Here is a 57,188-nt window from a genome sequence, read left to right as displayed (position 1 = left end):
CAGCAGGCGCGCGGTCTCGGCCCGCCGGGACCCGGTCGGCCGCCGCAGCAGCGCGTCGGTGAAATGACCGCTCCAGATCAGGATCGCGTTGCTCACCGCACCGAGCGCGAGCACGTGCACGAGCAGCCAGCCGGACTGCGGAATCCAGCGGTGCCCGACAGACACGACGACCAGCGCCGCGAGCCACGCGACGACGACCGATCCGGCACGTAGGTGCCAGCTCCCGCGCTCGTTCATGCCGGAACCTCCTGACGTGCGGGCCGCAGCGCGGAGCCGGCGGCGACCACGACGAACGCGAGGATCGCGACGATGCCGAGCGCACCGCCGACCGTGACCGCCCACTCGACGCCGCGCACGTCACCGACCGCGACGCGCAGCAGCAACGACAGGTGCAGCAGCGCCTCCGGTCCGTACATGAGCGGGGTGTACGGCAGCGGGCGCCGCACCACCGCCGGAAGGATCGCCGGGGCGTGCGCCATGATCATCGAGATCACGAACCCGAGCATCACCGAGTGGACGACGGCGTCGTAGCCGGGACCGGAGGGGACGGCGCCGACGAGAAGCCAGGTCAGCGCCGGGACCGCCAGCCAGGCGTATCCGGCGAGCAGGCACACGGCCATGTACCGGGCCAGGCCGGTGGCGCGGACGGTGCGGCGCGCGACGTCGAAGCGCACCAGCCAGGCGACGAGAGCGAGCAGCGAGGCGCCGAGCAGCGGATACCCGGCCGACGGCCACAGCAGTGTGCCGACGGTGCCCGCCACGATCGAGCCCGCGATCACGACCAGCAGGGGTTCGGCGGGGGTTCCCAGTGTCGCGACCCGGGCGAGTTCCAGGCGCTCTCCGGCGATGGTGAGGATCAGGAACGTGCACAGCCACGGGAGCAGTTCGGGGACCGGGACGTGCGCGAGCCACAGCAGTGCGGCTCCGGCCGCGAGGACGGCGCCCCCGGCCTGGACGAGGACCGCGGGGTCCGCGGCTCGCCGCCACAGCGGCACGTAGATCGCGACGAGCGCTACGGTGCCCGCGAGCAGTAGCAATCCCGAAATTGTCTGGGGTGCAGGGGACGCCATCACGATTCCGCCGGCACCGAGCAGAAGTGGAGCGAGATATCCGGCGCGGCGGCCCAGCGCGACCGCGCGTTCGAGCGCGACGACCGTCCCGACGAACCCCAGCACCAGCAGAATTCCGTGGATCTCGGGCAGGCGTGCGGTGTCGACCGGGGCGGGAAGGCCGAGCAGCAACAGTGCGGCGTCGAGGCCGACGAGCAGTGCCAGCCCGCCCGGAACCAGCAGCAGCGCGCGGCGCGGAACGGGATTCATCGCGACGTCCCTTCGTCGGCCGCCCGCTCGTCGGCCGCCCGCTCGTCGAACAGAGTGGGACCAGGGAACGCCGGATCGGGTAGGAACAGCCGGCATGCCCCGGGCTCGGCGAACGGGAGCAGGTCCAATCCCGGTCCGGTCGCGGCACCCAGCTCCTCGAGCACGCCTTCGACGATGCCCAGGTGGACCTGGCACACCACGCTGGGGTAGCGGCGCGCGGCGTCGAGCAGGGGACACTGCCGCAGTGCGATGCCGCCCGCGTGGCCTCCGTCGTGCGGATCGAACCCGAGCCGGGCGAGCAGATCGAGCACCGCTCGGTGCGGATCGGCCGCGTCGCAACCGGATTCGCGCGCGAGCTCGTGACCCCAGTCGCGTCCGGCGGCGCGGGCGTCGGCTTCCGGATCGAGGCTGGTGCGCGCGATGTGTCCGGCGAGGGCGGTGGCGAGTCCCGCGTACTCGCGGCTCGCACTCGTCGGGTCGGCGGCCGGGGTCGGCCGGTACAGCTTGGCGGGCCGGCCGCGTCCGCGGGCGGGTTCGGTGGTGGTTTCCACGAGAGCGTCCGCGACGAGCGCGTCGAGGTGTTCGCGCACCGTGTTGGGGTGCAGACCGAGGCGTTCGGCGATGTCGTTGATCCGGGTGGGGTCGTGGGCGCGGACGTCGTCGAGGACGGTGATCCGCTGCGGCGACAGCGCCGGGAGCGACGCCGTCGCGGGCGTCGGTCGGGGGCCGAGAAGGAGATCACTATTTTCCACGGAAATAACTGTAGTAAATTGACGGGTGATCGGCCACCTGCACAAGGAGAGTGGAAATGACCACCGACAACGTCGTCGTCGCGGCCACTGCGGAGGATGCGCACGCCGTCGACGCCATCAGGAACCATCACGCCGAGATCGCCGGGAGAATCGCGTATCTGACCGATGCGCTGCTCGACGCGGCCGAAAAGAACACAGGCTTCGAGGTCGCGCGGCGCGCCGTCGTCGACTACCTCACCGGCACCCTGTTGCCGCACGCGATCGCCGAGGAGCGGGCTCTCTACCCGGCCGCGGCCCGCCGCGTCGACGCGAAGCTGCTCGTCGAGTCCATGATCGCCGTGCACCGGCGTATCGCGGCGCTCGTCGACAGCATCGAACGCGAGGCGTCCCCGACACGCGCCGCGGCCGCCGCGTATGCGCTGCGCACCATGTTCGATGCGCACCTCGTCGACGAGAACGATCGGATCCTGCCGGTGGTCGCCGCGGACCCGGACGTCTCGCTCGCCGGTGCCGTCGAGGGCATGCACGACCTGCTCGGCGCCCACGACGACCAGGCGTCCGAACAGGGGTGCGGGGGTCACACCTGCACGTGCGGGGAGAAGGACGAACCCGATCCGGTGCTCGACGTGCGCGAGATTCCGCACGCGATCCGGCACGCGACGGTGTTCGGTGCGTTCGACGCGGTCCCCGCCGGCGGCGCACTCGTCCTGGTCGCCCCGCACGACCCGCTTCCGCTGCTGCATCAGCTCGCCGAGCGAACCGGCGGCCGATTGGCTGTCGACTACGAGGAACGCGGACCCGAGGCGTGGCGGTTGCGGCTCACCCGCGCGTGACCGTCACCGGGCGGTGAGGACGGCGAGCAGTTCCTGGATCTCGTCGATGGTCGGGGTGGCGAGGCTGTCCCGGCCGTAGACGAATCCGATGCCCGCGTACACGAGTGTTCCGGCGCGCACGCGGGCGGCGCGCTCGTCGAAACCGAGTTCACGGAAGGCATTTTCGACCACGGCCATGATCCGCTGATCGAGTGCGCGCACGGACTCGGCGACCTTCGGGTCGGTGCGGGCCCACTCCCGCACCGCCACCTCCGCCGCCCAGGCCCGATCGTCGACGAGCATCGTGCCCATCCGCGCCAATCGCTCACGGACGGGCAGCTCTTCGAGGCTGGTCAGCCCTCGGGCGGCGTCGTTCTCCTGCGAGGCGTAGCGGGTGGCGATCGCCTTCATCAGTTGATCGATGTCGTCGAAGTGCCAGTAGAAGCTGCCCTTGGTGACGCCGAGTTCCTTGCAGAGCCGGGAGATCTTCACCGCCGCACGGCCTTCGGTGACGAGAAGCCGCAGTCCGGCCTCGGTCCAATCCTCGAGCGAGAGCCGTTTCCGTCGCTCTGCCGGACGTCCGGTCTCCGACGGCTGGCGCATCACGTCAACCACTCCTTCGTCTGTCTTCGACCGCGTCGAGCCTACACGCCGCCGTGCTCGACCGCGTCGAGGGCGAGAGCGCGTGCGAGAGGATCGCGCGGCAACGCGAAGTGTCCGGCGCAGTTGCCGGGGTCGCGTTCCTGCAGCGTGACGACGGTCGTGCCCGGCATCGACGCACCGGTGGCGGGGACGACGAACCCGTCGCACGTCGAGACGATGTCCGTGTACCGGACACCGTCGGTGACCGGCCCGCGAGCGTAAAGGTCGCGCAACAGGTCGGATCCGTGAATCACCTCGCGGCAGCCCGCACAGACCGGATCGATCACCGGCTTCTCGAGGCTCAGCACCAGGTCGTATGTCCCGATTCGGCGGCTGACTTCCTCTGCGGCGGCGAGTCCACCGATCTCGGTGCCGTCCCAGATCGGGCCGAGCGTCGTCAGCGACCGTACCGACCGCGATCCGTGATCCTGCAGATAACGCTGGACGACGAGACCGCCGACGCCGTGGGCGACGACGTCCACGGTGCCGGCGCCTGCGAGGGCGGCGGCGAGGTCGCGCGCACCGGCATCCACTCCGCGCAGTCCCGCGAACGGCACGGGAACGTCGGCGGGTTCGGGTGCGCCCCAGGTGATCGCCAGGATGCACCGGCCGGCGGTCCCGAGATCGGCGGCCAGTTCGTCCCAGGCACCGGCATCGGATGCGATGTCGTGGACCAGTACGACCGGCGGCGTTGTCGGCTCGGCACACGGGTCTGCTGCCGGGGTCGCGGTGGCCGCGGCGGGGGCGCACAGGCCGGCCGCCGCGGCCAGGATCCATGCCCGGGCGAAAAGTCGTCGCACAGTTCTCCTTCGAGCGTCACCGGGGGAGCGGCGCGACCTCATCGTGCCTGGTCGCAGCGATCTTGACTGAACCATACCCTATGGTACTGTGTGGCTCGGATCACGACCGGCCGCCTTTCCCATTCGTCCGCGCAGGGCTCGTCATGGAAGCTTCTCGATGCGAAAACTCAGTCGCAGAACACTTCTCACGGGAATCACCGTGGGGGCAGGAGTCGGCGCGACCGGACTTCTCACCGGTCGTGCGACCGCCGACGGCCCCGACATCGGCCGGCCCCTGCTGTTCCGTTCCCCGACCCTCGCACCGTTCGTCGACGAACTGCCGGTGCTCGAGCAGGTCGGTGGATCGACGATCGAGATCGACGCCGTCAGCTCCACCCACAGCTTCCACCGCGACCTCCCGCCCGGCGCGACCCTCGCCTACGGCGACGGCTATCTCGGTCCGGTCATCACCGCGCACCGCGGCCAGCCCACCGAGGTCCTGTACCGAAACCGGTTGAGTGTCCATCCTTTCGCTCCCGACTTCGACACCACGCTGCACGGGCTGAGCGAACGCGACCGCGTCGAGATCCCGACCTCGCTGCACCTGCACGGCGGGGTCACCCCGCCCGCGTCCGACGGTCACCCGGAGCTGGTCTCGAGACCCGGTCAGGGCATGACCTACCGCTACCCGAACCGGCAGGAAGCCGGGATGCTGTGGTACCACGACCACGCGATGGCGGTCACCCGGCTCAACGTCTACGCCGGGCTCGCCGGCATCTACCAGCTGCGCGACGAGTTCGACACGGGCGAGGCCGGAAACCCGCTCGGCCTGCCCTCCGGCGAGTTCGACCTGCCGCTGGTGCTGCAGGAGAAGATCGTCAACAGCGACGGTTCGCAGTCCATCCGTTCCACCCCGATCGTGCCGCAGGGTCGTTGGGAGGGCGGCGCCGTCGGAGACGTCGGCGTCGTCAACGGCAAGATCTGGCCCGAGGCTCGCGTCGCGCGGGGTCTCTACCGGCTGCGCCTGCTCAACGCCGCCTCGTTCAGTGTGTGGGACCTGAGTTTCTCCAACGGCATGGTGTTCTGGGTCATCGGCATGGAAGGCGGACTGCTCGACGCACCCGCCGCGACCACCCGGATCCGGCTCTCGCCGGGCGAACGTGCCGACCTGCTCGTCGATTTCGGGTTGCTCGAAGCCGGTTCCACCGTCGAACTCCGCAACACCGAGGACGCCGCCCCCCAGGCCGCGCAGATCGGCGCGGTGCGGATGCCGGTGTTCATGCGCTTCCGGGCGGAGGCGGTGCGCGGATTCGCCGGTCCGGTTCCCGCGACCCTCCGTGGGGGAGCGGGGCAGCCCCACCCCGTGGGTCCGATCCCGCAACCGCAGGTCGTGCGGAACGTGTCGTTGAGCCAGCCGTCGGACGTGCGCCTGCCGCCGTCGATCATGTCGCTCAACAACCTTCGCTTCCACAGCGACGACATCGAGATGCCGCGGCAGGGCACCGTCGAGCAGTGGAACATCGTCAACGCCACCCCGGACCCGCACCCGGTGCACCTGCACCTGGTGACCTTCCGCGTCCTGGGGCGGCAGGCGATCAACACCCTCGCGATGTGCGCGCGCCAGCCGCAGCCGCCGCTCGGGATCAAGTGGACCCCGGACCCGGATCCGTTCGTCGTCGAGCCGCTGCGCGGACCGCAACCGTGGGAGACCGGATTCAAGGACACGGTCATCTGCGACCCGAACTCGGTGACGCGGATCGTGGTTCGATTCCCGACCGCCGAGGAACTCGGCTTCGACCCGGACGCCACCTTCGCCACGGACCTGGTCCAGACCATCGGCGACGTCGATCACGGCCACACCGAGCAGGCAGCCCACCGGGAGCACTCCGACATGCACACGCTGCAGGGCTACGTGTGGCACTGCCACATCCTCGACCACGAAGACCACGACATGATGCTGAAATACCGGACGGTGACATGACTTCCACGACCGAGATCCGCGACCACTTCCAGCGCATCCCGTACGAACCCGCGAACGACGGCCGCGTCGAGATGCATTCCGGACTGAGCCGCCACTACCCGACTCTGCACGCCAATCTGGTGGCGGAAGAAGGATATTCGACCGAAGTAGGGGTGATCATGTGTCATCCCGCATCGAACTTCCTCAGCCATTTCCTGCTGAAGGCGATCGCCGAGCAGGGCATCCCCGCGATGGGGCTCAACACCCGCTACGCGTCGAACGAACCGGCGCTCATCATGGAGCGCGCCGCCTTCGACCTCGGCACCGGGGTGCGCTGGATGGCCGACGAACTCGGCTTCGAGAAGGTCGTGCTGCTCGGGTTCAGCGGCGGCGGCTCGCTCGCCTCCTTCTACCAGTCGCAGGCCGAGAACCCGACCGTCACCGAGACTCCCGCGGGGGATCCGGCGCCCTTCGCGTCGGCCGGGTTGCGGCCCGCCGACGCGCTGATGCTGGTCGGGGCCCACCCCGGCCGGGCGCGGGTGCTGCGGCACTGGATCGACGGTGCCGTCGTCGACGAGGCCGATCCGTACCTCACCGACCCCGACCTCGACCTGTACGCGCGGACCGCGCCGCTCGACCCCGAGTGGGTGCAGCAGTACCGCGACGCGCAGCTGGCCCGCATGCGCCGCATCGACGCCTGGGCGCTCGACCAGCTCGACGACCTGAACCGCACCGGCGCCTCCGACCGCGGCTTCGTGGTGCACCGCACCGTCGCCGACCCGCGCTTCGTCGACCTGACGATCGACCCCAGCGACCGCGAGCTCGGCAGCATGTACGGCGATCCGAAGGCCGCGAACACCGCCGCCGGCGGGCTCGCCCGGTTCGTGACCGTCCGCAGCTGGCTGAGCACGTGGAGTCCCGACCGCACCAACGCCGACGCGCTCACCGACCTGCGGTCGGTGCACGCCCCGACGATGGTCATGAGCCTGCTCGGCGACCAGGCCGCGTTCGCCGAGGACTCGCGGCTCATGCACGCCGCGCTGCCCCGCGACGCCGAACTGATCGAGATGCGCGGCCTCAACCACTATCTGGTGGACCAGCCCGGCGGGCTGAACGACGTCGTCACCCGCCTCGCCGCCTGGATCCGCCGCACCGTCCTCGACGATCGGAACTAGGAGGTCCCGGCATGACCGGCACCATCGCGCGTGAGACACCCGACGAGATCGACCGCTGCCCGTCCGCGTTCCCGTACTGGGAATCCGTTGCGACCGAACGTGTCCAGCGGATGCGGCGACTCGTGTTGAAACTCACCGGTTTCGACATCCTGCCGACCGACGAACAGGCCCGCGCCCTGTGCAACGACCTCTACAGCGGTGACCCCACCGCGGAACGATTCGTCGAGGAGGTCTACCACGGGGAGACCGGGCCGAAGCGGACGCGCGAAATGCTCGAGATCGCCCTCGCCGACGGCATCGACGCGGTGCCCGACGCACCCGAGTCGATGCGCGCGCTGTTCGAGGAGTTCGAAACCGTGCCCGACTGGGTGCAACCGGAACTCGTCGAGCAGGGCGCGGCGATCTGGCGACGCTGGGGCACCATGCTGTTCAGCTTCGCCGGCGCCGAAACCCTCGAGATCTACACCGAGGCCGCGGTCGCGACACCGCTGTCGCTGGCCGGTGGCTACGCCGGGGACAACGCGCTGCGCCGATTCCTCGAAACCTGCCGCTTCTGGATGGACGTGTCCGAACCCGGCGCGCTGCTGACCCCCGGATCGAAGGGCCGCGCCACCGCACTGAAGGTGCGCGTGATGCACGTGTCCGTCCGCTCCCGGGTGGCGAACCATCCCGAGTGGGACCAGTCCAAGTGGGGTCTGCCCATCAGCCAGACCTACATGATGCTCACCCTCATCGCCGGCAGCGTCACCCCCGGCCTGGCGCTGTGGGTGCTCGGGTACCAGACCACCCCGCGGGAGATCCGCGCACTCATCCACTTCCAGAAGTACATGGGCTACCTGCTCGGGGTGCGACTGCGCTGGTACCCGGAAACCATCGGCGACAGCCTGCGGGCACTCGCGACCACCGTGGTGTCCCGCTCGCACGACTCGGGAAAACACGGCAAGGAACTGATCGAGTCGTACCCGCAGGCGTTCGCGCCGCGCGACGGACACCGCGGCCTGACCCGCCTGCGCGAGGCCTACAACTTCCGCATCAACTCCGTGTACTCGGCGATCTACATGGCGCCCGGCACCCGCCGCAAGTACTCGATGCCGAAGGTGCTGCCGTGGTTGATCATTCCGATCGCCCGGTTCCCGCTCATCACCGCGATGGAACTGGCCCGCCGCTTCGTCCCCGGCGTCGCCGAGGTGCACGAGAAGATCATGGTCGCCCACCGCGAGAACTGGTACCGGGCTCAGATGCAGGGACGCGAAGCACAATTCGACGCCAGCGGCGCACTGCGACGCTGACACCGCCCCAGCGGCGCACTGCGACGCTGACACCGCCACTACTGGGGACACCGCCACCACTGGGAAGGGACACTGTGGCTGCACTACAGATCGTCGAGGCCTGGAACGGACCGGGCCGACGCGACGGCGAGATCACGACCGTCGCACCGAGCGACAACGGAGCCCATCCGTCGACCGACAAGCACGCCTTCGAACACTGGTACTTCGACGCACACCTCGACGACGGCCGCATCGTCGTCGCGATGCTGCAGACCCGGGAACTCGTGCACCGCAAGCCCGGTGTGGAGATCCACGTCTACAGCCCGGACGGCAAGCGCCGCGAGGTGGTCCGGCAGTTCACCGACGAGGATCTCGCGGTGTCCACCGAGAAGTGCGACGTGCGGGTCGGAACGAACTTCGCCCGCCTGACCGGCGAGGAGAACGGCCTGCCCGTCTACCGGGTGAAGGTCGCCGAGGGTGATCTCGGGTTCGATCTCACGTTCACCGCCGAGGTACCGCCGTGGATGCCCGGTCGCGGGCAGACCAGCTACAACGACCGCGAGTTCTTCGCCTGGGTCGTCGGCGCGCCCCGCGCGAAGGTCGCCGGCACGGTGACCGTCGACGGCGAGACCACCACCGTCGCCGGCCGCGGCTACCACGACCACAACTGGGGCGTGGGCGACATGAAGCGGATCATCGACAAGTGGTACTGGGGCCGGTTGTACACCGACGACTTCACCCTGGTCTACGCGATGGTGCACACGCAGAAGAAGTACGGCAATCACTGGTCGCAGCCGGTGATGGTCGCGCGCGGTAGCGAGGTGATCGTCAGCAACGGCGAGGTCGAGATGACCGAGGGGCCCACCGTGTTCGACCCCGTCGCCGATCGCACCTACCCGACGTGGCTGCGGATCCGCATCCCGGATGTGCTCGACGTCAGGCTGGACGTCCGCGAGATCGTGCACGCGCACAACCTGCTCGAGGACATTCCACTCGCGGCGAGCCCGCTGATCAAGCCGATCGTCAACCGGCTCATCGGCCGGCCCGGGTACTTCCGGTTCCGTTCCGACTTCTCCCTGTCGGTGTCCGTCGATGGCCTGACCCAGGAGCGGCACGGCTCGACGCTGCACGAGATGGTTGCCCTGACGTGACGGCCGGTTCGGTGGACCTCGACTACCTCCACGGGTTCGGCAACGAACACCACAGCGAGGCGATCGAGGGGGCGCTGCCGTGGGGCCAGAACTCGCCGCAGCGCGCCCCGTACGGGCTCTACGCCGAACAGCATTCCGCGACGGCGTTCACCGAACCACGCGGAATCAACAGGCGCACCTGGACGTACCGGATCATGCCGTCGGCCGCGCACCCCGCGTTCCGGCGCATCGACGACGGGAACTGGGCGTCGGCGCCCCTGACCGGGGGACTGGTGACCCCGAACCGGCTGCGGTGGGATCCGCAGCCGGTCCCCACCGCGGGACGCGACTTCGTCGACGGCGTCACCACCTACGCGGTGAACGGGGACGTCCTCTCCCGCACCGGGATCGCCGTGCACCTGTACGCGATCACCGAGTCGATGACGGACCGGTACTTCGTGAACGCCGACGGCGAGATGCTGTTCGTGCCGCAGGACGGGGAACTGCTGCTGTGCACCGAGTTCGGCCGCCTGGCGGTCGCGCCCGGTGAGATCGCCGTCGTCGGACGTGCCGTGCGGTTCCGGGTCGAGCTGCTCGACGCGGCCGCCACCGGATACGTGTGCGAAAACTACGGTGCCGCATTCGAACTGCCCGAACTCGGACCGATCGGCGCGAACGGCCTCGCGCACGCCCGCGACTTCCTGTACCCGACGGCGTGGTACGAGGACCGTGTCGGCACCTTCGAACTCGTCCAGAAGTTCGGCGGGCACCTGTGGGCCACCGAACTCGGCCACTCGCCGCTCGACGTCGTCGCGTGGCACGGCACGCACGGCGCGTACAAGTACGACATCTCCCGGTTCAACGTCATGACCACCGGCGGCTGGGACCACCCGGACCCGTCGATCTTCACCGTGCTGACCTCGGCCACCCCGATTCCGGGGCAGGCGAACGTGGATTTCGCGGTGTTCCCCGAACGCTGGGTCGTCGGCGAACACACCTTCCGCCCGCCGCACTTCCACCGCAACGTCATGACGGAGTTCATGGGACTCGTTCGTGGCAGGCACGATTCGAAGGCCGAAGGGTTCGTTCCCGGCGGCGCGTCGCTGCACAACCAGTGGGGCGCGCACGGACCGGACCTGGAGACGTTCGAACTCGCGAGTGCCGCGGAACTCGCCCCCGTCAAGCTCGAGAACACCATGTCGTTCATGTTCGAGACCCGGCTGCCGCTGGCCGTCACCGACACCGCCCTCGCGGCGGCCCACCGTCAACCCGACTACGACTCGTCGTGGTCAGGACTCGCTCGTCGTTTCGCTCCGCCCTCACCCTAGGAGTTCAAGATGACCGAAACCACCACTGCCCCCACACCGCATCCCGTCGTGGTGCCGGAACCGTTGCTGCGCATCGGCGGCCGCGCCGTCCCCGCGCGCTCCGGCGCGACCTTCACCTCCGTCAACCCGGCGAACGAGGAACCGGTCGCGCAGATCGCCGCCGGTCGCGCCGAGGACATCGACGCCGCCGTCGACGCCGCCCGGGCCACCTTCGAGGACGGCGCGTGGTCGCAGATGCCCGGCGCCGAACGCGGCCGGATCCTCTCGCGCGCAGCCGATCTCATCGAACAGCACGCACCCGAACTGTCCGCCCTCGAAACCGCCGAGATGGGCAAGCTGTACGCCGACACCGTCGCCGGCGACATCCCCGCCGCGGCGGCCTCGTTCCGGCACTACGCCGGGTGGGCCGACAAGATCGCCGGCGAAGCGATCCTGCTCCCCGACGTGGGACCGCAGCACCGCTTCGGCTACACCCTGCGTCAGCCGCTCGGCGTGGTCGGCGCGATCACCCCGTGGAACAACCCGACGGTCGTCGCCGCGTGGAAGGTCGCCCCCGCGCTGGCCGCCGGGTGCTCGGTCGTCGTCAAGCCCGCCGAGGACGCGTCGCTGTCCACCCTGAAGCTCGCCGACCTGCTCGCCGAGGCGGGCGTGCCGGACGGCGCGTTCAACGTCGTGCCGGGCCTCGGGCCGGAGGCGGGCGCCGCGCTCGCCGCGCACGAGGGCATCGACAAGATCACCTTCACCGGCAGCCCCGCCGTCGGCAAGACCATCACCTCGCTCGCGGGTGAGAAGTTCCGCAAGGTCACCCTCGAGCTCGGCGGCAAGGCGCCCCAGCTGATCTTCCCGGACGCCGACCTCGAGGCGTCGCTGCCGTGGATCGCGATGGGCAACTTCTACCACCAGGGCCAGGTGTGCGCGGCCGGCACCCGCGTCATCGTGCACGAATCGATCGCCGACCAGGTCGTCGAGGGACTCGTCGAGTTCGCCCGCGGAGCCGTCGTCGGTGACCCCTTCGACGCGGCGACGACGCAGGGCACCATCGTCAACCGCAAGCAGCTCGATCGGATCCTCGGCTACATCGAGAAGGGTCGCGCCGAGGGAGCCGAGCTGCTGACCGGCGGCGGGCGGGTCGGCGACCGCGGCTTCTTCGTCGAGCCCACCGTCTTCCGCGGGCACAACGAGCTGACGATCGCCCGCGAGGAGATCTTCGGTCCGGTCGCGACCGTCATCACGTTCAAGACCACCGAGGAGGCCGTGCGGCTGGCGAACACCACCAAGTACGGGCTCAACGCGTTCATCTTCAGCCAGAACCTGTCGACCGTGCACAGCGTGATCCCGCAGCTTCGGGTCGGTACCGTGTGGGTCAACGGCTGGGGTGTTCCCGACCCGAGCCTGCCCTGGGGCGGACGTGAGGCCAGCGGTATCGGGCGTGAACTCGGCCGCAGCGGTCTCGAGGCGTTCACCGAGGAGAAGACGGTACACCTCGGGTACTGACCCGCGAGACGAACGGAATACGGCAGTGACACAGCACGACTCGGCGCAGCAGAACTCGGCGACGCAAGCGGGCGCGCTCGACGGGATCAGGGTGCTCGAACTGGGCACCCTGATCGCCGGGCCGTTCGCCGGGCGGCTGCTCGGCGACATGGGCGCCGACGTCATCAAGATCGAGGACCCGAAGCGTCCCGACCCGCTGCGCACGTGGGGGCAGGGCGAGAAGGACGGGCACCGGTTCTTCTGGACCGTCCACGCCCGCAACAAGCGGTGCGTGACCCTCGATCTGCGGTCGCCCGAGGGACAGGACCTGTTCCGGCGACTGGTCGCCGAGTCGGACGTCATCGTCGAGAACTTCCGTCCCGGCACCCTCGAGAAGTGGGGCCTCGGCTACGACGTGCTGTCCGGGATCAATCCCGGCATCGTGCTGGCCCGCGTCTCCGGTTACGGGCAGACCGGCCCCAAGGCGGGACAGGCGGGATACGCCTCGGTCGCCGAGGCGGAATCCGGGCTGCGGCACCTCAACGGCTACCCGGGCCAGGCCCCGCCGCGGCTGGCGCTGTCCCTCGGGGATTCCCTGGCCGGCATGTTCGCCGTCCAGGGCATCCTCGCGGCGCTCGTCTCCCGCGCACGCACCGGCCGCGGGCAGGTCGTCGACGTCGCGCTCACCGAATCCTGCCTGGCCATCCAGGAATCGGTAATTCCCGACTACGACACCGCCGGTGTGGTGCGTGGACCGTCGGGAACCCGCCTCGAGGGCATCGCCCCGTCCAACCTGTACCGCACCGGCGACGACATGTGGATCGTCATCGCCGCCAACCAGGACACCGTGTTCCGGCGGCTGTGCGCCGCGATGGACCGCCCGGAACTGGCCGACGACGTGCGCTTCGCCGATCACCTCGCGCGCGGCGTGCACCAGGACGAACTCGACGACCTGATCGGCGCGTGGGCGGCGCAGTGGAAGCTCGACGACCTGCTCGAACACCTCGCGGCAAGCGGGGTGGTGGCCGGACCGGTCAACACCGTCGCGGAGGTCGTCGCCGACGAACAGTTCCGCGCGCGCGGCATGCTCGTCGAACACCACGACGAGCGCACCGGCTCCGAGGTTCTCGGTCCCGGCGTCGTCCCGGTGCTCGCCGGAACCCCCGGCGGCGTGCGTCGTGCCGGTGCACCGATCGCCGGCTACGACAACGCCGCGGTGTGGGGCGACCTGCTCGGTCTCACCGAGCAGCAGCAGGCGGAGTTGAAGGCCGCCGGCACCATCTGACCGCCTCGCCTCCCCGGGTGGCAGAAAGCCGTCACCCGGGGAGCGAGTGGACGAAGGGCCTCCCTATTTCGACGCGTCGCAACTAGAGTAGAACACGTTCCAATATGCGACTCGCGTCCTCGAAGGAGTGCCGAATGCACACCCCGCTCTGCGACGAACTCGGAATCGAGTTCCCCATCTTCGCGTTCACCCACTGCCGCGACGTCGTCGTGGCCGTCTCCAAGGCCGGTGGCTTCGGCGTCCTCGGCGCCGTCGGGTTCACGCCCGAGCAGCTCGAAGTGGAGCTGAACTGGATCGACGAGCACATCGGCGACCACCCGTACGGCGTCGACATCGTGATCCCGAACAAGTACGAGGGCATGGACTCGAACCTGTCCGCCGAAGAACTCACGAAGATGCTGCAGTCGATGGTGCCGCAGGAGACTCTCGATTTCGGACGCAAGATCCTCCTGGACCACGGCGTGCCGCTGTCCGAGGACGGTGACGATAACGCGTTGCAGCTCCTCGGCTGGACCGAGGCCACCGCGACCCCTCAGGTCGAGGTCGCGCTGCAGCATCCGAAGGTCACTCTCATCGCCAACGCGCTGGGCACCCCGCCGGCGGACATGATCGCCCACATCCACGACTCCGGCCGCAAGGTCGCCGCGCTGTGCGGCTCGCCGGCGCAGGCCCGCAAGCACGCCGACGCCGGCGTGGACATCATCATCGCGCAGGGCGGCGAGGGTGGCGGCCACTGCGGTGAGGTCGGGTCGATCGTGCTGTGGCCGCAGGTCGTCAAGGAGGTCGCGCCGATCCCGGTGCTGGCCGCCGGCGGCATCGGCAGCGGCCAGCAGATCGCCGCCGCGCTCGCGCTGGGCGCGCAGGGCGCGTGGTCCGGTTCGCAGTGGCTGATGGTCGAGGAAGCGGAGAACACCCCCGTCCAGCAGGCCGCCTACGCGAAGGCCACCAGCCGCGACACCGTGCGCAGCCGCTCGTTCACCGGCAAACCGTGCCGCATGCTGCGGAACGACTGGACCGAGGCATGGGAGAAGGAAGGCAACCCGAAGCCGCTCGGAATGCCGTTGCAGTACATGGTGTCCGGTATGGCGGTGGCCGCCACCCACAAGTACCCGGACGAGACCGTCGACGTCGCGTTCAACCCCGTCGGCCAGGTCGTCGGCCAGCTCACCAAGGTCGAGAAGTCCTCCGCGGTCATCGAACGCTGGGTGCAGGAGTACCTCGAGGCGACCGGCACGCTCGAAAAGTTCAACGAGGCCGCGACCGCCTGATCTCCGCCCGGTGCGGCGCTTTCCGCGCCGCACCGGCGGCTACCCGGTCGGCAGCAGCAGATCCTCCAGCGTCCGCGGCGCGCCGCCCGCGAGATCTCCCTGCACGTACCGTTTTCCGTCCGAGCCCGTGTACACCCCGGTGATCGGATCGTAGGTTCCCGCGACCGCCCCGGCGACACCCTGCTCCGCGGCCTGCTCCCGGCAGGTCTGCACCGTCGCGCCGCGCAGGCCCGGGAATTCGAGGCACGGCAGGTTCCGGGCGCCGCGCACCGCGACCGGATCGTCCGACGGCAGCTTGCAATACAGGTCGGGCGGCGTCTGCGGCACATCGAGTTCGGTGGGGGAGCGGCGCTGTTCGGGCGGCAGGAACCCCTCGATGCACGGCGGCGGGTCGTTGTACGAGTTGACGAAGAACGTGTTCTGCGACGGATTGTCGACGTTCGGCAGGGCCGCGGACTGGGTGGACGCCATGATGGACGGGAACAGCACAAGGATCTGTTCGACGCCCGGGTTGTAGACGGCGGCAACCTGTTCCACCGACACGAGGTTGGCGAGCAGCAGCGGCAGCGTCGGTTCGATGCGCTGGAACCCCGCGCTGACCTCGTCGGCGGCGGGAGCGGCCCGGTCGACGAGCGCCCGCATGTCCGGATCCGCATCGCGCAACGTGCCGGTGGTGCCGGCCAATGCCGACGCCCACTGCCCGATCGCGGACGACGAGTCGATCTGGGTCTGCAGCAGCGGACCGGCGCCGTCGATGAGCGCGCCGGTCTCGTCGGCGTTGTCGGCGCCCTCCCCGGCGACCGCGGTCGCCGAATCCACCAGTGTCCGCAGGTCGTCGCCGGACGCGCCGATCGCGGTGTGCGCCTCGTCGAGCAGGACGGCCAACCGGTCCGCCCCGACCGCCTGCAGGGTGTCGTCGAGCCGATCGATGGCCCGGTCGACCGGTTCGGGCAGGGCCACGCGGTCGCGGGGCAGGACGTCGCCGTCCGCCAGATACGGAGTGTTCGCGTCGTCCGGTACGAGATCGACATAGCGCTCACCGATCGCCGACATGCTGCGGATCTCGGCGGCGGTCGACGCCGGGACGGGCACCGACGAGTCGAGCGACAGGGTGGCTTCGGCGCCGTCATCGGTCATCCGGACCTCGGTGACCCGGCCGATCGTCACGCCCCGATAGGTGACGTTCGCGGTCGGATACAGACCGCCCGCGTCGGCGAGGTCCAGGCGCACCACGTAGCGGCCGATCCCGAGCTGCGCGGGCACCTGCACGAACCACACGCCGACGGCGACGATCGCGGCGATACCGACCGTGAGGAACACGATCAGCCGGTTGCGGACGGACGGCATCATCGGGGAACCCCCAGAAGTTGGGCGAGCAGGCCCATCGGGTCCGGGGCGGACACATCGGTCGGGACGGGCGGGATCGCGGCGGGCGGACCGGTGAGCGCGTTCTCGAACGGGGTGCCGAGCAACAGCGCATTCTCGAGCGTCGGCAACGTCAGGTCCAGGATCACCGTGCCGTTCGCGTAGTCGCCGCGCACGGCATTGCGGTAGGTGTCGATCGGGAACGGGAAGGTGAGCAGGTAGCGGAGCGATTCGGTGAGCGAATCCCCGGCCGCGGTGAGCGAGGCCATCACCGGCTCGAGATCACGCAGATTCGCCACGACATCGTCCCCGGACGCGTCGACGAGGTCGCCGGCGATCCGCCCCAGATCGCCGAGCGACGTCAAGGCCCGCGTCAGATCGTCGCGGCGAGAAGACAATTCGTCCAGTGCCGGGGCGAGCGCATCGGTGGCGTCGGCGAGCGCCTGGTTCTGCGCGGACACCTCGACCGCGAGCGCGTCGAGGGATTCCATCGCCCCCACGATCTGCGCCTTCTGATCGTCGAGACCGGTGAGCGCGACGTCGAGCTGCCCGAGCAGGGCGCGCACCGACTCCTCGCGCCCGGTCAGGGCGAGATTCAGCTCGCGGGAGATCTCCTGGGCCTGGGCCAGGCCACCGCCGCTGAGCACCAGTGACAACGCCGACAGGGTCTGCTCGGTGGTGGGGAACAGCCCGGCGCGCTCGAGGGGGATGACGTCACCGTCCTCCAGTGTGCCGGTGGGCGATTCGGTGAGTGGCGGGGCGAGCTCGAGATGCGCCGACCCGAGCAGGCTCGTCTGCCCGATCTTCGCGGTCGCGTTCGCGGGCAGTGCGGTGCCGCCGTCGAGCACCACCGTCACCACGGCGTGACCGCCGTCGAGCCGGATGTCGTCCACCCGGCCGACCGTGACATCCGCGACCCGGACTCTCGAATTACGTTCGAGGGTAGTGACGTTCGGCATCTCGATATCGACACTGTAGGCGCCGTCGCCGTGGCCGCGGGTACCCGGCAACGTCAGCGAGTTGACCCCGCGCCACTCGCACGCGCTCGTCACCAGGACGAGCGGGACCAGCAGCAGGGCCGCGCGTGCGGTTCTCATCGCCCTCCCGGAAGAAGCAGGTCCTCGAGATCGGAGCCGGAGGACACCGGGACCAGTCCCGGTTCGGTGTACACGAGCTGGTCGGGCAGCGCGCCGACACCCCGGGTCGGATTGATCATGATCGGCGGATAGTCGACGGCGAGCAGGTGCAGGATCGGACCGAGTTGCTGCACACACAGTTCCGACCCGGTGTGCGCGTCGACGTCCTCCGCGGCCGCGAGCGCCGAGCAGATGAACTGCACCGGGTTGGCGAAGTTGGTCAGCGCCAGCGCCGAGACGACCGTGTTGTGGGCGGGCTGGTAGATGCCCTGCAGATTGGACAGCGCGGTCGGAGCGACGTGCAGGACCTGCGCGATTCCGTCCCGCTGGGCCGCGAGCGTCTCGGCGAGTTCGGCGGTCCGGTCGACGGTGCCGCCGATGCGCTCGCGGTTGTCGCGCACGAACCGTTCGACCTCACCGAGAGCGGTGCCGAGCGTGCCCAGCGCGCTGCCCATGTCGTCGCGGTTCGCGTCGAGGATCTGCGTCACCGAGGCCATCCGGTTGTTGAACGCGACGATCTGCCCGCGACTGTCCGACAGTGCGTCGACGAACACCTGCAGGTTGCGGACGACCGCGAACAGGTCGCCGCGACCGTCGGAGACGGTGCGCAACGCCGCCGACAACTCCTCGGCGGTCGCGCGCAGGTCCAGGCCCTGCCCCTCGACGTTGCTCGCGGCGACGTCGAGGACCTCGCCGAGCGGTCCCTGCGGGTCGTCCGGGGCGGGACCGAGTTCGGTGGTCAGTTCGGCGAGCTGCCGGGTCACCTCGTCCCATTCGACGGGCACGGCGGTGCGCTCGATCGGGATGGTCGAACCCGGATCGAGTTGTGGTCCTCCGGTGTAGGCGGGTGCGAGCTGCACGAACCGGGCCGACACGAGGGTGGGCGCGACCACCGCGGCCCTCACGTCGGCGGGCACCGGCCGGTCCGCGTCGATCTCGAACGTGACGCGTACCCGGTCGCCGTCCGGCTCGAGGCGCGTGACGCGGCCGACGTCGACGCCCATCACGCGCACGTCGTCGCCGGGGTACAGGCCACGGGCGGAGGCGAATTCGGCGGTGAACTCGTGCGTGGAGCGCCACGGCACGATCCCGAAGGACACGACGGCGATCACGCCGAGCACCAGGAACGGGATCAGCCAGGGCAGCAGCGGCCGGATGCGGGTCACGGGGTACCTCCGCCGGCGCCGGCGCGTTCGAGCGCGTCGGTCAGGGCCGGTTCGATCAGCTCGGGCGGCAGCAGGTTCTGGATGTAGGAGTTGAAGAACGGGCCCGAGGCGACGGCCTCACCGAGTTCGGTGGCGTACGGGCCGAGCCGCGCGATGGCGAGCGCGATGTTCTCGCGGTTGCGGGTCAGCACGTCGAGCACGGCGTCGACCTGCTCGAGGGTCGGGGCGAGCTGGGTTTCGTTGTCGGCCACGAGGTTCGTCAGCTCGATCGACAGCGCGTTCACGTTGCCGAACAGGGTGTCCAGCGAGCGTTGCCGGGTGTCGAGCTCACGCAGGATCAGCTCGGCGTCGACGATCAGCCCGTCGACCTGCCGGCTGCGTTCGGCCAGCACCGCGGTGATCCGTTCGGCGTTGCCGAGGAGCGCACGCAGCGACTCGTCGCGGGAGGCGACCGTGGTGGACAACCGCTGCACCCCGTCCAGGGCCGCTCCGATGTCGTCCGGGGTCCGGCGCAGCGTGTCCGAGAGCACCCGCATCGATTCGGCGACCTGCTCGGTGTCGATGTCCGCGGCGGTGGTCGCGAGGTCGCCGAGCGCCTCGGTGAGCTCGTAGGGCGCGGTGGTGCGGTCGAGGTCGAAGGTCGTGCCCTCGGCCTCCTCGCCGGGGCCGGCGGGCCGGACCCGTAGCATCCGGGCGCCGAGCGCGGTGGCGGTCGCGATCTCCACGGTGGTGTCGGTGCCCAGCACGACCCGGTCGTCGACGGTGAAGCTCACCCGCACGGCGTCGCCGTCGATCTCGACAGCGGAGACCCGCCCGGCATCCTTTCCCGAAACCTGCACGGCGTCACCGGTGTTCAGCCCGCCTGCGTCGACGAACCGGGCGTGGTAGGTGCGGCCGGTGTCGACGCCCGGCAACGACCCGAAGTTCAGGGCGGCGAGCACGAGCACGACGAGCGCGACCGTTCCGATCACCCCGATGCGGACCTGGTTCATCTCACGGAATCGACGGGTCATGCCGGTGCGCACCTGCCCGTCGTCTGCCCGAACAGCGGTGAGGTGACGGTGTTGCCGCTGGGGTCGCTGAGCTTGATCTGCAGGCCGCACAGGTAGTAGTTGAAGAACCCGCCGTACGCGCCGAGCCGGGTGAGTGCGGCGTAGGCGTCGGGCAGGCGCGTCGCGAGGCTCTCGATGGTGTCGCTGCGCGAGTTGAGCTGCGCGGCAAGATGTCCGGCTTCGACGATGTCGCCGGCCAGGGGGTCGCGCGACACGGTGAGCAGTTGCGCGAGCGAGGAGGCCGACGCGTCGATGTACGCGACGGATTCGGCGACGAGCGCGCCGTCCTGCGCGAGCCGATCCGCGAGTTGCTGTGCGCGGTCGAGGGAGACGTCGAACTCGTCGCGGTGCTCGGCCATGGTCGCGAGTACCGAATTCAGATTCGTGACGACGTCGCCGACGAGACGGTCGCGGTCGGCGATGGTGGAGGTGAGCGACGCGGTGTGCTGCAGGATCGACTCGACCGTGCCGCCCTGACCCTGCAGAACCGAGATGAGATCGGCGGACAGCTGGTTGACCTGTTGCGGATCGAGTGCGCGGAACAGCGGCTTGAAACTGCCGATCAGCACGTCCAGATCGAGGGCTGGGGAGGTGTGGTCGATGTCGATCACGCCACCGGCGCCGAGCGGTGTCGTATCGCCGGGACCGTCGGCCAGTTCCAGGTACCGGTCGCCCACGAGGTTGAGGTACCGGACGGTCGCGCGGGTCGCGCGGGTCGGGGTGTAGACGTCCTCGACGTCCAGTGTCACCGCGATCCGGTTGCCGTCGGTGAACTCGACGGACGTGATGCGGCCGACCTCCACGCCGGCCACGCGCACGAATTGTCCTGTGCGTAGTCCGGATACGTCCTCGAACACCGCGTGGTAGCGCGTGTAGTCCTGGAATCGCATCTGCCCGAACACGACGAACAGCGCGCCGAGGATCGTGAGCATCACCAGCGCGTAGGCCGCCGCGGCGATCGCGGTGCGGGTCACCGGGCGGGCCCCTGCAGGAGTTCGAGGATCGAGCCGGGCACGAACACCGGGCTCGTGTTGCCCGCCTCGAACGGGTTCGCGCCGGTGTTCGCCACCACGTACGGGGCCGGCGACTCGGCGGCGGTGACGACGGGCAGGGCGCCGCACCGCGGTCCGCCGGTCGCCGCGACCACCGGCAGGTTGCGCGGGTACTCGTACGGGTCGGAGCCGAGCAGCAGCGACGAGTTGAGCATCATCGAACTGCCGTTGCCGCCGGAGGCCGGTTCGGCGAGCAACCGGGCCTGGTCGGCGCCTTGGAAGAAGCAGGTCAGCACGGGCGAATACTCCTCGAGCACGGATGCGGTGGGCCGCAGCAGATCGAGCACGCCGACGATCGCCGGTCCGTTCGGTTCGAGCACGCCGACCCCGGTGTCGGTCAGGCCGATCACCGACAGCAGCATCGCGTCGAGATCCTCGGCCCGGTCGACGACGGAGCGGGCGGTGACGGTGAGATTGCCGAGCGAGTCGAGCAGGGCCGGTGCGGCCTCGGTGTAGGTGCCGGCGACGGACCGTGTCGCCGCGAGATCCTCTCCGAGGACATCCGTGCGCGGATTCACCTGGGCGAGAATCGTGCCGGTGTCGTCGAGTGCGGTGCCGAGATCGTCTCCGCGGCCGCGCAGGGCGGTCGCGGCGGCACCGAGCGTCTGGTTCAGTTCGGCCGGGTCGACGGCGTGCAGCACCGACGTCAGGGATTCGAACACCGAGTTCGTCTCGACCGTGACGTTCGCGGCGCGCAGGACCGACCCCTCGCGCAGGTGTTCGCCGGTCGGGTGGACGGGGTCGGTGAGGGAGACGAACTTCGCGCCGAACACGGTGGTCGCGCGTATGTCGGCGCCGACGTCGGCCGGGATACGGGTGGCGTCGCCGGGGAACAGGCTCAGTTCGACGACCGCGCCCGTCGGCGACGGGTGGACCGCGGCCACCGTGCCCACCTGGACGCCGTGCCGCTTGACCAGCGCGCCGGGGTCCAGGACGAGCCCGGCCCGGCCGGTCTCCACGGTCACGGTGACACCGGAAGCGAAGCCGCCCCGGTACGACTGGTGGACGAGCGCGAGGATGCCCACCGCGACCAGGAGGATCGCGGCGACGGCGATGCGGGGCAGGTGGGTGCGCATCGCGCTCACCCCGCCAGATGCAGCTGGCGGCTGCTGCCGTAGAGGGCCAGCGAGATCAACAGGGTCACCGTCACCATCGCGATCAGGGAGAGCCGCACCGCGCGGCCGGTCGCGACGCCGACACCGGACGGACCGCCCTGCGCGGTGTAGCCGTAGTAGCTGTGCACGAGCATGACGATCACCGCCATCACAATCGCCTGACCGAAGGACCACAGCACGTCCGCCGGACGCAGGAACGTCGCGAAATAGTGGTCGTAGACGCCGGGGGACTGGCCGAGAATCGTGACGGTCGCGATGCGGCTGGACAGGAACGCCGCGAGCACCGACAGGGAGTACAGCGGGAGGATGGCGATGAGTCCGGCCAGGATCCGGGTGCCGACGAGATAGGGGACCGACCGGATCGCCATCACCTCGAGCGCGTCGATCTCCTCGCTGATGCGCATGGCGCCGAGCTGGGCGGTGGTGCCGGCGCCGATGGTCGCCGCGAGACCGACACCGGCGACGACGGGCGCGACGACCCGCACGTTGACGTACGCCGACAGGAACCCGGTGAGCGCCTCGACGCCGATGTTCCCGAGCGAGGTGAAGCCCTGCACGGCGACGGTGGCACCGGCGAACAGCGTGAGGAAACCCATGATCGCGACGCTGCCGCCGATCATCGCGAGAAGTCCTGTGCCCAGACCGATCTCGGTGACGACCCGGAACGTCTCGGTGCGGTAGTGGCGGGCGGCCTTCGCCGTGGACAGCAATGCGCCGACGCAGAACACGATCTGCTCGCCGATCGTGTCGATCGCGCGGACGAGACCGCGCCCGGCCCGGCTCGCCGTGTGGGCGGCCCGTCCGTGGCGGAGGCTGATCAGGCTCATCGGTCGGTCACCGCGATTCCGATCGAGGTGAGCAGCATGTTCGCGAGGAACAGGGCGACGAACGCGAACACGACGGTTTCGTTGACGGCCTCGCCGACGCTCTTGGGGCCGCCGGAGACCGACAGGCCCCGGTGGCACGCGATCAACCCGGCGAGCAGGCCGAACACGGCGGCCTTGATCTCGGAGAGCAGCAGCTCGCCGGGGCCGACGAGGAGCGTGACCCCGGCGGCGTACGCACCCGGGTCGACGTTCTGGAGCAGAACCGAGAAGAAGAACCCACCGATCAGGCCGATCGCGCAGACCGCGCCGTTGAGGGTCGCGGCGACCGCGGTCGACGCGAGAGCACGCGGCACGACGAGACGGGACACCGGGTCGATGCCGAGCACTTCGAGTGCGGCGATCTCCTCGCGGATCGTGCGCGAACCGAGGTCGGCGGCGATCGCGGTGGCGCCCGCGCCCGCGACCACCAGCACCGTGACGAGCGGGCCGATCTGGGTGACCGCGCCGAGTCCCGCTCCGGCGCCGGACATGTCGCTCGCGCCGATCTCCACCAGCAGGGAGTTGAGGGTGAAGACCACGAGCACGGTGAACGGGATCGACATGAGGATCGTCGGGACGAGCGAGACGCGCGCGACGAACCAGAACTGGTTCGTGAATTCCCGCCACTGGAACGGGCCCCGGAACACTCCGGTCAGTGCGTCGAGCGACAGCGAGTAGAAGCTACCCAGGGCATGGGCGGCATCGCGCGGTGTCGATCCCATTCGCTCCTCCGCTTCCCCCACGGAACACGCAGCGCGTGCATATCGCCTGAACATACCCGAGGGTATGTAAGGCGGGCAAGGGGTCGCGGAAGTCCGTGTACCTAACCGGTGGTGGCGGTGTCCGATTCGAGTGATTCCGCCAGTTCCTCTGTCAGGAGCCTGAATTCGTTCTCACCGCGCTCGCGTACCCACACCGGATCGGCACAGTGCCAGCGCTCGGCGCTCAGCGATCGGGTGAGCACCTTGAACGTCGCGGTGCGCGGGAAGTCGGTGCAGACGCGGATCAGCGTCGGCACCTGCTTGGGGCCCAGATCGGGCTGGGAATCGAGGAACCGTGCGAACGCGACCGGGTCGAACGCGTTGTCCGCGGACGGGATCACCGCGGTCATCACCCGGTCGCCCACATACCGGTCGGGCACCGCGTAGACGGCGACCTGAGCGAACCCTTTGTAGCGCAGCAACACCCGTTCGATGGGGGCCGCGCCGATGTTCTCGCCGTCCACCCGCAGCCAGCCCGAACTGCGGCCCGCGAAGTACACGAACCCGTCGGCGTCGCGGAACCCGAGGTCGCCGCTGTAGTAGCGACCGTCCCTGACCCGTTCGGCGTCGGCCTCGGGATTCTTGTAGTACCCGGCGAACTGACCGGCACCGCGGACGTTGACCAGTTCGCCGGTGGCCTCGTCGGCGTTGACGATCCGGCCGCGGGAGTCGAACTCGGCCGGAGGGCAAGGCTTCCCGGTCTCCGGATGCAGGATGTGGATGTCCTCGGGCAGTCGGCCGAGCGACCCGGCCGGAGCACCCGGCGTCGCGGGAATCGACACCCCGCCCTCGGTGGAACCGAAGCCGTCGACGACGACCGCGTCGAACCGGCGTCGGAACTCGGCGATCGCGGGCGCGGTGCCCTCGTTGCCGTACATGATGCGCAGTGGGTTGTCGGAATCGTGTGGCGTCTCGGGCGTTGCCACGATGTAGGAGAGCGGCTTGCCCACGTAGTTGGCGTAGGTGACACCGAACTTCCGCAGGTCGGGCAGGAACCCGGACGCGGAGAAACGCCGGCGCAGGGCCACCGCGCACCCGCCGGCCAGCGCGACGGCCCAGCCCGCCATGATGGCGTTCGAGTGGAACAACGGCATCGACAGGTACACCACGTCCTCGGCGCCGAGTCCGAACCGCTGCGCGAGCATCCGGCCCGGTGCCGCGACCTTCGCGTGCGTGCACCGCACGGCCTTCGGGTCGCCGCTCGTGCCGGACGTGAAGATCAGCATGAACAGGTCGTCGGGTGTGACCTCGGCGACCTCGTGGACCCAATCTCGGTGTGGTTCCAGGAGTTCGGCCCAGTCCGGTGAATCGACGTCGATCACCCGGACGTCGCCGAGATCGAGGCCGTCGAGCAGGCCGGCGTGTGCGCGTTCGGTGAACACCACCTGGCAGTCGGCCAGCGCGATGTCGCGGGCGAGGGCATCGCCGCGACGGGTCGTGTTCAGGCCGACCACGACGGACCCGGAGAACGCGGCAGCGCCGAGCAGCAGCGAGAACTCCGGGACGTTGTCCATGAGGATCCCGAAGTGCCGCGGCCGGTCCGGATCGAGCAGGGCGCGCAGCAGCGCGGCCCTGTCGTGGCTGCGCTGCACGTGCTCGCGCCACGACAGGGACGCGTCCTCGAAACGCAGCCCCCGGTCGTCGATCTCGGACATCGCGGTGAGCAGGGCGGTCACCGTGGGTGTTTCCGTCATGGGTGCATCCTCGGGGCAGGCCGGCGCCGGCGTACAGGCGACATCTCGGCGAGCGGGACCGGTCAGGCCGGCGTCGAGGCGAGTTCGGCGCCGAGCGAACGCAGTTGGGTCGTCGCCGAACCGAGCAGGAACTCGTGGTGCTTAGCCGCGAGGAAGTAGCGGTGGACCGGATGATCCTCGTCGAGTCCGACGCCGCCGTGCACGTGCACCGTCGTGTGGGCGACGCGATGCCCGGCGTCGGCGGCCCAGAACGCCGCGGTGCGCAGCTCTCCGGTGTCCGGAAGCCCTGCGGCGATCCGGAATGCGGCCTGCCACAGGGTCAGGCGCACGGCCTTGACGTCGATGTACCCGTCCGCGAGACGCTGGGCGACGGCCTGGAAGCTGCCGATCGGACGGTCGAACTGGATCCGCTCGCGGGCATATTCGGCGGTGAGCTCGAGCGCGCGTTCGAGGACGCCGAACTGGTAGGCGGCGGATCCGAGCAGCGTGCGGTCGCGCAGCCACGCCGCGACCGCGGTGCCGTCCGTGCCGAGCACCCGGTCGGCGCCGACGCGCGTCCCGGCGAACTCGACGATGCCGGCGCTGCCGAAATCGGTGGTGGACTGGCGGGTCACGGTGACCCCGGGCGCGTCGGCGTCGACGAGCAGCACCACGACGCCGGACTCCGAGGCGGCGGGGACCAGGAACAGATCGGCGATCGGCGCCGCATCGACGACGATCTTGGTGCCGTTCAGGATCCAGCCGTCGGCGTCGGCGACGGCCCGGGTGGTGGGCGTGGTCGGATCGTCGTTCAGTTCCTCGGTGAGCGCGGCCGCGAGGACCTTCTCACCGGTCGCCGCCGGTTCACCCCACGCGGCGCGCTGCGCGTCGGTGCCGAATTCGGCGATGGCGGTCGCGGACGCGACGACGGAGGTCGGATACGGCACGGCCGCGACGCCGCGGCCGAGTTCGGCGCAGATGCTGATCTGCTCGAGCGGGCCGAATCCGTCGCCGCCGATCGACTCGGGGACCGCGGCACCGAGAATCCCGGACGACGCGAGCGCGTCCCACAGGGCGTGGTCGATCCGGTCCTCGGCGGCGTCGAGCTCGCGGAGATGCTCGTTGGTGACGACCTCGGTGACGATGTTGCGGGTGAGCCCGGCGAGATCCTGCTGGGCCTCGGTGAGCGTGAAGTCCACTGCGTGGTCCTCTCGTGGTGTGGCGGCTCGGCGGTCAGCGCTTGGCGGGTGGCTGGCCGAGGGCGGTCATGGCGATGATGTCGCGCTGCACCTCGTTGGTGCCGCCGCCGAACGTCAGGATGAGCGAGCTGCGGTGCATGCGTTCGATGCGTCCGCGCAGGAGCACACCGGGGGTGTTCTGCCGCAGGGTCGCCGCGGGACCCAGGATCTCCATGAGCAGCCGGTAGGCCTCGGTCGCGAACTCCGTGCCGAAGACCTTGTTCGCGGATGCGGGTGCCGGACCCAGGGGTGCGGTGCTGGACGCGATCTCCCAGTTCATGAGCTTGAGGTATTCGGCCTTCGCGTGCACCCGGGCGAGGTTGATCTGCACCCATTCCTGGTCGATGACGCGCCGGCCGTCGGGCAGCGTGGTGTTCTGCGCCCACGCCCGGACCTCCTGCAGCGCGGTGAGGATCGGGCCGGCCGAGGTGAGCGCCACGCGTTCGTGGTTGAGCTGGTTGGTGACCAGCGCCCAGCCGCCGTTCTCCTCGCCGACGAGGGCCGACGCCGGGACCCGCACGTCCTGGTAGTAGGTGGCGCTGGTGTCCGGTCCGGCCATGGTGTGCACCGGGGTGTAGGAGAATCCCTCCGCCGTGGTGGGCACGATGAGGACGCTGATGCCCTTGTGCTTCTTGGCATTCGGATCGGTGCGGCACGCGAGCCACACGTAGTCGGCGTAGGCGATGAGGCTGGTCCACATCTTCTGCCCGTTGATGACCCATTCGTCGCCGTCGCGCACGGCGGTGGTGCGCAGCGACGCGAGGTCGGTGCCGGCGCCGGGCTCGGAATAGCCGATGGAGAAGTGCAGTTCACCCGCGGAGATCTTCGGCAGGAAGAACGCCTTCTGCTCGGGGGTGCCGTAGTGCATGATCGTCGGCGCCACCGAGTTTATGGTGAGGAACGGGACCGGAGCACCCGCGACCGCGGCCTCGTCGGTGAAGATCAACTGGTCCATGGCGGAACGGTTCTGGCCGCCGTACTCCTCGGGCCAGCCGAGGGTGAGCCAGCCGTCCTTGCCCATCTGCTGCACCACTTCGCGGTACACGTTTCCGGCGCCGTACTCGCCGGTCGTCGCCGAGAGCGCCTCACGACGCTCCGGCGTCATCAGCTCGGCGAAGTACGCGCGCAACTCCTCGCGCAGCTTCTGCTGCTGCGGGGTATAGGTGATGTCCAACGAACCGCTCCAATCGTCGCCACGGGGACGGGTCCGACAATGTTTCCGAATCATTGCACAGAACTGGAACGCGTTCTAGCCTTACCGGACAGGCTCCGTTCGGGGTGCCGCCGACGGTGTCCGAGAGGCTCGGTGCGAATGGGAAGCGAGGGTTCGGGATGGATATCAAGGTCGACTTCGACCGCTGCGAGGCGAACGGCGTGTGTGTGGGAATCGCGCCGGATCTGTTCGATCTGAACGACGACGACGAACTGACCGTCGTGCACCCGGTGCCGGAGGGTCGCGAGGCGGACGCGCGCGAGGCGATCGCCCAGTGCCCGCGCGCGGCGCTCACGGAGATCTGACGCTCTGCTCTTGCCAGGAATGAGAACGCGTTCTACATTCCGACGGTCCCCGGTTTCATTCGCCGGAGCGTCGGGCCCCGAGTGCGCCTGACATGGCGGCCGGAGGGCCGGTAACGAAGAGGTGGGCCGTCAGGGTCCGCCGCGGTCGCGAGGAGTGCGGTTCATGAGTGTTGACGGCAGCGCCGGTCCCGAGAATGTCACCGACCCCCGTGGGGCAGACCTGACCGGCAAGGTCGCCGTGGTGACCGGCGCCGGTGCGGGACTGGGTCGTGCCGAGGCGGTGGCACTGGCGCAGGCCGGCGCGACGGTGATCGTCAACGACCTCGCCGAGACCGACGAGGTCCAGGACACGCTCGAGCAGATCCGCGCGATCGGCGGCGACGTCGCGTTCGTGCCGGGCAGCGTCGCCGAACGCGCCACCGCCGACGCACTCGTCTCCACCGCGCAGGATCGGTTCGGCAGCCTCGACATCGTCGTCAACAACGCGGGCATCGTGCGGGACCGCATGCTGCCCAACATGTCCGACGAGGAATGGGACGCCGTGATCGCGGTGCACCTGCGCGGACACTTCCTGCTGTGCCGGAACGCGGCCGCCTACTGGCGTGCCAAGTCGAAGGAAGCCGGCGCGCCCGTCTACGCCCGCATCGTCAACACCGCATCCGAGGCGGGCCTGCTCGGTCCCGAGGGGCAGGCCAACTACGGTGCCGCCAAGGCCGGCATCATCTCGCTCACCCTGTCCGCGGCCCGGGGGCTGTCCCGGTACGGCGTGCGTGCCAACGCGATCTGCCCGCGCGGCCGGACCGCCATGACCGAGTCGGTCTTCGGCGCGGCGCCGAACGCCGAGGTCGATCCGCTGTCGCCCGAGCACGTCGGAACGCTCGTGTCTTACCTGGCCTCGCCGGCCGCGGACCGGGTCAACGGCCAGGTCTTCGTCGTCTACGGGCCGATGGTCGCGTTGATGGCGGCCCCCGTCGTCGAGCAGCGTTTCGACGCCGACGTCCGATGGACCCCGGAAGCGCTCGCCCAGGAACTCGGGAGCTACTTCGAGGACCGCGACCCAGCCCGCATGTTCTCGGCTGCCGAACTTCTGAAGCTGTGAGGCTGGTGTGCCTTTTCGGCGCCTGGGGGCGCCGGAAAGGCACACCCGGCCGTTGCTGCTACTCCAGGTGACAGGCACCGTCGTTCTCGGTTAATATTCCGCAGTCCGCCGTCGGCCGGGATAGGGTCGAGATTCGACGTTTTCCGTGCCGTGAACTCGGCTCCAGCACCTCGGTTTTCCTTTGAAACTTGTTCCAGTTTCGGATCCTCCACCGCGGGCGTCCCGGAGTGTGATCGCATCGGTTCCCGGTTCCGCGCCGCTGCCGACCGGAGTTGCGAAGCTCCACGTAAAGCCACTTATCCGACCGGGGTTCCACTCCCGGCTTCCCGAGATTCAGCAACGGTGTACGGCGTCCTCCGGGTCTCCGGTGCGCACCTTTGACAGTGTGAACACGTTCTAGTTAGTATGACGCGGGTCACAGTGCGGCCCGCGTCGGTCCGTGGCCGATCCAACCAACGAACGGAGGGGAGACGTTGGTAGACCTCCTCGAGGTCCCGTTGCGCGCCGTCGGCGGTCTCTTCGCCATGACCGGGGAAACCGCCCGCGCTGCATTCTCCCGGCCGTTCCAACGGCGCGAATTCATCGACCAGGCATGGTTCGTCGCACGGGTGTCGCTTCTGCCGACCGTCCTTGTGGCAGTGCCGTTCACGGTCCTGGTCAGCTTCACCCTCAACATCCTGCTGCGGGAGATCGGTGCCGCCGACCTCAGCGGTGCGGGTGCCGCGCTCGGCGCCGTCACCCAGGTCGGGCCGATGGTCACCGTCCTCATCGTCGCCGGCGCCGGCGCGACCGCGATCTGCGCGGACCTCGCCGCCCGGACGATCCGCGAGGAGATCGACGCGATGCGGGTGCTCGGCATCAATCCGATCCATCGCCTCGTCGTGCCGCGCGTGCTCGCCTCCACCGTGGTCGCGTTGCTGCTCAACGGCCTCGTGTGCTCGATCGGCATCCTCGGCGGTTTCGCGTTCTCGGTGTTCCTGCAGGACGTGAACCCCGGCGCCTTCGTCAACGGCATCACGCTGCTCACCGGCTTCGGCGAGCTGATTATCTCCCAGGTCAAGGCGGGTCTGTTCGGCATGATCGCCGGACTCGTCGCGTCCTATCTCGGACTCAACGTCAAGGGCGGTGCCAAGAGCGTCGGCGACGCCGTCAACCAGACGGTCGTGTTCGCCTTCATGGCACTGTTCGTCGTCAATCTCCTCGTCACGGCCGTCGGCATCAAGCTGACGGCCGGATGAGCGGCTCGGTGGTGGTGTAGATGGCAGTGATTACCGGGCGCTTCCCCCGCGTGCGCCGACGTGTCCGCGCCGCGTCGAACTCGATCGACGGCATCGGCGAACAGGCACTGTTCTTCGGCCGCGCACTCGGCTCCGCGCCGCGCGCGCTGATGCACTATCCGAAGGAGACGGTCCGGCTCGTCGCCGAGATCAGCATGGGCACCGGCGCGCTCGCCGTCATCGGCGGCACGGTCGTGATCGTCGGCTTCCTGACCCTGTTCACCGGCGGCATCATCGCCGTGCAGGGCTTCAGCTCCCTCGGCAACATCGGTGTCGAGGCGCTCACCGGCTTCTTCGCGGCGTTCATCAACGTGCGCATCGCCGCCCCGACCATCGCGGGCATCGGCCTCGCGGCGACCATCGGGGCCGGGTCCACCGCCCAGCTCGGCGCGATGCGGGTTTCCGAGGAGATCGACGCGCTCGAGGTGATGGCGATCCCGTCCGTCCCGTACCTGGTGAGCACGCGGGTGATGGCCGGGATGATCGCGATCGTCCCGCTGTACTCGCTCGCGGTGATCGCCTCGTTCATCGCCAGCCGTTTCGCGACGGTCGTGCTCTACGGCCAGTCCGCCGGCGTGTACGACCACTACTTCCAGACCTTCCTCATCCCCACCGACATCCTGTGGTCGTTCGTGCAAGCCATCGTCATGGCCATCGCGGTGATGCTCATCCACACCTACTACGGCTTCAACGCAAGCGGCGGGCCGGTCGGGGTCGGTGTCGCCGTCGGCAACGCAGTGCGCGCGTCCCTCATCGCCGTCGTCACCGTCACCCTCCTCATCTCGCTCGCGGTCTACGGGATGTCCGGCAACTTCAACCTGTCGGGATAGGCGGCATTCATGGACAGCCCATCGTGGAAGAAGAAACTCGCCGCCCTGGGGATGGTCGGCGGGCTCGCCGTGCTCGTCGTCGCGGCGCTGACGCAGTTCGTCGGCGGCTTCACCGCCACCGTCCCGGTGACCGTGACCTCCGCCCGTTCCGGCCTGGTGATGGAACCCGACGCCAAGGTCAAGTTGCGCGGCGTCGAGGTCGGCCGGGTCTCGTCGATCGAGCACACCCCGGACGGTGCGGTGCTGCAGCTGGCGATGGATCCCGGTCAGTTGCACCTGATTCCGTCGAACGCACAGGTGACCATCGAGTCGACCACCGTGTTCGGCGCGAAGTTCGTCGATCTGGTCGTCCCGGACGATCCGTCGCCGGTGCCGCTGCAGGAAGGCGCGGTCATCGCCGCCGAGAACGTCACCGTCGAGTTCAACACCGTCTTCGAGCACCTCAACGACGTGCTCGCGCAGGTGCAGCCGGAGAAGCTCAACGCCACGCTCGGTGCGATCTCGGAAGGCCTGCGCGGTCGCGGTGACGATCTCGGTGCCGCGCTCGCGGAGGTCGACGACTACCTCGTGACGATGAATCCGTCTCTGCCGCAACTGCAGTACGACCTCCAGGCCGCCGCGGACGTGACCGGTGTCTACGCCGACACCGCACCCGACCTGATGGCCACCGTCGGCAACGCCACCGACGTCGGCAACACCGTCGTCGACGAACAGGACAACCTCGATCTGCTGCTGATGAACGTCATCGGTCTCGCGACCACCGGCCGGGACGTCCTCGGCGAGAACGAGGCCCAGCTGACCACGTCGCTGGACCTCCTGACCCACACGACCACCCTCCTCGGGGAGTACTCGCCCGAGCTGACGTGCTTCATCGTCGGACTCAACGACGGGCGGATCGCGTTCGAGCCGATGGCCGGCACCGGCAAGTACGCGTCGCTGATGCTGAGCACCAGCTTCATGGGCGGCGCCACCATCTACAACCAGGAGCAGGACCTCCCCGTCGTCGGGGCGAGCGGTGGGCCCAACTGCTACGGGCTGCCGAATTTCGACCCCCGTCGCGACGGACACGCACAGTTCGCGGTCGCGAACACCGGTGAAGTGCCCTACAAGCCCTCCACCGAGGCGTGGGTCCGAACCCCGACGATCTTCCGGTACCTGTACGGCGACGACCTTGCGGCAGGGCAGTGACCATGAGACCGACCACCATCAAGTTCACGGCCTTCGCCGTCGCGATGATCCTGATCTTCGCGGGCCTCGCCGTGGTGTTCAGCCAGGCCCGGTTCTCCGGCAGCGAGGGATACCGCGCGACGTTCACCGACGTGTCCGGGCTGAAGCCCGGCGACAAGGTGCGCATCGCGGGTGTTCCCGTGGGATCGGTCGGCAGGGTCGACATCGGTGACGGCAACATCGCCGAGGTCGACTTCGACGTCGACTCGAAATACACGCTGCTGCAGAGCACCCGCGCGACCGTCCGCTACGAGAACCTCGTCGGCGACCGCTACCTCGAGTTGCTGGAAGGTCCCGGCAGCAGCGGCGAGAAGCTGCAGCCGGGCGAGACCATCCCGCTCGACCGGACCGCGCCGGCGCTCGATCTGGATCTGCTGCTCGGCGGATTCAAGCCGTTGCTGAAGGGACTGGATCCGAAGCAGGTCAACGACCTGTCCGGCGCGTTGCTGCAGATCTTCCAGGGACAGGGCGGCACGCTGGTGTCGCTGCTCGGCAACACCAACTCGTTCACCAACTCACTCGCCGACCGGGACCAGCTCATCGGCGACGTCATCGACAACCTCAACACCGTGCTGGGCACGATCGACGAACGCGACGAGCAGTTCGGCGACACCATCGACCGGCTGCACACTCTCGTCGGCGGCCTCGCCGAGGACCGCGACCCCATCGGGGCCGCGCTCCCGCAGTTGTCCGCGGGCACCGCGGATCTCGCGTCGCTGCTGCAGGAAACGCGGCCCGACCTGCAGTCGGTGATCGCCGAGACCAACCGCACGATGACGCAGCTCGAGCTCGGTGAGGACGACATCAATCGCACCCTCGAACGGTTGCCGACGGACTACAAGAAGCTCATCCGTGTCGGTGTGTACGGAAACTTCTTCCAGTTCTTCCTGTGCGCCAACACGTTCAAGTTCTCCGGACCGGACGGGACGACGATCCGTTACACGTCGGCGGAGCAGACGACCGGAAGGTGTGCAAAGGTCGAATGAGCCCTACTCGTGAACGCAATCCAGTCCAGGTCGGTGTCATCGGCCTCGGTGTGTGTGCCGCGATCGTGCTCGCGGGCCTGCAGTACGACCAGCTTCCGTTCATCTCGGGAGGCCTGAACTACTCGGCGCACTTCACCGACGCGGGTGGCCTCGTGCCGGGCGACGACGTCAGCCTCGCCGGTGTCGACGTCGGTACCGTCACCGGCGTCGAGCTCGACGGACAGCAGGTGCTGGTGACCTTCACGGTCCGCGACGGCATCGCCCTCGGCGAGGCGACCGGCGCCGACATCAAGACCAACACGGTCCTCGGCCGCAAGTCCCTGGCGGTGCGGCCGGCCGGTGACGGCGTCCTGCGGCCCGGCACGACGATCCCCGTCGAGCGCACCAACGCGCCGTACTCGCTGCCCGATGCGCTCGGGGACCTCACCACCAGCGTGTCCGAACTCGACACCGACGGCATCAACGAATCGCTCGACGCCCTGTCGCTTGCACTGCAGGACACCCCGCCCGAGATCAGCGGAGCTCTCGAAGGCATGCGGCGGCTTTCCGAATCCATCAACGCGCGCGACGAATCGCTGCAGGAACTTCTCGGCCGCGCCGAGAACGTCACCGGCATCCTCGCCGAACGCAGCGACCGCATCAACGAATTGATCCTCGACGCCAACGATCTGTTCGGTGAACTGAGCCTGCGTCGCGACGCCATCACCGAACTCATCGCGAACGTCTCGGCGGTGTCGCGGCAGCTGACCGGTCTCGTGCAGGACAACCAGGCACAGATGGCGCCGACCCTCGAGACGCTGAACGCGGTCACCGCGAATCTGCAGGCGAACAAGGACAACATCGCCGAAGCACTCGACGGACTCGGCCCCTACATCAGTTCCCTCGGCGAATCCGTCGCCAGCGGACCGTTCTTCAACGCGTACGTCTCGAACATCCTGCCCGCACCGTGGTGGAAGGCGGTCGTCGACGGGTTCGTCGCGCCCGAACTCCTGCAGGAGGACCTGGAGGACGTGATTCCGGACAACCCGCCGTCGATCAAGAAGGATGGCGAATGAGCGACACGACCATCGACAACGGGAAGAAGCCGGGCCGGCCGAAGTGGCTGCTGCCCGCGGTCGCCGCCGCGGTCGCCGCGGCCCTGATCGCCGGCGTCGCCGCGCTCGTGCTGCCGGGCTGGGGCAAGCGCACGATCCACGCCGAATTCGTGTCCACCACAGGACTGTACGAAGGCGACGACGTGCGGGTCCTCGGCGTGCCGGTCGGGAGCATCACCTCCATCGAACCGGGCGTCGACATGTCCCGGGTCACGATGCAGGTCGACGACTCGGTCGACGTCCCCGCCGACGCCCAGGCCGTGATCATCGCGCAGAGCCTCGTCTCGGCACGGTTCATTCAGCTCACCCCCGTGTACTCCGGTGGGGAGACGATCGCCGACGGTGCCACGATTCCGTTGTCGCGCACGGCCTCTCCCGTCGAGTGGGACGAGATCAAGACCGAACTGATGCGGCTGACCGAGGCGCTCGGACCGGAGGATCTCGACCCGCAGGGCTCGCTCGGCCGGTTCATCGACACCGCCGCCGAGAACCTCGAGGGCAACGGCGCCACCGTGCGCGAGGCGCTGCGGGAACTGTCCGAGACGATGCGGACCCTCTCCGACGGCCGCACCGACCTGTTCTCCACCGTCCGCAACCTGCAGGCATTCGTCTCCGTGCTGTCGAAGAGCGACGAGCAGATCGTGCAGTTCGGCGGCCGCCTCGCGTCCGTGTCCGACGTGCTCGCCGCGAGCTCCGACCAGCTCGGAACCTCGCTCACCGACCTGAACATCGCGGTCGGCGACGTGCAGCGGTTCGTCCAGGACAACCGTGACGGACTCACCGAATCCGTCGAGCGCCTCGCCGACGCCACCGAGGTCCTCGCCCGCAAGCGGCCCGAGATCGAACGGGTCCTGCATTCCGGTCCCACGGCGCTGTCGAACTTCTACAACATCTACAAGCCCGCCCAGGGTTCGCTCACCGGGGCCCTCTCGATCAGCAACGGCCGCAACCCCATCGAATGGATGTGCGGCTCGGTGGGTGCGGCGGCCAACGCGACCTCGGATCGCAGCGAGGAACTGTGCCGGCAGCAACTCGGACCCGTGCTCGCCTCCCTGTCGAGCAACTACCTGCCGTACCTGATCAACCCGATCGCCGGCGTGCAGGCGTTCCCGGACCAGCTCTACTACACCGAACCGTGGCTCGAAGAGGCCACGGCCGGACGTGGAATCGCCCCCGAGGAAGCGCCCGCACCGGGCCCGGTCGACGGGCTGCTGTCCGGACTGCCGAGCATCGAGGTGCCCGGCGACCTGGGCTCACTGCTGCAGCCGGGAGGAGGCCGATGACCACGCGCACCGGGCGGCTCACAGCCGTCACCACCTTGGCCATCGCCGCGATGACACTGTCGGCCTGCGAATGGAACGGGCTCAACTCGGTCCCGATGCCGGGCACCGCCGGGCACGGGGACGGCGCCTACCAGGTGCAGATCGAGATGCCGAACGTCACGACGCTGTCCCAGAACTCGCCGGTGCGTGTCGACGACGTCACCGTCGGGAGCATCGCGAACATCGAGGTCGTGGACTGGCACGCGCTGGTGACGGTGGCCCTCGACGGGGACGTCGAACTGCCCGCGAACGCCACCGCCCGCATCGGGCAGACCAGCCTGCTCGGATCGCAGCACCTGGAACTGGCCGAGCCGACCGACGAACCGCCGCAGGGCCGGCTCGAGGACGGCGACGTCATCCCGCTCGAACGCGCCGGTGCCTACCCGACGACCGAGCAGACGCTGTCGTCGCTGTCGGTGGTGCTCAACGGCGGCGGGCTCGCCCAGATCAACGACATCACCACCGAACTGAACGCCGCGCTCGTCGGACGCGAGGATTCGCTGCGCGACCTGATGCCGCGGCTCGACGAACTCGTCGGCACCCTCGACCGGCAGCGCACCGACATCATCTCCGCGATGGAGGGCATGGACCGGCTGGCGTCGACGGTCAACGACCAGACCGACACCCTCGAACGCGCCCTCGACGAACTGCCCGCGGCGCTCGAGGTGCTCTCCGATCAGCGGGGCAATCTGACCGCGGCGCTGACCTCGCTCGGTGAGTTGAGTTCCGTCGCAAGCAGGCTCGTCGAGAACGCCGGTCAGGATCTGGACACGAACCTGCAGGCACTGACCCCGACCCTGCGGGCACTCGCGGATTCGGGCAACTCGCTCACCCAGGTGCTCGGTGTGCTGCTCACCTACCCGTTCCCGCAGGCCGGTATCAACAACATCATCCGAGGCGACTACGCGAACCTCGCCATGACCATCGACCTGACCCTGGATCGTCTCGACCTGAACTTCCTGACCGGAACCCCGCTCGCCGGCCGGCTCGCCGGTCCCGAAGGCATCCTGGGGCAGGACGCCGGACTCGCGGGACAGGCCACCGACCCGTTCCTGGCCCCGCTGCAGCCGCCGGCTCCGCGGACCGGGCCCGGCCCGGCGACCGTGACCGTCCCGGGGCTCGGCGAGTTCACGATCCCCGAACTGCCGCAGCTGGGGGTGCCCGCGCCATGATGCTCTCGAGGTTCGTCCGCATCCAGTTGGTGATCTTCGCGATCCTCACGGTGATCGGACTGGTCGTCATGTCGGCGCAGTACGTCCGGCTGCCGCAGCTTCTCGGGGTCGGCCGCTACACGGTCACCGCGGAGCTGCCGTCGACCGGTGGCCTGTACCGGCATTCGAACGTCACCTATCGGGGAACGAATGTCGGTGTGGTCGATACTGTTTCGCTGACACCTACCGGGGTCGAGGCCGAGATGTCGATCGACAGCGACTACAAGATTCCGGCGGACGTCGACGTCGCGGTGCGCAGCGTGTCGGCGGTCGGCGAGCAGTACATCGACCTGGTGCCGCACGAGAATGCTTCGGACGAAGCGCATCTCGCGGACGGTGACGTGATCCCCGTCGATCGGGCGACCGTGCCGCAGGAGGTCGGGGCACTGCTCGACCAGGCGGATGTGCTGCTCGCGAGCATCAGCGACACGCGCCTGCAGACCGTCGTGGACGAGGCGTTCGATGCGTTCAACGGATCCGGGCCCGATCTGCAGCGACTGATCGACTCGACCCGCCTGTTCGTGCAGGAGGCCAACGCCAACAGCGCTCCCACGAGTCAGCTGCTCGACGAGCTCGGCCCGCTGCTCGACACCCAGGTCGTCAGCAGCGACGCGATCCGTTCCTGGACACGGGACATGGTGACCTTCACCGACCGGCTCCGCGTCAGCGACCCGGATCTGCGGGCGCTGATGGACAAGGGGCCCGGCGCGGCCGCGGAAGCCGAGCAACTGCTGCAGGACCTGAAACCCACCCTGCCGCTGCTGCTCGCGAACCTCGTCAGTGTCGGTGAGGTCGGCGTCGTCTACAACGCCGGCATCGAACAGATCCTGGTGCTGTACCCGCCGATGACCACGGCACTGATCACCGCGGCCGGCAGCGGACCGGCCGAGGACGGTGCGGTCGTCGACTTCCATCTCCAGTTGCACGATCCGCCGCCGTGCCTGGCCGGTTTCCTTCCGCCGGACCAGTGGCGCAGTCCCGCCGACGAGTCCCTGATCGACTCGCCCGGTGACCTGTTCTGCAAACTGCCGCAATCGGATCCGAACACTGTGCGCGGTGCCCGCAACGTTCCCTGCATGGAGTTCCCGGGCCGTCGTGCACCGACGCCGGAAATGTGCCGGACCGGTTACCAGCCCGAGTACACCGACAACCCGTGGATCGGCCCGCCGACGCCGGTGGCATCCGCGAACGACGTCCCTCAGCCCGCGTCGTACTCCGAAGGTTCGGACGCCGCCGCGCCCGCGGGTGTGACCGCGCGCCGGATCGATCCGGCGACCGGCACGTACATTGGTCCGGACGGCACGGTCTACCGCCACACGGGCACGGGGGCAGACACGAGTTTGGAGGCGTACATGAAGGCACAGCAGGGCTGATGACGGACGAGAACACGACATCGGAGAACCCGACCTCCGGGGGCACGTCGGCGGGTCGGGCGTGGACCCGGCCCGTCTCGATCGGCGCGGCGGTCCTGATCGTCGCGCTGATCGCGGCCGGGGTCTGGCTGCTGATCGACCGGCAGTCGAGCAACGAGCGTGACGAACGACGCCAGGCGTACCTGCAGGCCGCGCGGCAGACGGTGCTGAACCTGACCACGATTCACAGCGACACTGCCGACGCCGACGTCCAGCGACTGCTCGACGGGGCCACCGGTGATTTCAAGGCCGAATTCGAAGGCCGCGAAGGCCCGTTCGTGGAGGTCGTGCAGAAGGCCGGGGTCGACACCAACGGGGAAGTGATCGAGGCGGGCATCCAGACCGAGGACGGCGCGTGCACGTCGTCGCTGGTTGCCTCGCGCATGATGGTGTCCAACGCCGGCCAGCCCGAACCCTCGCCGCGTGACTTCCGGTTGCGGGTCACGATCTGCGACGAGGGCGGACGGCTGTTGGCATCGAAGGTGGAGTTCGTACCGTGAGCGACGAGAACCGGACCGAGAAGAACGACGGCAGCGACGAGGCAGTCGTCCTCGAGAAGAGCAGGGAGACCGCCTCCGGCAGTGATACGGCGGAGGCGACCTCCGGCGGCGAGTCCGTGTCTCCCACCGGGAAGAAAGGTGTTCCGCGGGCGCTGGCCGGGGCACTCGTGGCCGTCGCGGTCGTGCTGGCCGCGGTCGTCGGCTGGCTGGCCTACGGCAAGCTCCAGGACAACGCCGCCGAGGTGGCACGCACCGACGCGGTGAAGGCCGCCGAGGAGCAGGCCGTCGCCGTGCTCGCATACAGCTACGACAAGGTCGACGAGCAGGTCGCGGCCGCCGCGGAGGGGCTGACCGGCGACTTCCGCGAGGAATACCTGAACCTGATGAACAACGTGATCGTCCCGGGCGCCAAGGAGAAGTCGATCAGCGTTCAGGCCGTCGTGCAGTCGTCGTCGATCGTCTCGGCCGAGGCCGACCACGCCGTGGCGATGTTGTTCGTCAACACGATCAGTACCAACTCGGAGTTCCCGGAGGCGGTCAGCAGCGCCAGCCGGGTCCGGGTCGAGCTGGAGAACGAGGACGGTCGCTGGCTGGTGAGCCGGCTGGGGCCGATCTGATCGAGGCGCGTGCGGCCGAACCGCCGGAGGTGGGCGGCCGGGTCACACCGGTTCGCCGGCCTCCGCGGGGGCGATCAGCGCCGGACCTGCCGCGCCGCCGTGCGCGAGCGCGTCGAGGAACGCGCGGGCCCAGCGGTCCACGTCGTGCGTGAGGACCTGCCGTCGCAGTGCCCGCATGTGCCGCCGTCCGTCCTCGCGGGACTGTGACAGCGCGGCCTCCATCTGGTCCTTCACGTTCTCCAGATCGTGCGGGTTGCACAGGAAGGCCTGACGCAATTCTGCTGCGGCACCGGTGAATTCGCTCAGAACCAGGGCGCCGCCGAGGTCGCTGCGGCAGGCCACGTACTCCTTCGCGACCAGGTTCATCCCGTCGCGCAGGGGAGTCACGAGCATCACGTCGGCGGCGACGAAGAACGCGATGAGCTCGTCGCGGGGGACCGGGCGGTGGATGTAGTGCACCACCGGCCGGCCGACCTCGGCGTACTCGCCGTTGATGCGGCTGACCATCTTCTCGATCTCGCCGCGCATGTGGATGTAGGACTCGACCCGTTCCCGGCTCGGGGTCGCGAGCTGCACCATCACCGTCTCGGACGGGTCGACGCGACCCTCGGCGATCAGTTCGTGCAGCGCGTCGAGCCGGACGTCGATGCCCTTGGTGTAGTCGAGCCGGTCGACGCCGAGCATGATGCGCTTCGGATTGCCGAGTTCCTTGCGGATCTGCTTGGCGCGGTCGCGGATCGACTTGCGGCGGGACTGTTCGTCGAGTTCACCGGACGCGATGGAGATCGGGAACGCCCCGACCCGGACGGTGCGGAACCCGACCTGGACGACACCGAGCTTCGACCGGACACCGACGTTGCCGCGGGAGGTCTGGTGCCCGGCCAGTCGCCGGGCGAGGTACAGGAAGTTCTGGGCTCCGCCGGGCAGGTGGAAGCCGATCAGATCGGCGCCGAGCAGCCCGTCGACGATCTCGGTGCGCCACGGCATCTGCATGAACAGCTCGACCGGCGGGAACGGAATATGGAGGAAGAAGCCGATCGTCAGATCCGGGCGCAGCATCCGCAGCATCTTCGGAACGAGCTGGAGCTGGTAGTCCTGGATCCAGACGGTCGCACCCTGCGCGGCAGCCTTCGCCGCCGCTTCCGCGAACCGGCGATTGACCTCGACGTAGGCGTTCCACCATTCGCGGTGGTATTCGGGACGGACGATGACGTCGTGGTACAGCGGCCACAACGTGGCGTTCGAGAATCCCTCGTAGTAGTCGGCGATCTCCTGGGCGCTGAGGGGAACCGGGTGCATCACCAGGTCGTCGTCGACGATCGGATCCAGGTCGGCATCGGCGACACCGGCCCAGCCGACCCACGCACCGCGGTGGGTGCGCAGGATCGGCTCGAGCGCGGTGACGAGGCCGCCGGGACTGCGCTTCCATCGGGTCGTGCCGTCCGGAAGGCGTTCGAGGTCGACGGGCAGCCGGTTGGCGACCACAACGAAGTCGGATTCGGTGAGGGTCGGCGAATCGGCTGCGGGCACGGGGCGTCCTCTTCTCTGGCTGGGTGGCTGTCGGAGCGGACGGTCAGGCGGACTTGTCGGTCGGTCCGATGCCGAGCATCGACAGCAGCATGCGGCACTCGTCGGCGTCCTCGGCGTAGGCCGCGACGACGCGCTGCGCCTGGCGGGCAGTCTGTTCGGCTACGGGCTCGAGGTCTTCGTCGGCGATGTCGTTGTCGGTGGTCACGTCGGCGGCCATGGTGTTTCCTCCCGGGAGTGCTGCTCGGCTCGAGCAGGCCATTCGTAGTTCGACTCTAGGAGAACCGGACATGCCCACGCCAGCCGCGACCGCGGCACCGCATGCCGGGGCGAGGTCTGTATCGATAAGGGCCGACGCCGCGCTGCCTCTCGGCTGTGCGCTCACCGCGTTCCTGCGGGGTCGTCGGATGGGCCGTGCCGCACGGTACGGTGGACGCGGCCCGTGCGCTCGTCCCGGCGAGGCCGCCACGCAGCGACGTTTTCGAGGAAGGTCTTCATGCCCATCGCGACGATCAACGGCATCCCGCTGAACTACCAGGTCAAAGGGACCGGAGACCTCGTTGTACTCATCATGGGGACGGGGAGCCCCGGCCGCGTGTGGGACCTGCATCAGGTGCCGGCGCTGGTCAAGGCGGGCTACCGCGTGGCCACGTTCGACAATCGCGGGATCGCTCCGTCGGGGGAGAGCCTCGGCGGAATGACGATCGACGATCTCGTCGCCGACACCGCGGGCCTGATCGAACTGCTCGGCGGACCCGCCTATGTCATCGGAACGTCGATGGGCGCCCGCGTCGCGCAGGAGCTCGCGCTGGCCCGGCCGGACCTGGTGCGCAAGGGGGTCTTCCTGGCCGGTCACGCGCGGATGGATCAGTTCCAGCTCACGCTGACCGAGGGGGAACGCCAGCTGTACGACAACGGCGTCGAACTGCCGCCGAAGTACCGGGCCGCGGTCACCGCGGTGATGAACCTGTCCCCGGCGTCGCTCGTGGACGCGAACGCCGCGCGCGACTGGCTCGACGTGTTCGAGTTCACCGGCGGCAAGATCTCGGCGGGTGTGCGGGCACAGCTTTCGATGGACCGCGAGTTCGATCGACGCGCCGCCTACCGTGCGATCACGGTGCCGTGCCTCGCGGTCGGATTCGCCGACGACCGGATGATTCCGGCGTACCTGTCGAAGGAGGTCGCCGACGCGATCCCGAACGCCGTCTACGAGGAGATTCCCGACGCCGGTCACTACGGGTACCTCGAGCAGCCCGAGGCAGTGAACAAGGTGGTTCTGGACTTCCTGGCCGGCTGAGGCCACACCTTCGCGACCGACGAGCGCGGTGGGATCGAACGTGATCCCGCCGCGCTCAACTTGTTTCGGGACTTTCGTGCCGGGGATCCGGCTGCAGATCGGAGGTCACCACGAGCGGGGCAACTATTGGTAGGCTCACCGAACAAAGGATAGCCTGAGCTATCTTTTTCCGAGTCGATCGAAACCGCCTGCGGCTGTGGCCCCCGAGCACGAAAGATGAGTGATGACCGATCGATACAGCGCGCCCTCCGAGGTTTCGGAGGTGCCGGACTTCCCGCCGGACAACGTCTTCGACATCGTCGGTATCGGATTCGGGCCCGCCAACCTGGCGTTGAGCATCGCGATCGAAGAGCGCAACGCCGCCGAGCCGGATTCGCCGGTCCGGGCGCGTTTCTTCGAGAAGCAGCCGTCGTTCTCCTGGCACCCGGGGATGCTCCTCGAGGGCGCCACGATGCAGATCGCCTTCCCCAAGGACCTGGTCACCTTCCGGAATCCGACCAGTAGCTACAGCTTCTTCTCCTACCTTCACTCGCGCGGCCGGCTCGTCGACTTCGTCAATCACCAGACCTTCTTCCCCACCCGCCACGAGTTCCAGGACTACCTGCAGTGGGCGGCCGGACGAGTCGATGCCGACATCTGCTACGGCACCGAGGTCACCGGCGTCGACGCCGTGCGCGACGGCACCGGCAAGGCGGAACTGTTCGGGGTCCGCACCGCCGAAGGCGAGATCGTCTACGCCCGCAACGTGGTGCTGGGCATCGGCCTGCGGGCCCGGATTCCCGAGTGGGCCAACGAATCCGCGCGCTGCTTCCACAACCACCAGTTCCTCTTCCACCTCGCCGAGATGCCGGCACCGGTGCACCAGCGGTTCGTCGTCGTCGGTGCCGGGCAGTCCGCCGCCGAGGTCGTGCAGTACCTCCACCGCAACTACCCCGACGCCGAAGTGCACAACGTCTTCAACCGCTTCGGATACAGTCCCGCCGACGACAGTCCCTACGCGAACCGCATCTTCGATCCGAGCACCGTCGACGAACTCCACAGCGCTCCCCACGAGGAACGCGCTCGCCTGCTCGAGTTGCACCGCAGCACCAACTACTCGGTCGTCGATCCCGACCTGATCGCCGAGATCTACGCGACCGAATACCGCGAGCGCGTCTCGGGCAAGCGGCGGCTGTTCATGCGCCGAGCCTCGGAGATCACCGGTGTCGAGGAGACGGCGACCGGGATCGAGGTGCAGGTGCGCAGCGGACTCGACGGCCTGACCCACACGCTCATGTGCGACGCCGTCGTCCTCGCCACCGGATTCACCCCGGCGCCGCTGGCCCCGCTGCTCGGCGATCTCGCGCCCGCCGAGACGCCGCTGCGCGAGGTCGACCGCGACTACCGGCTGCCCACGCCCGACGACATCGACGGCGGAATCTATCTGCAGGGCGGCACCGAGAAGACCCACGGCATCACCGCGTCGCTGCTGTCGAACACGGCGATCCGGGCAGGTGAGATCCTCGGTGCAGTGCTGGAACGGCGCAGGGCGAACCTGGCAGGCGGCCATGGGGAGCTGTCGCTCCTTGGTAGGATTCCCGACCAGCACACCTACGCAACAAGTGAGGCGAGATGAGCACGAATCCATTTGATGACGAAGACGGCCGCTTTTACGTCCTCGTGAACGACGAGGAGCAGTACTCGCTGTGGCCGACCTTCGCTGAGGTCCCCCAGGGGTGGCGGGTCGTGTTCGGCGAGGAATCGCGCGCTGCATGCGTCGAGTACGTCGAGCAGAACTGGACCGACATGCGTCCGAAGAGCCTGCGCGACGCCATGGAGGCCGACGAAAAGGCTCGTCAGGCCAACTCCTGACCGTCAGCCATTCCGGAAGTCACGCCGCAAGCGACCGAAGCGCGGCGTGACTTTCGTCGTTTCCGGGCTCGCGTAGCTCCGCGTCCGCCGCGACCTGGTCCGGCGCAGCGACGGCCGGCGCAGTGCACCCGATCGGCGCATACTGCGCGGGTAGCGCGCGGTCCGGGCCATCCACTCGCCGAGTGTGACGCCCGCCGCGAGACCGCAGCCGATCCCGAACGCGGCGAACAGGGCGGTCAACCCGACCAGCAGTTCCGACTGCAGGATCGCGTACAGACCGCGGTACAGCGCCAGGCCGGGCAGCAGCGGTGTGATCCCGGCGACCGCGACGACGAGCGGCGGAGTGTAGGCACGGCGGGCCATCAGGCCACCGGCGAAGCCGACCACCGTCGCCGCGGTCGCCGACGCGATGATCGGGCCGACGCTCAGCCCCAGGGTCAGCTGGTACACCAGGGCACCGGCCGCGCCGCCCAGAGCCGCTGCCGTCAGTGCGCGGCGCTCGGCGTAACAGGCCAGGGCGAAGAACAGCGACGCGGCGGCACCGGCCGCGAACTGCGTCGGCAACTGGGTCAGACCCGTCTGCGCGACGTAGGAGATGACCGGCAGCTCCGCACCCAGCAGGACGGCGACCCGCAGTGTCGTCGCCACACCCGCGATGATTCCGCCGGTCATCATGACCACCTCGAAGAAGCGGGCCGATGCCGTGATGGGCGCGCCCGTGATCGCGTCCTGCACCGAACCGACCAGCGACAGGCCCGACAGCAGCACCGTCACCCCCGCCGCGATGATCAGTCCCGGCGACACCGTTACTCCCAGCGGTTCCCGGAACGCGTACAGCGTGATCGCCGGGGCGGTCGCGATGATGCCGCCGACCAGGTGCTGGAAGAAGAACGGCAGGCCCAGTCCGTTGAGGAACCGGTTGACCCGGTCGATCACCAGCGTCGACACGAACGCGACGGCCGCGACGAGCAGGCCACCGCCGAGCAGTATCCCGATCGACGCCGCCATCGCCGACCAGGCGAAGGTCGCGACCCAGCGGTTGTAGGGGTGCGGAGCCGACGTGATCGCGAGCAGTTCCTCGCGGGCCTGGGCGGGGGAGATCGCGTCCCGTCTGATGCGGCGGGTCAGCCGGTCCACCGCCGCGAGCCGGGTGAAGTCCATCGACCGGTAGTGCACGATCCGCATCGTGCTCGCCGGCGGCATCGTCGGGCCCCGGTGTGCCGACAGCACGATCGAGTTGTAGGTCACGTCCACGTCGCAGCGTGCCAGCCCGTAGGTCGCCGCGACGAACTGCACCTGATCCGAGGTGTCGATCGCGCCGGTGCCGGAGGCGAGGAGGACTTCGCCGACCCGCACCGCGACGTCGAGGGCTTCGGCGACCGTCGCGTCGTCAGTCAGATCGATCGGCTGCAGCGGCGCCGGAGCCTCGGTGACCGCGTCGACGGTTGCCCGTCGATCCAGGACGAGTTTTCCGAGCATTGCGCTCAGCACGTTCACCATCGCGTGCCCCCGGAGATGGGAACCAGGATCGTCGCCGGGGAAACCATGCACCCCACCGTAACCAAACCGGCCGGTGGCGCGAGGGGGCTGTGATGCCTATATGATGATCGCGCTTCACTGCCTCCTTAGCTCAGTGGTAGAGCACTCGCCTTGTAAGCGAAAGGTCGTCGGTTCAATCCCGACAGGGGGCTCCACGATCGGTCGGAGTGCCGATCCGGGCATCAAAACGACATCCGCACACGGCCTGGACGTGTGCGGATGTCTGTTCGTTCTGCGGCTGACGACGCGCGTCAGCCGGGCGGGAGTTCACCCTTTCCGGAAGCGCCACCGCTGCGCAGCCAGCGGCCCGGCAGCTTGCCCGCGAGGTCGCCGAGAGGTCCCACCGCACCGCGCAGCAGTTCCACCGTTTCCTGCAGCAGGTCGATGCTCAGGTGCATCTGCTGGATGCCTGGGGTCAGCTGCGCGAGGGTCTCGGACAGCGACACGATCTGGTCGAGCGGGCCACCCTCGGCGAGCAGTCGTTCGAGCGCGCCGCGTTCGGACAGCAGGACGTCGAGGACACCGCCCTCCGTGAGCGCGCGTTCCACGACACCGCCGGGCTTGATCGCGGTGTCGACAATGCCGCCGGGAGCGAGCAGCCGTTCGACGGCGCCGTCGCGGGCCAGCAGTCGCTCGAGCGGACCGTCGGGTGCGGTGAGCCGATCGAGCAGACCACCCTCGGAGAGCAGGCGGTCGAGGGCACCGTCGTCGGCCAGGACCCGATCCAGCGGGCCGCCGGGCGCGGTGATCCGGTCGAGGGCTCCTCCCGGCACGAGCAGTCTCTCGAGGAGACCGTCGGGGGCGGTGAGCCGGTCGACGGCGCCGCCGGGCGCGAGCAGCCGGTCGAGCGGACCACCCGGTCGCAACGCGTGCCCGAGCGGGCGGTTGTCCGACGCGAGCTCCGACACCTGCTGCAGCAGTCCCAGGGTTCCGCGGGTATCGGTGAGGCCGACCGCGCCGAGCGTCTCGTAGGTGGCCGGGGAGACGGCCACGCGGACCGTGCCGATGACGGACTCCGCGATCCCGAGGGCGGTGTCCGCCGCGGTCAGACCGACCCGGAGCGGGAATGCGAGCGCGGACGCCAGATTCATGCGTTCACTGTAACCACCGGACACACGAGAAAACGGTCTAGTGGAGCGCCTTCAATCCGATGACGCACCCGACGATTCCGAGGATGAGGAGGATCTTGGCCACCGATACGGCCTCACCGCCGGTGACCATCGCGAATCCGACGGTCAGCGCCGCCCCGATCCCGACCCAGACCGCGTACGACGTGCCGACCGGCAACGTGCGCATCGCGTACGCGAGGCCGGCCATGCTGACCAGCAGGGCGACGACGAAGAGGACGGACGGTCCGAGGCGGGTGAATCCGGCCGAGCGGCTGAGCGCGGTGGCCCACACCGCTTCGAGGACACCGGAGAAGACGAGAACGATCCATGCCATGACGAGCTCCGCTGCACCGTCTTGTCGCTGGCCGGGTACGGTGCGCTCGTCCGGGTGTCGATCGACGGTCTGTAGTCTAGCGAACTTTTTCGCGGCGGCCCGAGGTCAGGACGCCCGCAGCGCCGTCGCGGACACTCGCAGCTCGGTGCAGCCGCAGCCACCCGACAGTTCCGAGCAGTCGATGATCAGGCTGTGGCGGACCGACGCGAGGTCGGTGCAGTCGGGGTCGGTGCATTCGATCTCGACAATCGCATGCACCACGAGGGTTCCGTGGCAGTGGTCCAGGTCGGCGAGGCAGGCGGAGCACGACATGCCCTCATTGTTAACACCGGGGTCCGACAGCTGTGTGAGGCGCGCCCGTCACCGCCCGCCCGAGTCCGCAATGCCCGAGTCTGCACTCCCAGCGTTCTCACAGGAAGCAGTCAGCGACCGGACAGCCGCACCCGAGACAATGGGTTACGTGACCGTTCCCGAAGCGCGAATCCTGATCGTCGACGACGAGCCGAACATCGTCGAACTGCTCGCAGTGAGCCTGAAGTTCCAGGGGTTCGAGGTCGCGACCGCGTCGAACGGCACGGAGGGCCTCGACCGGGCCCGCTCCTTCCGTCCGGACGCGGTGATCCTCGACGTGATGATGCCCGGCATGGACGGGTTCGGGATGTTGCGTCGTCTGCGCGCCGACGGCATCGACGCCCCCGTGCTGTTCCTCACCGCGAAGGACTCCGTCGAGGACAAGGTGTCGGGCCTGACGCTCGGTGCGGACGACTACGTCACCAAGCCGTTCAGCCTCGAGGAGGTCATCGCGCGCGTGCGCACGATCCTGCGCCGCGCCGGGAAGGTGTCCGAGGAGGACCGGTCGTCGCGCATCACCTTCGCCGACATCGAACTCGACGACGAGACCCACGAGGTGTGGAAGGCCGGACAGCCGGTGTCGCTCTCGCCCACCGAGTTCACCCTGCTGCGGTACTTCATGATCAACGCGGGCACGGTGCTCAGCAAACCGCGCATCCTCGACCACGTGTGGAACTACGACTTCGGTGGCGAGATGGGGGTCGTCGAGTCGTACGTGTCCTACCTGCGGCGCAAGATCGACACCGGCGACCGGCCGCTCATCCACACGCTGCGTGGCGTCGGATACGTGATGCGCGAGCCGAAGTAGATGCGTCGCCTGCCCGCCCTGCCGCTGCGATTCACCCTCGTCGCCGCGCTGCTCGTGCTGTCGGGGCTCGGGCTGCTCGCGTCCGGGATCGCGGTGACCTCGTCCCTGCAGGGGTCGCTGCTGAGCCGGATCGACCGCGACCTGCACGACGCCGCGCACGGCTGGGCCAGGCCGCTCGGCACCCGTCCGGATCCGCCGCCTCCGGCGGTGGGTCCGGACCGGCCGCCGAGCCTGTTCTACGTGCAGGTCCTGAACCCGGACGGCACGGCGCGGGTCACGATCAACGATCGGTCGGCGGCCCCGGCACTGCCGGGCGCGCCCACGCCGGAACCGGTGACCGTCGGGTCCGTCGGCGGCTCCGGCCCCCGGTGGCGGGTGCTGACCACCTCCAACCCCGACGGCGGCACCACCACCGTCGCGATGAGCCTGGAGGAGATCGGGGAGACGGTCGGGCGACTCGTCGTCCTGCAGCTCGGAATCGGCACCGCGGTGCTGGTCGTGCTGGGCGTCGCCGGCTACTTCGTGGTCCGGCGCAGCCTGCGCCCGCTCCGGGAGGTGGAACGCACCGCGGTCGCGATTGCGGGCGGTGACCTGCACGAACGTGTGCCGGAGCGTGATCCGCGCACCGAGGTGGGGCAATTGTCCGTGGCTCTGAACTCGATGCTCGCGCAGATCCAGTCGGCGTTCGCGGCGACCGCCGCGTCCGAGGAGTCGGCGCGCCGCTCGGAGGAGAAGATGCGCCGGTTCGTCGCCGACGCGGGGCACGAGCTGCGCACCCCGCTGACCACGATCCGCGGGTTCTCCGAGCTGTACCGGCAGGGGGCCAGCCGCGACACGGATCTGCTGATGACCCGGATCGAGAACGAATCGCGCCGCATGGGAGTCCTCGTCGAGGACCTGCTCATGCTGGCCCGTCTCGACGCGCAGCGGCCCCTCGAGCAGAAGCCCGTGGACCTGCTGGCCCTCGCCGCCGACGCCGTGCACGGTGCCCGCGCCGTCGCGCCGGACCGCACGATCGGGCTCGAGGTCATCGACGGACCGGGCACCCCCGAAGTGCTCGGCGACGTGGTGCGACTGCGGCAGGTCGTCGACAATCTCGTCGCCAATGCGCTCACGCACACCCCGGCCGATGCGTCGGTGACCGTGCGGGTCGGCACCGTCGGTGAGGACGCCGTGCTCGAGGTCGCGGACACCGGACCGGGACTTGCCGAAGAGGACCGGGAGCGGGTGTTCGAACGCTTCTACCGGACCGACACCTCGCGGACCCGCGCGTCCGGCGGCAGCGGCCTGGGTCTGTCCATCGTCGCGGCACTGGTCGCCGCGCACGGCGGCACCGTCGACGTCGACAGCGAGGTCGGCAGGGGCGCGACGTTCCGCGTGCTGCTGCCGCGGCGGCAGGTGGACTGACTTCTCGGTAAGTTGCCCGCTACGGTGTCTGCGGAACAGGCCGCACGACGCTGGAGGCAAACCGAGCATGGGCATCACCGACATGGCACGCAGTGCGGCCGGCGCTGCGTTCGGCGCGGCCCGCAACACCTGGTCGTTGTTCGCGGGCGACGGGATCGCGCCGCCGCACCGCACCCCGTCGGTGGTCGTCGGCGACGGCCCGCACCGCACCCTGCGCCGATTCGGCCCGGAGGATGCCGGGGCCCCGGTCCTGCTCGTCACCCCGCTCGCTGCGCCGTCGAGCTGCTACGACCTGATGCCCGACCAGAGCGTGGTGCAGTACCTCGTCGAGCTCGGCCGCAGCGTCTACGTCCTCGACTACGGGCCGATGAACGTCGACGACCGCGACCTCGGATTCGAGGTGTGGATCGACGACATCGTGCCCGAAGCGATCCACCGGGTCTCCGAGCTGAGCGGCAACCGCGAGGTCGACCTCGTCGCATGGAGCCTCGGCGGGACGCTCTGCCTGCTCACCGCCGCCGCGCACCCGGAGCTCCCGATCCGGTCGATCGCCGCGTTCGGCACGCCGATCGACTACGCGCGGATCCCGCTGCTCGCGGTCGCGCGGCTCGCGGGACGATACGTCGGTGATCCCGTCCTGGCCGGGGTGTCACGCGTCCTCGGCGGTGTCCCGGCACCACTCGTGCAGATCGGCTACCGCGCGACCGCTCTCGAGCGGGAACTGTTGCGGCCGTGGTTCATCGCCCTGAACATCGCCGACGCCGACCGACTGGCCCGCATGGAATCGATCGACCGGTTCCAGGCCGGCATGTTCGGTTATCCGGGACGGTTGTTCCACGAGATGGGCATGCGCCTGACCGTCGCCAACGACCTCGCCTCCGGGAAGGCGCGGTTCGGGGAGCGCACGATCGACCTCGCCGCGGTCACCGTTCCGGTGCTCGCGCTGGCCGGAACCGAGGACGTCCTGGCGCCGGTCCCGGCCGTCGAAGCGATCACCGGTGTCCTGCCGAACGCGGCGGTCCGGTTCGCGACCGCGCCCGGCAGTCACCTCGGTCTGCTCACCGGGCCCACCGCGCGCACCACGGCGTGGGTGCACCTGGCGCAGTTCCTGGCCGACCCGCACGGTACGCCGCAGGTCCCGGCGAGCGACCTCGCACCCGAGGTCCGGGACGCTCAGTCCGGGACGTTGGCGCCGTAGCCCAGTTCCCGCAGCGCCGCGCGGATCTTGTCGCGGGCCTCGTCGAGGGCCTCCGGCGACGGGTCGCGCTCGGCCTTCGAGATGTCGAAGTCGCCCAGGTCGTAGGCGGGGAACACGTGCAGGTGCAGGTGCGGAACCTCGAGTCCGGCGATGAGCAGGCCCGCGCGCGGGGAGTCGTACGCTGCGCACACGGCACGGCCGATGATGCGGGCGACGCCGTTGACCTCGGCCCAGAGTTCGTCGTCGACGTTCTGCCAGTGGTCCACCTCCTCGCGGGGGACCACGAGCACGTGGCCCGGGTTGATCGGGTTGATGGTGAGGAACGCGACGACGTCGTCGTCCTGCCACACGAAGCGACCCGGCAGGTCGCCGGCGATGATCATGCTGAATACGGAAGCCATGTCGGGGAGGATAGGCGCCGAGGTATCCGCTGAGCAGACGGACACCCGCCAACGGATAAACCGTCGGCGGATGACTTTCGGCGAGCGGATCCGACGGTCCGCCCGGCTGAAACCGTGGCACCGGGCAGTCCCGTAGTCTGTCCTGCGTGCGCGTACTCGTTATCGGCTCCGGTGCCCGTGAACATGCTCTCGTCCTGGCTCTGTCCCGCGACCCGGGGGTGACCGCGGTCCTCGCCGCACCCGGCAACGCCGGAATCGCTCAGATCGCCGAACAGTTCCCGGTCGACGCCGCCTCCGCCGAGCAGGTCGTCGCGCTCGCGAAGGAACAGAACGTCGACCTCGTCGTGATCGGCCCCGAGGTCCCGCTGGTGCTCGGTGTCGCCGACGCGGTGCGTGCCGCGGGCATCGCATGCTTCGGCCCGTCCGCCGCCGCCGCCCGCATCGAGGGATCGAAGGCGTTCGCCAAGGACGTCATGAACACCGCGGGGGTGCGGACCGCGCACAGCGAGGTCGTCGATTCGCCCGGCGTGCTCGACGAGGCGCTGGATCGCTTCGGTCCGACCTGGGTCGTCAAGGACGACGGACTCGCCGCCGGCAAGGGCGTGGTCGTCACCGCCGATCGCGCCGTCGCGCGCGATCACGCCGCCGAGATCCTCGAGAACGGGCACCCGGTCCTGCTCGAATCGTTCCTCGACGGCCCCGAGGTCTCGCTGTTCTGCCTGGTCGACGGCGAAACCGTCGTTCCGCTGCTGCCGGCCCAGGACCACAAGCGCGTCGGTGACGGGGACACCGGACCCAACACCGGCGGCATGGGCGCGTACACGCCGCTGCCGTGGCTGCCCGCCGAGACCGTCGACGTCATCGTCGAGGAGGTCGTCCGGCCGGTCGCCGCGGAACTCGTGAACCGTGGCTGCGGCTTCTCCGGGCTGCTGTACGCCGGTCTGGCGATCGGCAAGGACGGCCCCGCGGTCGTCGAATTCAACTGCCGCTTCGGCGACCCCGAGACGCAGGCCGTTCTCGCGCTGCTCGAGTCCCCGCTCGGTGAGGCGCTCGCCGCCACCGCCAACGGCACCCTCGCGGAGCTGCCGCCGCTGCGCTGGCGCGACGGTGCTGCCGTGACGGTCGTGCTGGCCGCCGAGTACTACCCGGCCAGCCCCCGCACCGGCGACGTCATCACCGGCGCCGGCGCCGACGCCGAGGGCGTGCTGCACGCCGGCACCAAGCGCAACGAGTCCGGCGCGATCGTCTCGGCCGGTGGCCGGGTGCTCAGCGTGGTCGGTGTGGGTGCCGATCTCAGCGCGGCCCGCGACCAGGCGTACGCGACACTCGCCGGAATCAAGCTGCCCGGTGGGCATTTCCGCACCGACATCGGGCTCGCCGCCGTCGAGGGCCGCATCACCGTCTGACCTGCTGTCCGGGGGCGGGCGGTAACCGATCGTCCGCCACCGGAAGGTGAGGGACTACCGTCGGATCCGTGCGTAACGAATCCCGACGATCGAACATCGAAACCTTCCACGTCATGGATGTGTGGAAGGCCGCGGCCGAACGTCAGCGCACCCACGGCGACGTGCTGTCGCTGGCGGCCGGGCAGCCGTCGACGCCGGCGCCCGCGCCGGTGCTGCGCGCGACCCACCGTGCGATCGACGACGAACTGCTCGGCTACACCGAGACCTTCGGGATCCTGCCGCTGCGCGAGGCGATCGCCGCCTACCACCGCGACCGCTACGGCATCGACGTCGACGCCGACGACGTCGTGGTCACCACCGGATCGTCGGGTGCGTTCACGCTGTTGTTCCTCGCCGCGTTCGACCCCGGTGACACCGTCGTCGTCGCGCGGCCCGGATATCCGGCGTACCGCAACACGCTCGCGGCGCTCGGCTGCAACGTGGTCGAGCTGGACTGCGGTCCGGACACCCGCTACCAGCCGACCGTCGCGATGCTCGAGGCGCTCGACACCCCACCGGCGGGTCTGATCGTCGCGAGCCCCGCCAACCCGACCGGCACCATGATCGAGCCGGAGGAACTGGCCGCGCTCGCCCGCTGGTGCGACGACCACGGTGCCCTGCTGATCTCCGACGAGATCTATCACGGCATCGAGTTCGCCACCCCGGGCACACCGGCCACGTCGACCGCCTGGGCGACGTCCCGCGAATCGGTGGTCGTCGGATCGGTGTCGAAGTACTTCTCGATGACCGGCTGGCGGCTCGGCTGGATTCTGGTGCCGCAGTCGCTGCAGCGCGCGCTGCAACGGCTCGCCTCGAACATGACGGTGTGCCCTCCGGCGATCTCCCAGTACGCGGCGACCGAGGCATTCGGTGCCGAGGCCCGCGCCGAGCTGGACGGGCACGTCGAGCGCTACGCCCGGAACCGGGATCTGCTGCTGGCGGGACTGCCCGCGATGGGGATCACGAAGCTCGCGCCCGCCGACGGCGCGTTCTACGTGTACGCGGACATCGCGCACCTGCTGCGACCCGGTGAGACGTCCACTGCGTGGTGCTCGCGGCTGCTGCACGACACCGGGGTCGCGCTCGCTCCGGGCATCGACTTCGACACCGTCCGCGGCGACGAGACGGTGCGCCTGTCGTTTGCCGGTGCGACCGCCGACATCGAGCAGGCGCTGGACCGCTTGCACGCCTGGCTGCAGCCCTCCTGACGGCACCCCGTGCCCGGGCAGCACACCTAGGGCGATGTCGTGCTTCCGGCCGTTCTCCCCTGGTGGAGCGGCCGAGACTGTCACGATGACAGTGTGACGACAGCTGCCACACCGAAAGGCGAGCGGCGCCGCCAGGCGCTCGTCGAATCGGCAGCCGAGCTCATCCTCGAGGGCGGTATCGACGCCGTCCGTCACCGCGCTGTCGCGAACCGGGCGGGCCTGCCGCTCGCCTCCACGACCTACTACTTCGAATCCCTCGACGAGCTGGTGGTGTGCGCGTTCCAGCACAACTCGTGCCGGGAGTTGGAGGAGATGCGGGCCCGTGTCGAGGAGGTGACCCCGTGCCGCCGCAGTCTCGAGTCGACCGCCGAACTGATCATCGACCTGCTGGTGGGGCCCCGCGGTGTCGGTGAGCTCGAGCGTGAGCAGCTGATCTCCCGGTACGAGCGGTGCGTTGCGACCGCGCGTCACACCGAGCTGCGCGACGTCCAGCTGCACGCTCGGCGGATCGTCGACGAATTGCTCACCGACCTGCTGGAACGCTGCGGCCGCACCGTCGATCCGACGCAGATCCGCAGGCTCGTGGCGGCTGTCGACGGAGCCGTCCTGGGAGCTCTCGGCGAGCTCGACCCCGATCCGCGCGGATTGGCCCGCGGGCTCCTGCTCGACGTCGTCGGGAGCGTCGCGCCGCCTGCCGACACCGATCCGGTGAGTCCCGACCCGTAAACTGTGCGGTTGTGAGCCTGATCCCGAACGTCCTTGCCACCCGTTATGCCAGCCCCGAGCTTCGGGAACTGTGGTCACCGCAGCACAAGATCGTGCTCGAACGGCAGCTGTGGCTGGCGGTGCTGCGGGCACAGGCCGAGCTGGGTATCGACGTTCCGGCCGAGGCTCTGGCCGACTACGAGCGGGTCCTCGAGAACGTGGACCTCGACTCGATCGCCGCTCGCGAGCGCGTCACCCGGCACGACGTGAAGGCTCGCATCGAGGAGTTCAACGCGCTCGCCGGGCACGAGCACGTGCACAAGGGCATGACCAGCCGCGATCTCACCGAGAACGTCGAGCAGCTGCAGGTGCTGCGGTCGCTCGAGCACGTGCACGCGCACGGTGTCGCGATCGCGGCGCGGCTCGCCGAGCGGGCCGCCGAGTACTCCACCGTGGTCATGGCCGGCCGCTCCCACAACGTCGCGGCGCAGGCCACGACCCTCGGCAAGCGGTTCGCGTCGGCCGCCGACGAGTTGCTCATCGCGCTGACGCGGCTGCAGGAGCTCATCGACCGCTACCCGCTGCGCGGCATCAAGGGCCCGATGGGCACCGCCCAGGACATGCTCGACCTGCTCGACGGGGACGCGGGCAAGCTCGAGCAGCTCGAACGGAAGGTCGCCGAGCACCTCGGTTTCTCGCACGTCTTCACCAGCGTCGGCCAGGTGTACCCGCGGTCGCTGGACCACGACGTGCTCTCCGCGCTCGTTCAGGTCGGCGCCGGTCCGTCGTCGCTGGCCCACACGATCCGGCTGATGGCCGGGCACGAGCTGGTCACCGAGGGCTTCCAGCCCGGCCAGGTCGGGTCCTCGGCCATGCCGCACAAGATGAACACGCGTTCGTGCGAGCGCGTCAACGGTCTGCAGGTGGTACTGCGCGGCTACGCGTCGATGGCCGCCGAGCTGGCCGGCGCCCAATGGAACGAGGGCGACGTATTCTGCTCGGTGGTGCGCCGCGTTGCGCTGCCCGACGCGTTCTTCGCCGTCGACGGCCAGACGGAGACGTTCCTGACGGTGCTCGCCGAGTTCGGTGCGTACCCGGCGGTGATCGAGAAGGAACTCAACCGGTACCTGCCGTTCCTCGCCACCACGAAGGTGCTGATGGCGGCGGTGCGTGCCGGGGTCGGGCGGGAAACCGCCCACGAGGTGATCAAGGAACACGCGGTGGCGGTGGCGCTCGCGATGCGCGAGGAGGGGCGCGAACCGGATCTGCTGGATCGCCTCGCCGCCGACGAGCGGCTGCCGCTCGACCGCACGGCGCTCGAGGCCGCGCTCGCCGACCGCTCTGCGTTCGTGGGGGCGGCCGAAGCGCAGGTCGCGTCCGTGGTCGAGAGTGTGAACGACCTCGTCGCGAGGTATCCGGAGGCAGCGAAGTACACGCCGGCTCCGATTCTCTGAGCGCGACGCGCCGAAACGCCCGGGGGGACGTTAGATCGGGTAACAGATAAGACAGGGGAGAGAAATTGTCCGACAAACACGAGAACTCCGGGCGTGTTCGAGACGCGGTGCGCACGCGCGCTGCGCTGCTCGACGCCGCTCAGGAGATCTTCCTCAGGGACGGCTACGCCGCTGCCGCCACCGAGGAGATCGTGGTGCAAGCAGGGGTGACCCGCGGTGCGCTGTACCACCACTTCGCGAACAAGCGCGAGCTGTTCCGGGGTGTTATCGAGCGCATCCAGCTCGAGGCCGAGGAGACCCTGGGGAAGCAGGATCCCGAGACGTCCGAGTGGGAGAGTTTCAGCCGCGCGATCCTGGCGACGTTGGATACGGTGTACGCTCCCGCGACCCGCAGGTTGCTGCTCATCGAGGCACCGGCGGTGCTCGGGTGGACGGAGGTCCGCGAAACCCACCGCCACACGTCGATCCGCCGGATCGAGCATTCGCTGAGGGCGATCGCTCGCGAGAACGGGGATCTGTCGGAACCCTCGCCCGTGATGGCACACCTGTTGCTCGCCGCGATCGAGGAAGCGATGCTCTACCTCGCACACAGCGACGACCCCGTGCGTGACCGCCCGGAGGTCGAAGCGCAGCTGATGCGCCTGCTCGACGTCGTCCGTCCGGTGCCGGTGCGGGGCATCGCGTGAGCGTCTACGTAAATCTGATACTTCCTGCCACTCACGTGGCAGGCGGTGAAGATCCACGTTTCTCACGGCTACCCACCACACCATCGTGCGATGTTGCGGGCTCGACCGTGTCCCACACCGACGCTTCGGGTGCAGGACGAGTCCTCGACTGTGTCACCCC

The 57,188-nt window shown here is 69.2% G+C and carries 55 protein-coding genes, 1 tRNA gene and 1 riboswitch (1 of these 57 running past the window's edge); of the genes, 33 read left to right on the top strand and 23 right to left on the bottom strand.

The genetic code is table 11. The features are described 5' to 3' along the window. The 3 genes in view from M1M07_RS19905 to M1M07_RS19895 are tightly spaced (each overlapping or abutting the next) and all read right to left on the bottom strand, a layout consistent with a single transcriptional unit that may run on beyond the window. Window positions 1-237 carry the 5' portion of a multicopper oxidase domain-containing protein gene (locus M1M07_RS19905; RefSeq protein WP_248675295.1) on the bottom strand. Its footprint begins 2,322 nt before the window's first position, so 237 of the gene's 2,559 nt are visible here — the first part of the coding sequence; its start codon is at window positions 235-237; the stop codon falls past the left edge of the window. After that, the gene (locus M1M07_RS19900; protein WP_248675294.1) at window positions 234-1,319 is read right to left on the bottom strand and encodes a hypothetical protein; all 1,086 of its coding nucleotides are present in this window, start codon (window positions 1,317-1,319) and stop codon (window positions 234-236) included. The genes M1M07_RS19905 and M1M07_RS19900 overlap by 4 nt, the downstream gene beginning before the upstream one ends. Next, complete coding sequence (locus tag M1M07_RS19895) at window positions 1,316-2,071, bottom strand: helix-turn-helix domain-containing protein (RefSeq protein ID WP_248675293.1); 756 nt, start codon at window positions 2,069-2,071, stop codon at window positions 1,316-1,318. Before M1M07_RS19895 ends, M1M07_RS19900 begins: the two co-directional genes overlap by 4 nt. Window positions 2,072-2,127: 56 nt before the next feature. Between M1M07_RS19895 and M1M07_RS19890 the strand changes: the two genes are divergently transcribed. Next, window positions 2,128-2,904, top strand: coding sequence for a DUF2249 domain-containing protein (locus M1M07_RS19890; protein WP_248675292.1), 777 nt, complete (start codon window positions 2,128-2,130; stop codon window positions 2,902-2,904). A 3-nt stretch (window positions 2,905-2,907) separates the two neighbouring features. On the opposite strand, the gene M1M07_RS19885 is transcribed toward M1M07_RS19890, so the two are convergent. Continuing rightward, the gene (locus M1M07_RS19885) at window positions 2,908-3,486 is read right to left on the bottom strand and encodes a TetR/AcrR family transcriptional regulator (RefSeq protein ID WP_197251298.1); all 579 of its coding nucleotides are present in this window, start codon (window positions 3,484-3,486) and stop codon (window positions 2,908-2,910) included. A gap of 41 nt (window positions 3,487-3,527) precedes the next feature. Next, window positions 3,528-4,325, bottom strand: a complete 798-nt coding sequence (locus tag M1M07_RS19880) for a lipase (RefSeq protein WP_248675291.1) — start codon at window positions 4,323-4,325, stop codon at window positions 3,528-3,530. Between the two features lie 157 nt (window positions 4,326-4,482). On the opposite strand from M1M07_RS19880, the gene M1M07_RS19875 reads away from it, so the two are divergent. From M1M07_RS19875 to M1M07_RS19840, 8 genes are all read left to right on the top strand, one after another. Then, a complete protein-coding gene (locus M1M07_RS19875) occupies window positions 4,483-6,285 on the top strand; it encodes a multicopper oxidase family protein (RefSeq protein WP_248675290.1) in 1,803 nt (600 codons plus the stop codon). Next, complete coding sequence (locus tag M1M07_RS19870; protein WP_248675289.1) at window positions 6,282-7,439, top strand: alpha/beta fold hydrolase; 1,158 nt, start codon at window positions 6,282-6,284, stop codon at window positions 7,437-7,439. The genes M1M07_RS19875 and M1M07_RS19870 overlap by 4 nt, the downstream gene beginning before the upstream one ends. An 11-nt stretch (window positions 7,440-7,450) precedes the next feature. Next, window positions 7,451-8,728, top strand: a complete 1,278-nt coding sequence (locus M1M07_RS19865) for an oxygenase MpaB family protein (RefSeq protein ID WP_248675288.1) — start codon at window positions 7,451-7,453, stop codon at window positions 8,726-8,728. A 74-nt stretch (window positions 8,729-8,802) separates the two neighbouring features. After that, a complete protein-coding gene (locus tag M1M07_RS19860) occupies window positions 8,803-9,858 on the top strand; it encodes a lipocalin-like domain-containing protein (RefSeq protein WP_248675287.1) in 1,056 nt (351 codons plus the stop codon). Next, complete coding sequence (gene hmgA / locus M1M07_RS19855; protein ID WP_248675286.1) at window positions 9,855-11,165, top strand: homogentisate 1,2-dioxygenase; 1,311 nt, start codon at window positions 9,855-9,857, stop codon at window positions 11,163-11,165. The genes M1M07_RS19860 and hmgA overlap by 4 nt, the downstream gene beginning before the upstream one ends. A 9-nt stretch (window positions 11,166-11,174) precedes the next feature. Further along, complete coding sequence (locus M1M07_RS19850; RefSeq protein WP_248675285.1) at window positions 11,175-12,659, top strand: aldehyde dehydrogenase family protein; 1,485 nt, start codon at window positions 11,175-11,177, stop codon at window positions 12,657-12,659. Window positions 12,660-12,684: 25 nt separating this feature from the next. Continuing rightward, window positions 12,685-13,923 carry a CoA transferase gene (locus M1M07_RS19845; RefSeq protein ID WP_197251265.1) on the top strand — a complete coding sequence of 413 codons (1,239 nt, stop codon included), beginning with the start codon at window positions 12,685-12,687 and terminating at the stop codon, window positions 13,921-13,923. A gap of 134 nt (window positions 13,924-14,057) precedes the next feature. Next, complete coding sequence (locus M1M07_RS19840; protein WP_197251266.1) at window positions 14,058-15,191, top strand: nitronate monooxygenase; 1,134 nt, start codon at window positions 14,058-14,060, stop codon at window positions 15,189-15,191. 39 nt (window positions 15,192-15,230) lie between these two features. Here M1M07_RS19840 and M1M07_RS19835 read toward each other — a convergent pair whose 3' ends face one another. The 11 genes from M1M07_RS19835 to M1M07_RS19785 form a co-directional block, all read right to left on the bottom strand. Next, window positions 15,231-16,541: an MCE family protein gene (locus M1M07_RS19835; RefSeq protein WP_248675284.1), complete on the bottom strand. Its 1,311-nt coding sequence runs from the start codon at window positions 16,539-16,541 to the stop codon at window positions 15,231-15,233. After that, entirely contained in the window at window positions 16,538-17,653 is a 1,116-nt protein-coding gene (locus M1M07_RS19830) for an MCE family protein (protein WP_248675283.1), read from the bottom strand. Before M1M07_RS19830 ends, M1M07_RS19835 begins: the two co-directional genes overlap by 4 nt. Then, window positions 17,650-18,858, bottom strand: a complete 1,209-nt coding sequence (locus M1M07_RS19825) for an MCE family protein (RefSeq protein ID WP_248675282.1) — start codon at window positions 18,856-18,858, stop codon at window positions 17,650-17,652. Before M1M07_RS19825 ends, M1M07_RS19830 begins: the two co-directional genes overlap by 4 nt. Next, window positions 18,855-19,871, bottom strand: a complete 1,017-nt coding sequence (locus M1M07_RS19820; protein ID WP_248675281.1) for an MCE family protein — start codon at window positions 19,869-19,871, stop codon at window positions 18,855-18,857. The genes M1M07_RS19825 and M1M07_RS19820 overlap by 4 nt, the downstream gene beginning before the upstream one ends. Beyond that, window positions 19,868-20,884: an MlaD family protein gene (locus M1M07_RS19815; protein ID WP_248675280.1), complete on the bottom strand. Its 1,017-nt coding sequence runs from the start codon at window positions 20,882-20,884 to the stop codon at window positions 19,868-19,870. The genes M1M07_RS19820 and M1M07_RS19815 overlap by 4 nt, the downstream gene beginning before the upstream one ends. Next, a complete protein-coding gene (locus M1M07_RS19810) occupies window positions 20,881-22,038 on the bottom strand; it encodes an MCE family protein (RefSeq protein ID WP_248675279.1) in 1,158 nt (385 codons plus the stop codon). Before M1M07_RS19810 ends, M1M07_RS19815 begins: the two co-directional genes overlap by 4 nt. A gap of 5 nt (window positions 22,039-22,043) precedes the next feature. Continuing rightward, the gene (locus M1M07_RS19805) at window positions 22,044-22,904 is read right to left on the bottom strand and encodes an ABC transporter permease (protein ID WP_248675278.1); all 861 of its coding nucleotides are present in this window, start codon (window positions 22,902-22,904) and stop codon (window positions 22,044-22,046) included. Beyond that, complete coding sequence (locus M1M07_RS19800) at window positions 22,901-23,665, bottom strand: ABC transporter permease (protein ID WP_197251272.1); 765 nt, start codon at window positions 23,663-23,665, stop codon at window positions 22,901-22,903. Before M1M07_RS19800 ends, M1M07_RS19805 begins: the two co-directional genes overlap by 4 nt. 101 nt (window positions 23,666-23,766) lie before the next feature. Beyond that, complete coding sequence (locus M1M07_RS19795) at window positions 23,767-25,398, bottom strand: long-chain-fatty-acid--CoA ligase (protein WP_248675277.1); 1,632 nt, start codon at window positions 25,396-25,398, stop codon at window positions 23,767-23,769. A gap of 62 nt (window positions 25,399-25,460) precedes the next feature. Then, complete coding sequence (locus tag M1M07_RS19790) at window positions 25,461-26,576, bottom strand: acyl-CoA dehydrogenase family protein (protein WP_248675276.1); 1,116 nt, start codon at window positions 26,574-26,576, stop codon at window positions 25,461-25,463. Between the two features lie 34 nt (window positions 26,577-26,610). Beyond that, complete coding sequence (locus tag M1M07_RS19785; protein WP_197251275.1) at window positions 26,611-27,789, bottom strand: acyl-CoA dehydrogenase family protein; 1,179 nt, start codon at window positions 27,787-27,789, stop codon at window positions 26,611-26,613. A 158-nt stretch (window positions 27,790-27,947) separates the two neighbouring features. Between M1M07_RS19785 and M1M07_RS19780 the strand changes: the two genes are divergently transcribed. From M1M07_RS19780 to M1M07_RS19725, 12 genes are all read left to right on the top strand, one after another. Beyond that, on the top strand, window positions 27,948-28,133 hold the full coding sequence (locus M1M07_RS19780; RefSeq protein WP_197251276.1) for a ferredoxin: 186 nt from the start codon (window positions 27,948-27,950) through the stop codon (window positions 28,131-28,133). Between the two features lie 163 nt (window positions 28,134-28,296). Beyond that, window positions 28,297-29,232, top strand: coding sequence for a 3-oxoacyl-ACP reductase (locus M1M07_RS19775; RefSeq protein ID WP_248675275.1), 936 nt, complete (start codon window positions 28,297-28,299; stop codon window positions 29,230-29,232). A 473-nt stretch (window positions 29,233-29,705) separates the two neighbouring features. Beyond that, complete coding sequence (locus M1M07_RS19770) at window positions 29,706-30,470, top strand: ABC transporter permease (protein ID WP_248675274.1); 765 nt, start codon at window positions 29,706-29,708, stop codon at window positions 30,468-30,470. 20 nt (window positions 30,471-30,490) lie between these two features. Further along, window positions 30,491-31,339 (top strand): ABC transporter permease, encoded by an 849-nt coding sequence (locus tag M1M07_RS19765; RefSeq protein WP_197251278.1) that lies wholly within the window; start codon window positions 30,491-30,493, stop codon window positions 31,337-31,339. Window positions 31,340-31,348: 9 nt separating this feature from the next. After that, window positions 31,349-32,527: an MCE family protein gene (locus tag M1M07_RS19760; protein ID WP_197251279.1), complete on the top strand. Its 1,179-nt coding sequence runs from the start codon at window positions 31,349-31,351 to the stop codon at window positions 32,525-32,527. Window positions 32,528-32,529: 2 nt separating this feature from the next. Next, window positions 32,530-33,552, top strand: a complete 1,023-nt coding sequence (locus tag M1M07_RS19755; RefSeq protein ID WP_248675273.1) for an MCE family protein — start codon at window positions 32,530-32,532, stop codon at window positions 33,550-33,552. Further along, the gene (locus M1M07_RS19750) at window positions 33,549-34,607 is read left to right on the top strand and encodes an MCE family protein (RefSeq protein WP_197251280.1); all 1,059 of its coding nucleotides are present in this window, start codon (window positions 33,549-33,551) and stop codon (window positions 34,605-34,607) included. The genes M1M07_RS19755 and M1M07_RS19750 overlap by 4 nt, the downstream gene beginning before the upstream one ends. Then, window positions 34,604-35,929 (top strand): MCE family protein, encoded by a 1,326-nt coding sequence (locus M1M07_RS19745; protein ID WP_197251281.1) that lies wholly within the window; start codon window positions 34,604-34,606, stop codon window positions 35,927-35,929. Before M1M07_RS19750 ends, M1M07_RS19745 begins: the two co-directional genes overlap by 4 nt. Continuing rightward, window positions 35,926-37,140 carry an MCE family protein gene (locus M1M07_RS19740; RefSeq protein ID WP_197251282.1) on the top strand — a complete coding sequence of 405 codons (1,215 nt, stop codon included), beginning with the start codon at window positions 35,926-35,928 and terminating at the stop codon, window positions 37,138-37,140. Before M1M07_RS19745 ends, M1M07_RS19740 begins: the two co-directional genes overlap by 4 nt. Continuing rightward, window positions 37,137-38,552, top strand: coding sequence for an MCE family protein (locus M1M07_RS19735; protein ID WP_197251283.1), 1,416 nt, complete (start codon window positions 37,137-37,139; stop codon window positions 38,550-38,552). Before M1M07_RS19740 ends, M1M07_RS19735 begins: the two co-directional genes overlap by 4 nt. After that, window positions 38,552-39,091 carry a hypothetical protein gene (locus M1M07_RS19730; protein WP_197251284.1) on the top strand — a complete coding sequence of 180 codons (540 nt, stop codon included), beginning with the start codon at window positions 38,552-38,554 and terminating at the stop codon, window positions 39,089-39,091. The genes M1M07_RS19735 and M1M07_RS19730 overlap by 1 nt, the downstream gene beginning before the upstream one ends. Window positions 39,092-39,207: 116 nt before the next feature. Then, complete coding sequence (locus tag M1M07_RS19725) at window positions 39,208-39,708, top strand: twin-arginine translocation pathway signal (protein WP_248675298.1); 501 nt, start codon at window positions 39,208-39,210, stop codon at window positions 39,706-39,708. Between the two features lie 42 nt (window positions 39,709-39,750). On the opposite strand, the gene M1M07_RS19720 is transcribed toward M1M07_RS19725, so the two are convergent. Both M1M07_RS19720 and M1M07_RS19715 read right to left on the bottom strand, forming a co-directional pair. Beyond that, on the bottom strand, window positions 39,751-41,238 hold the full coding sequence (locus M1M07_RS19720) for a trehalose-6-phosphate synthase (protein ID WP_248675272.1): 1,488 nt from the start codon (window positions 41,236-41,238) through the stop codon (window positions 39,751-39,753). A 43-nt stretch (window positions 41,239-41,281) separates the two neighbouring features. Further along, the gene (locus M1M07_RS19715; protein WP_197251285.1) at window positions 41,282-41,455 is read right to left on the bottom strand and encodes a hypothetical protein; all 174 of its coding nucleotides are present in this window, start codon (window positions 41,453-41,455) and stop codon (window positions 41,282-41,284) included. A 276-nt stretch (window positions 41,456-41,731) separates the two neighbouring features. Here M1M07_RS19715 and M1M07_RS19710 point away from each other — a divergent pair, with 276 nt between their 5' ends. The 3 genes from M1M07_RS19710 (at window position 41,732) to M1M07_RS19700 (ending at window position 44,383) form a co-directional block, all read left to right on the top strand. Next, a complete protein-coding gene (locus M1M07_RS19710) occupies window positions 41,732-42,532 on the top strand; it encodes an alpha/beta fold hydrolase (RefSeq protein WP_197251286.1) in 801 nt (266 codons plus the stop codon). A gap of 223 nt (window positions 42,533-42,755) precedes the next feature. Further along, the gene (locus tag M1M07_RS19705; protein ID WP_197251287.1) at window positions 42,756-44,147 is read left to right on the top strand and encodes a lysine N(6)-hydroxylase/L-ornithine N(5)-oxygenase family protein; all 1,392 of its coding nucleotides are present in this window, start codon (window positions 42,756-42,758) and stop codon (window positions 44,145-44,147) included. Beyond that, the gene (locus M1M07_RS19700) at window positions 44,144-44,383 is read left to right on the top strand and encodes an MbtH family protein (RefSeq protein ID WP_197251288.1); all 240 of its coding nucleotides are present in this window, start codon (window positions 44,144-44,146) and stop codon (window positions 44,381-44,383) included. The genes M1M07_RS19705 and M1M07_RS19700 overlap by 4 nt, the downstream gene beginning before the upstream one ends. Window positions 44,384-44,386: 3 nt before the next feature. On the opposite strand, the gene M1M07_RS19695 is transcribed toward M1M07_RS19700, so the two are convergent. Next, on the bottom strand, window positions 44,387-45,883 hold the full coding sequence (locus M1M07_RS19695; protein ID WP_248675271.1) for a threonine/serine exporter ThrE family protein: 1,497 nt from the start codon (window positions 45,881-45,883) through the stop codon (window positions 44,387-44,389). 119 nt (window positions 45,884-46,002) lie between these two features. Between M1M07_RS19695 and M1M07_RS19690 the strand changes: the two genes are divergently transcribed. Beyond that, window positions 46,003-46,077, top strand: a tRNA-Thr gene (locus tag M1M07_RS19690). 96 nt (window positions 46,078-46,173) lie between these two features. Here M1M07_RS19690 and M1M07_RS19685 read toward each other — a convergent pair. From M1M07_RS19685 to M1M07_RS19675, 3 genes are all read right to left on the bottom strand, one after another. After that, window positions 46,174-47,013 (bottom strand): ABC transporter, encoded by an 840-nt coding sequence (locus tag M1M07_RS19685; RefSeq protein ID WP_248675270.1) that lies wholly within the window; start codon window positions 47,011-47,013, stop codon window positions 46,174-46,176. A gap of 37 nt (window positions 47,014-47,050) precedes the next feature. Further along, window positions 47,051-47,365 (bottom strand): multidrug efflux SMR transporter, encoded by a 315-nt coding sequence (locus M1M07_RS19680; protein WP_197251290.1) that lies wholly within the window; start codon window positions 47,363-47,365, stop codon window positions 47,051-47,053. Between the two features lie 10 nt (window positions 47,366-47,375). After that, window positions 47,376-47,436, bottom strand: a riboswitch (guanidine-III (ykkC-III) riboswitch). Between the two features lie 34 nt (window positions 47,437-47,470). After that, on the bottom strand, window positions 47,471-47,677 hold the full coding sequence (locus M1M07_RS19675; RefSeq protein WP_197251291.1) for a hypothetical protein: 207 nt from the start codon (window positions 47,675-47,677) through the stop codon (window positions 47,471-47,473). Window positions 47,678-47,816: 139 nt separating this feature from the next. On the opposite strand from M1M07_RS19675, the gene M1M07_RS19670 reads away from it, so the two are divergent. From M1M07_RS19670 to M1M07_RS19660, 3 genes are all read left to right on the top strand, one after another. Beyond that, the gene (locus tag M1M07_RS19670; RefSeq protein ID WP_248675269.1) at window positions 47,817-48,524 is read left to right on the top strand and encodes a response regulator transcription factor; all 708 of its coding nucleotides are present in this window, start codon (window positions 47,817-47,819) and stop codon (window positions 48,522-48,524) included. Then, on the top strand, window positions 48,525-49,931 hold the full coding sequence (locus M1M07_RS19665; RefSeq protein ID WP_197251293.1) for a cell wall metabolism sensor histidine kinase WalK: 1,407 nt from the start codon (window positions 48,525-48,527) through the stop codon (window positions 49,929-49,931). A gap of 67 nt (window positions 49,932-49,998) precedes the next feature. Then, window positions 49,999-51,129: an alpha/beta hydrolase gene (locus tag M1M07_RS19660; protein ID WP_231610184.1), complete on the top strand. Its 1,131-nt coding sequence runs from the start codon at window positions 49,999-50,001 to the stop codon at window positions 51,127-51,129. On the opposite strand, the gene M1M07_RS19655 is transcribed toward M1M07_RS19660, so the two are convergent. Next, a complete protein-coding gene (locus M1M07_RS19655) occupies window positions 51,105-51,530 on the bottom strand; it encodes an HIT family protein (RefSeq protein WP_197251294.1) in 426 nt (141 codons plus the stop codon). The genes M1M07_RS19660 and M1M07_RS19655 overlap by 25 nt on opposite strands. Before the next feature lie 146 nt (window positions 51,531-51,676). Between M1M07_RS19655 and purD the strand changes: the two genes are divergently transcribed. The 5 genes from purD (at window position 51,677) to M1M07_RS19630 (ending at window position 57,028) form a co-directional block, all read left to right on the top strand. Next, window positions 51,677-52,936: a phosphoribosylamine--glycine ligase gene (gene purD / locus M1M07_RS19650; RefSeq protein ID WP_197251295.1), complete on the top strand. Its 1,260-nt coding sequence runs from the start codon at window positions 51,677-51,679 to the stop codon at window positions 52,934-52,936. 68 nt (window positions 52,937-53,004) lie between these two features. Beyond that, on the top strand, window positions 53,005-54,183 hold the full coding sequence (locus M1M07_RS19645) for a pyridoxal phosphate-dependent aminotransferase (RefSeq protein ID WP_248675268.1): 1,179 nt from the start codon (window positions 53,005-53,007) through the stop codon (window positions 54,181-54,183). Between the two features lie 93 nt (window positions 54,184-54,276). Continuing rightward, window positions 54,277-54,909, top strand: coding sequence for a TetR family transcriptional regulator (locus M1M07_RS19640; protein ID WP_197251296.1), 633 nt, complete (start codon window positions 54,277-54,279; stop codon window positions 54,907-54,909). A gap of 11 nt (window positions 54,910-54,920) precedes the next feature. Further along, complete coding sequence (purB, locus tag M1M07_RS19635) at window positions 54,921-56,342, top strand: adenylosuccinate lyase (protein WP_197251297.1); 1,422 nt, start codon at window positions 54,921-54,923, stop codon at window positions 56,340-56,342. Window positions 56,343-56,407: 65 nt separating this feature from the next. After that, on the top strand, window positions 56,408-57,028 hold the full coding sequence (locus M1M07_RS19630) for a TetR/AcrR family transcriptional regulator (RefSeq protein WP_231610186.1): 621 nt from the start codon (window positions 56,408-56,410) through the stop codon (window positions 57,026-57,028). Window positions 57,029-57,188: the final 160 nt, after the last annotated feature.

The sequence above is a fragment of the Rhodococcus sp. HM1 genome (genome assembly GCF_023218075.1).
Classification (GTDB): Bacteria; Actinomycetota; Actinomycetes; order Mycobacteriales; family Mycobacteriaceae; genus Rhodococcus.
This window is presented reverse-complemented; position numbering and strand designations above follow the sequence as displayed.

Bases quoted from the DNA above. Each gene is read 5' to 3' on its own strand.
- M1M07_RS19680 (WP_197251290.1), bottom strand. From the start codon at position 47,365: ATGGCATGGATCGTTCTCGTCTTCTCCGGTGTCCTCGAAGCGGTGTGG.
- M1M07_RS19830 (WP_248675283.1), bottom strand. From the start codon at position 17,653: ATGAGAACCGCACGCGCGGCCCTGCTGCTGGTCCCGCTCGTCCTGGTG.
- M1M07_RS19700 (WP_197251288.1), top strand. From the start codon at position 44,144: ATGAGCACGAATCCATTTGATGACGAAGACGGCCGCTTTTACGTCCTC.
- M1M07_RS19795 (WP_248675277.1), bottom strand. From the start codon at position 25,398: ATGACGGAAACACCCACGGTGACCGCCCTGCTCACCGCGATGTCCGAG.
- M1M07_RS19780 (WP_197251276.1), top strand. From the start codon at position 27,948: ATGGATATCAAGGTCGACTTCGACCGCTGCGAGGCGAACGGCGTGTGT.
- M1M07_RS19715 (WP_197251285.1), bottom strand. From the start codon at position 41,455: ATGGCCGCCGACGTGACCACCGACAACGACATCGCCGACGAAGACCTC.
- M1M07_RS19740 (WP_197251282.1), top strand. From the start codon at position 35,926: ATGACCACGCGCACCGGGCGGCTCACAGCCGTCACCACCTTGGCCATC.
- M1M07_RS19890 (WP_248675292.1), top strand. From the start codon at position 2,128: ATGACCACCGACAACGTCGTCGTCGCGGCCACTGCGGAGGATGCGCAC.
- M1M07_RS19865 (WP_248675288.1), top strand. From the start codon at position 7,451: ATGACCGGCACCATCGCGCGTGAGACACCCGACGAGATCGACCGCTGC.
- M1M07_RS19735 (WP_197251283.1), top strand. From the start codon at position 37,137: ATGATGCTCTCGAGGTTCGTCCGCATCCAGTTGGTGATCTTCGCGATC.
- M1M07_RS19800 (WP_197251272.1), bottom strand. From the start codon at position 23,665: ATGGGATCGACACCGCGCGATGCCGCCCATGCCCTGGGTAGCTTCTAC.
- M1M07_RS19760 (WP_197251279.1), top strand. From the start codon at position 31,349: ATGGACAGCCCATCGTGGAAGAAGAAACTCGCCGCCCTGGGGATGGTC.
- M1M07_RS19730 (WP_197251284.1), top strand. From the start codon at position 38,552: ATGACGGACGAGAACACGACATCGGAGAACCCGACCTCCGGGGGCACG.
- M1M07_RS19665 (WP_197251293.1), top strand. From the start codon at position 48,525: ATGCGTCGCCTGCCCGCCCTGCCGCTGCGATTCACCCTCGTCGCCGCG.
- M1M07_RS19875 (WP_248675290.1), top strand. From the start codon at position 4,483: ATGCGAAAACTCAGTCGCAGAACACTTCTCACGGGAATCACCGTGGGG.
- M1M07_RS19655 (WP_197251294.1), bottom strand. From the start codon at position 51,530: ATGGCTTCCGTATTCAGCATGATCATCGCCGGCGACCTGCCGGGTCGC.
- M1M07_RS19745 (WP_197251281.1), top strand. From the start codon at position 34,604: ATGAGCGACACGACCATCGACAACGGGAAGAAGCCGGGCCGGCCGAAG.
- M1M07_RS19675 (WP_197251291.1), bottom strand. From the start codon at position 47,677: ATGTCGTGCTCCGCCTGCCTCGCCGACCTGGACCACTGCCACGGAACC.
- M1M07_RS19900 (WP_248675294.1), bottom strand. From the start codon at position 1,319: ATGAATCCCGTTCCGCGCCGCGCGCTGCTGCTGGTTCCGGGCGGGCTG.
- M1M07_RS19820 (WP_248675281.1), bottom strand. From the start codon at position 19,871: ATGACCCGTCGATTCCGTGAGATGAACCAGGTCCGCATCGGGGTGATC.
- M1M07_RS19835 (WP_248675284.1), bottom strand. From the start codon at position 16,541: ATGATGCCGTCCGTCCGCAACCGGCTGATCGTGTTCCTCACGGTCGGT.
- M1M07_RS19670 (WP_248675269.1), top strand. From the start codon at position 47,817: ATGGGTTACGTGACCGTTCCCGAAGCGCGAATCCTGATCGTCGACGAC.
- M1M07_RS19755 (WP_248675273.1), top strand. From the start codon at position 32,530: ATGAGACCGACCACCATCAAGTTCACGGCCTTCGCCGTCGCGATGATC.
- M1M07_RS19710 (WP_197251286.1), top strand. From the start codon at position 41,732: ATGCCCATCGCGACGATCAACGGCATCCCGCTGAACTACCAGGTCAAA.
- M1M07_RS19850 (WP_248675285.1), top strand. From the start codon at position 11,175: ATGACCGAAACCACCACTGCCCCCACACCGCATCCCGTCGTGGTGCCG.
- M1M07_RS19765 (WP_197251278.1), top strand. From the start codon at position 30,491: ATGGCAGTGATTACCGGGCGCTTCCCCCGCGTGCGCCGACGTGTCCGC.
- M1M07_RS19660 (WP_231610184.1), top strand. From the start codon at position 49,999: ATGGGCATCACCGACATGGCACGCAGTGCGGCCGGCGCTGCGTTCGGC.
- M1M07_RS19750 (WP_197251280.1), top strand. From the start codon at position 33,549: ATGAGCCCTACTCGTGAACGCAATCCAGTCCAGGTCGGTGTCATCGGC.
- M1M07_RS19695 (WP_248675271.1), bottom strand. From the start codon at position 45,883: ATGGTGAACGTGCTGAGCGCAATGCTCGGAAAACTCGTCCTGGATCGA.
- M1M07_RS19840 (WP_197251266.1), top strand. From the start codon at position 14,058: ATGCACACCCCGCTCTGCGACGAACTCGGAATCGAGTTCCCCATCTTC.
- M1M07_RS19870 (WP_248675289.1), top strand. From the start codon at position 6,282: ATGACTTCCACGACCGAGATCCGCGACCACTTCCAGCGCATCCCGTAC.
- M1M07_RS19775 (WP_248675275.1), top strand. From the start codon at position 28,297: ATGAGTGTTGACGGCAGCGCCGGTCCCGAGAATGTCACCGACCCCCGT.
- M1M07_RS19805 (WP_248675278.1), bottom strand. From the start codon at position 22,904: ATGAGCCTGATCAGCCTCCGCCACGGACGGGCCGCCCACACGGCGAGC.
- M1M07_RS19810 (WP_248675279.1), bottom strand. From the start codon at position 22,038: ATGCGCACCCACCTGCCCCGCATCGCCGTCGCCGCGATCCTCCTGGTC.
- M1M07_RS19685 (WP_248675270.1), bottom strand. From the start codon at position 47,013: ATGAATCTGGCGTCCGCGCTCGCATTCCCGCTCCGGGTCGGTCTGACC.
- M1M07_RS19705 (WP_197251287.1), top strand. From the start codon at position 42,756: ATGACCGATCGATACAGCGCGCCCTCCGAGGTTTCGGAGGTGCCGGAC.
- M1M07_RS19885 (WP_197251298.1), bottom strand. From the start codon at position 3,486: ATGCGCCAGCCGTCGGAGACCGGACGTCCGGCAGAGCGACGGAAACGG.